Origin of the sequence: Aquimarina agarilytica ZC1, assembly GCF_000255455.1 — a bacterium.
GTDB classification, from domain to species: domain Bacteria; phylum Bacteroidota; class Bacteroidia; order Flavobacteriales; family Flavobacteriaceae; genus Aquimarina; species Aquimarina agarilytica.
This window is the reverse complement of the sequence record NZ_JH621256.1, coordinates 1-57,671: the sequence shown is the minus strand read 5'-3', so window position 1 is coordinate 57,671 and position 57,671 is coordinate 1. Positions and strand designations below refer to the sequence as shown.

Annotated in this window: 44 protein-coding genes (1 of these 44 running past the window's edge); 20 read left to right on the top strand and 24 right to left on the bottom strand. The window is 32.5% G+C overall.

Features of this window, described 5'->3' with window-relative positions:
* Both nirB and nirD read left to right on the top strand, forming a co-directional pair.
* On the top strand, nucleotides 1-1,144 hold the end of the coding sequence (nirB, locus tag KQA_RS0208050; RefSeq protein WP_010179911.1) for a nitrite reductase large subunit NirB. Its footprint begins 1,376 nt before the window's first position; only the last 1,144 of its 2,520 coding nucleotides appear in the window; the start codon falls outside the window, past its left edge; it ends in the stop codon at nucleotides 1,142-1,144.
* A 99-nt stretch (nucleotides 1,145-1,243) separates the two neighbouring features.
* On the top strand, nucleotides 1,244-1,621 hold the full coding sequence (gene nirD, locus KQA_RS0208045) for a nitrite reductase small subunit NirD (protein WP_010179910.1): 378 nt from the start codon (nucleotides 1,244-1,246) through the stop codon (nucleotides 1,619-1,621).
* A gap of 270 nt (nucleotides 1,622-1,891) precedes the next feature.
* On the opposite strand, the gene KQA_RS18720 is transcribed toward nirD, so the two are convergent.
* The 3 genes from KQA_RS18720 to KQA_RS0208030 form a co-directional block, all read right to left on the bottom strand.
* Nucleotides 1,892-2,575: a chalcone isomerase family protein gene (locus tag KQA_RS18720; protein WP_010179908.1), complete on the bottom strand. Its 684-nt coding sequence runs from the start codon at nucleotides 2,573-2,575 to the stop codon at nucleotides 1,892-1,894.
* A gap of 280 nt (nucleotides 2,576-2,855) precedes the next feature.
* Nucleotides 2,856-3,809: a methylenetetrahydrofolate reductase [NAD(P)H] gene (metF, locus tag KQA_RS0208035; protein ID WP_010179906.1), complete on the bottom strand. Its 954-nt coding sequence runs from the start codon at nucleotides 3,807-3,809 to the stop codon at nucleotides 2,856-2,858.
* 67 nt (nucleotides 3,810-3,876) lie between these two features.
* Nucleotides 3,877-4,512, bottom strand: a complete 636-nt coding sequence (locus KQA_RS0208030) for a transmembrane-type terpene cyclase (RefSeq protein ID WP_029209518.1) — start codon at nucleotides 4,510-4,512, stop codon at nucleotides 3,877-3,879.
* Between the two features lie 218 nt (nucleotides 4,513-4,730).
* On the opposite strand from KQA_RS0208030, the gene KQA_RS0208025 reads away from it, so the two are divergent.
* The 4 genes from KQA_RS0208025 to KQA_RS0208010 all read left to right on the top strand — a co-directional run bounded on the left by KQA_RS0208025 (nucleotide 4,731) and on the right by KQA_RS0208010 (nucleotide 10,812).
* Nucleotides 4,731-5,270 carry an SRPBCC family protein gene (locus KQA_RS0208025; RefSeq protein WP_010179902.1) on the top strand — a complete coding sequence of 180 codons (540 nt, stop codon included), beginning with the start codon at nucleotides 4,731-4,733 and terminating at the stop codon, nucleotides 5,268-5,270.
* A gap of 159 nt (nucleotides 5,271-5,429) precedes the next feature.
* Complete coding sequence (locus KQA_RS0208020; RefSeq protein WP_010179899.1) at nucleotides 5,430-6,014, top strand: DUF4202 domain-containing protein; 585 nt, start codon at nucleotides 5,430-5,432, stop codon at nucleotides 6,012-6,014.
* On the top strand, nucleotides 6,014-7,813 hold the full coding sequence (locus KQA_RS0208015; RefSeq protein WP_010179896.1) for a sensor histidine kinase: 1,800 nt from the start codon (nucleotides 6,014-6,016) through the stop codon (nucleotides 7,811-7,813). Before KQA_RS0208020 ends, KQA_RS0208015 begins: the two co-directional genes overlap by 1 nt.
* A gap of 413 nt (nucleotides 7,814-8,226) precedes the next feature.
* Entirely contained in the window at nucleotides 8,227-10,812 is a 2,586-nt protein-coding gene (locus KQA_RS0208010) for a carbohydrate-binding protein (protein ID WP_010179894.1), read from the top strand.
* A 156-nt stretch (nucleotides 10,813-10,968) separates the two neighbouring features.
* Here KQA_RS0208010 and KQA_RS0208005 read toward each other — a convergent pair whose 3' ends face one another.
* From KQA_RS0208005 to pabB, 8 genes are all read right to left on the bottom strand, one after another.
* Nucleotides 10,969-11,823 (bottom strand): BadF/BadG/BcrA/BcrD ATPase family protein, encoded by an 855-nt coding sequence (locus KQA_RS0208005; protein WP_010179892.1) that lies wholly within the window; start codon nucleotides 11,821-11,823, stop codon nucleotides 10,969-10,971.
* Between the two features lie 85 nt (nucleotides 11,824-11,908).
* Complete coding sequence (gene gap / locus KQA_RS0208000) at nucleotides 11,909-12,910, bottom strand: type I glyceraldehyde-3-phosphate dehydrogenase (RefSeq protein WP_010179890.1); 1,002 nt, start codon at nucleotides 12,908-12,910, stop codon at nucleotides 11,909-11,911.
* A 31-nt stretch (nucleotides 12,911-12,941) separates the two neighbouring features.
* Nucleotides 12,942-13,928, bottom strand: a complete 987-nt coding sequence (pfkA, locus tag KQA_RS0207995; protein ID WP_010179888.1) for a 6-phosphofructokinase — start codon at nucleotides 13,926-13,928, stop codon at nucleotides 12,942-12,944.
* Nucleotides 13,929-14,125: 197 nt separating this feature from the next.
* Complete coding sequence (locus KQA_RS0207990) at nucleotides 14,126-16,114, bottom strand: protein-disulfide reductase DsbD family protein (protein WP_010179886.1); 1,989 nt, start codon at nucleotides 16,112-16,114, stop codon at nucleotides 14,126-14,128.
* Between the two features lie 42 nt (nucleotides 16,115-16,156).
* A complete protein-coding gene (gene tilS, locus KQA_RS0207985) occupies nucleotides 16,157-17,482 on the bottom strand; it encodes a tRNA lysidine(34) synthetase TilS (protein WP_010179884.1) in 1,326 nt (441 codons plus the stop codon).
* Nucleotides 17,483-17,503: 21 nt separating this feature from the next.
* Entirely contained in the window at nucleotides 17,504-17,956 is a 453-nt protein-coding gene (locus KQA_RS0207980; RefSeq protein ID WP_010179882.1) for a thioredoxin family protein, read from the bottom strand.
* Nucleotides 17,957-18,077: 121 nt separating this feature from the next.
* Entirely contained in the window at nucleotides 18,078-18,692 is a 615-nt protein-coding gene (locus KQA_RS0207975) for an arsenate-mycothiol transferase ArsC (protein ID WP_010179881.1), read from the bottom strand.
* A gap of 8 nt (nucleotides 18,693-18,700) precedes the next feature.
* Nucleotides 18,701-20,044: an aminodeoxychorismate synthase component I gene (pabB, locus tag KQA_RS0207970; protein WP_010179878.1), complete on the bottom strand. Its 1,344-nt coding sequence runs from the start codon at nucleotides 20,042-20,044 to the stop codon at nucleotides 18,701-18,703.
* Between the two features lie 494 nt (nucleotides 20,045-20,538).
* Here pabB and KQA_RS0207965 point away from each other — a divergent pair, with 494 nt between their 5' ends.
* The 6 genes from KQA_RS0207965 (at nucleotide 20,539) to KQA_RS0207940 (ending at nucleotide 31,125) form a co-directional block, all read left to right on the top strand.
* Nucleotides 20,539-21,459, top strand: a complete 921-nt coding sequence (locus KQA_RS0207965; protein WP_010179876.1) for a T9SS type A sorting domain-containing protein — start codon at nucleotides 20,539-20,541, stop codon at nucleotides 21,457-21,459.
* Between the two features lie 185 nt (nucleotides 21,460-21,644).
* Nucleotides 21,645-23,003, top strand: a complete 1,359-nt coding sequence (locus tag KQA_RS0207960; RefSeq protein WP_010179874.1) for a DEAD/DEAH box helicase — start codon at nucleotides 21,645-21,647, stop codon at nucleotides 23,001-23,003.
* A 141-nt stretch (nucleotides 23,004-23,144) separates the two neighbouring features.
* Entirely contained in the window at nucleotides 23,145-24,014 is an 870-nt protein-coding gene (locus tag KQA_RS0207955) for an aldose 1-epimerase family protein (protein ID WP_010179872.1), read from the top strand.
* The gene (locus KQA_RS0207950; RefSeq protein WP_010179870.1) at nucleotides 24,011-25,747 is read left to right on the top strand and encodes an ABC transporter ATP-binding protein; all 1,737 of its coding nucleotides are present in this window, start codon (nucleotides 24,011-24,013) and stop codon (nucleotides 25,745-25,747) included. Before KQA_RS0207955 ends, KQA_RS0207950 begins: the two co-directional genes overlap by 4 nt.
* A 475-nt stretch (nucleotides 25,748-26,222) precedes the next feature.
* A complete protein-coding gene (locus KQA_RS0207945) occupies nucleotides 26,223-29,045 on the top strand; it encodes an Ig-like domain-containing protein (RefSeq protein WP_010179868.1) in 2,823 nt (940 codons plus the stop codon).
* A gap of 154 nt (nucleotides 29,046-29,199) precedes the next feature.
* A complete protein-coding gene (locus KQA_RS0207940; RefSeq protein ID WP_010179865.1) occupies nucleotides 29,200-31,125 on the top strand; it encodes an outer membrane protein assembly factor BamB family protein in 1,926 nt (641 codons plus the stop codon).
* A 67-nt stretch (nucleotides 31,126-31,192) separates the two neighbouring features.
* On the opposite strand, the gene KQA_RS0207935 is transcribed toward KQA_RS0207940, so the two are convergent.
* Both KQA_RS0207935 and KQA_RS0207930 read right to left on the bottom strand, forming a co-directional pair.
* A complete protein-coding gene (locus tag KQA_RS0207935) occupies nucleotides 31,193-31,447 on the bottom strand; it encodes a hypothetical protein (RefSeq protein WP_010179863.1) in 255 nt (84 codons plus the stop codon).
* A gap of 63 nt (nucleotides 31,448-31,510) precedes the next feature.
* A complete protein-coding gene (locus tag KQA_RS0207930; protein WP_010179861.1) occupies nucleotides 31,511-31,897 on the bottom strand; it encodes a pyrophosphohydrolase domain-containing protein in 387 nt (128 codons plus the stop codon).
* A gap of 457 nt (nucleotides 31,898-32,354) precedes the next feature.
* Here KQA_RS0207930 and KQA_RS0207920 point away from each other — a divergent pair, with 457 nt between their 5' ends.
* Both KQA_RS0207920 and KQA_RS0207915 read left to right on the top strand, forming a co-directional pair.
* Nucleotides 32,355-33,425, top strand: coding sequence for a hypothetical protein (locus KQA_RS0207920; protein ID WP_010179857.1), 1,071 nt, complete (start codon nucleotides 32,355-32,357; stop codon nucleotides 33,423-33,425).
* A 293-nt stretch (nucleotides 33,426-33,718) separates the two neighbouring features.
* Complete coding sequence (locus tag KQA_RS0207915) at nucleotides 33,719-34,834, top strand: porin (protein WP_010179855.1); 1,116 nt, start codon at nucleotides 33,719-33,721, stop codon at nucleotides 34,832-34,834.
* Between the two features lie 967 nt (nucleotides 34,835-35,801).
* Here the strand turns inward: KQA_RS0207915 and KQA_RS0207910 are convergent.
* The 4 genes from KQA_RS0207910 to KQA_RS0207895 all read right to left on the bottom strand — a co-directional run bounded on the left by KQA_RS0207910 (nucleotide 35,802) and on the right by KQA_RS0207895 (nucleotide 38,958).
* Nucleotides 35,802-36,092, bottom strand: coding sequence for a helix-turn-helix transcriptional regulator (locus KQA_RS0207910; protein ID WP_010179853.1), 291 nt, complete (start codon nucleotides 36,090-36,092; stop codon nucleotides 35,802-35,804).
* A 1-nt stretch (nucleotide 36,093) separates the two neighbouring features.
* Nucleotides 36,094-36,438, bottom strand: coding sequence for a type II toxin-antitoxin system RelE/ParE family toxin (locus tag KQA_RS0207905; RefSeq protein ID WP_010179851.1), 345 nt, complete (start codon nucleotides 36,436-36,438; stop codon nucleotides 36,094-36,096).
* Between the two features lie 109 nt (nucleotides 36,439-36,547).
* Nucleotides 36,548-38,653, bottom strand: coding sequence for a T9SS type A sorting domain-containing protein (locus KQA_RS0207900; protein WP_010179849.1), 2,106 nt, complete (start codon nucleotides 38,651-38,653; stop codon nucleotides 36,548-36,550).
* Between the two features lie 101 nt (nucleotides 38,654-38,754).
* Entirely contained in the window at nucleotides 38,755-38,958 is a 204-nt protein-coding gene (locus tag KQA_RS0207895; protein ID WP_010179847.1) for a hypothetical protein, read from the bottom strand.
* Nucleotides 38,959-39,776: 818 nt separating this feature from the next.
* Here KQA_RS0207895 and purU point away from each other — a divergent pair.
* The 4 genes from purU to KQA_RS0207875 all read left to right on the top strand — a co-directional run bounded on the left by purU (nucleotide 39,777) and on the right by KQA_RS0207875 (nucleotide 43,895).
* A complete protein-coding gene (gene purU, locus KQA_RS0207890) occupies nucleotides 39,777-40,631 on the top strand; it encodes a formyltetrahydrofolate deformylase (protein WP_010179845.1) in 855 nt (284 codons plus the stop codon).
* A 198-nt stretch (nucleotides 40,632-40,829) separates the two neighbouring features.
* Nucleotides 40,830-41,552 carry a DUF4197 domain-containing protein gene (locus KQA_RS0207885; RefSeq protein ID WP_010179843.1) on the top strand — a complete coding sequence of 241 codons (723 nt, stop codon included), beginning with the start codon at nucleotides 40,830-40,832 and terminating at the stop codon, nucleotides 41,550-41,552.
* Between the two features lie 223 nt (nucleotides 41,553-41,775).
* A complete protein-coding gene (locus KQA_RS0207880; protein WP_010179841.1) occupies nucleotides 41,776-42,531 on the top strand; it encodes a hypothetical protein in 756 nt (251 codons plus the stop codon).
* A gap of 128 nt (nucleotides 42,532-42,659) precedes the next feature.
* On the top strand, nucleotides 42,660-43,895 hold the full coding sequence (locus KQA_RS0207875) for a vWA domain-containing protein (RefSeq protein ID WP_010179839.1): 1,236 nt from the start codon (nucleotides 42,660-42,662) through the stop codon (nucleotides 43,893-43,895).
* Nucleotides 43,896-44,063: 168 nt separating this feature from the next.
* On the opposite strand, the gene metH is transcribed toward KQA_RS0207875, so the two are convergent.
* From metH to kynU, 7 genes are all read right to left on the bottom strand, one after another.
* Nucleotides 44,064-46,805, bottom strand: coding sequence for a methionine synthase (metH, locus tag KQA_RS0207870; RefSeq protein WP_010179837.1), 2,742 nt, complete (start codon nucleotides 46,803-46,805; stop codon nucleotides 44,064-44,066).
* Nucleotides 46,805-47,161: a four helix bundle protein gene (locus KQA_RS0207865; RefSeq protein ID WP_010179835.1), complete on the bottom strand. Its 357-nt coding sequence runs from the start codon at nucleotides 47,159-47,161 to the stop codon at nucleotides 46,805-46,807. Before KQA_RS0207865 ends, metH begins: the two co-directional genes overlap by 1 nt.
* A gap of 38 nt (nucleotides 47,162-47,199) precedes the next feature.
* The gene (locus tag KQA_RS0207860) at nucleotides 47,200-48,189 is read right to left on the bottom strand and encodes a homocysteine S-methyltransferase family protein (protein ID WP_010179833.1); all 990 of its coding nucleotides are present in this window, start codon (nucleotides 48,187-48,189) and stop codon (nucleotides 47,200-47,202) included.
* A gap of 179 nt (nucleotides 48,190-48,368) precedes the next feature.
* Nucleotides 48,369-49,589: an SMP-30/gluconolactonase/LRE family protein gene (locus tag KQA_RS0207855; protein WP_010179830.1), complete on the bottom strand. Its 1,221-nt coding sequence runs from the start codon at nucleotides 49,587-49,589 to the stop codon at nucleotides 48,369-48,371.
* A 767-nt stretch (nucleotides 49,590-50,356) separates the two neighbouring features.
* The gene (locus KQA_RS19530; protein WP_010179828.1) at nucleotides 50,357-52,462 is read right to left on the bottom strand and encodes an SMP-30/gluconolactonase/LRE family protein; all 2,106 of its coding nucleotides are present in this window, start codon (nucleotides 52,460-52,462) and stop codon (nucleotides 50,357-50,359) included.
* Between the two features lie 203 nt (nucleotides 52,463-52,665).
* Complete coding sequence (locus KQA_RS0207845; RefSeq protein WP_010179826.1) at nucleotides 52,666-54,063, bottom strand: right-handed parallel beta-helix repeat-containing protein; 1,398 nt, start codon at nucleotides 54,061-54,063, stop codon at nucleotides 52,666-52,668.
* Between the two features lie 27 nt (nucleotides 54,064-54,090).
* Nucleotides 54,091-55,368 (bottom strand): kynureninase, encoded by a 1,278-nt coding sequence (gene kynU / locus KQA_RS0207840; protein ID WP_010179824.1) that lies wholly within the window; start codon nucleotides 55,366-55,368, stop codon nucleotides 54,091-54,093.
* A 159-nt stretch (nucleotides 55,369-55,527) separates the two neighbouring features.
* Here kynU and KQA_RS0207835 point away from each other — a divergent pair, with 159 nt between their 5' ends.
* Together KQA_RS0207835 and KQA_RS0207830 are read left to right on the top strand one after the other, a co-directional pair.
* Complete coding sequence (locus KQA_RS0207835; RefSeq protein WP_010179822.1) at nucleotides 55,528-56,727, top strand: OmpA family protein; 1,200 nt, start codon at nucleotides 55,528-55,530, stop codon at nucleotides 56,725-56,727.
* Nucleotides 56,728-56,811: 84 nt separating this feature from the next.
* Complete coding sequence (locus KQA_RS0207830; protein ID WP_010179821.1) at nucleotides 56,812-57,453, top strand: O-methyltransferase; 642 nt, start codon at nucleotides 56,812-56,814, stop codon at nucleotides 57,451-57,453.
* The last annotated feature ends 218 nt before the right edge of the window (nucleotides 57,454-57,671 follow it).

Sequence of the window (57,671 nt, the reverse complement as noted above, 5' to 3'; positions counted from 1 at the left end):
AGCAGGAACAGGATGTGGTGGCTGTAAACCAATGGTTAAAGATTTGGTTGACGCTACTTTAAAGTCATTAGGACGTGTGGTTAAGGACAATGTGTGTGAACACTTTGATTATAACCGTCAGGAATTATACGACATTATCCAAGTAAAAGGTTTTACAACATTCAATGAAGTCTTAGATACTCATGGAAATGGAGGTCATGGATGTGAGTTATGTAAGCCTTTAGTAGCTTCATTAATGGCAACCATACACGCCGACACAGCTAATAAAGAATATGCTATTCAAGATTCTAATGATCGATTTTTAGCCAATATACAACGTAATGGAACTTATTCTGTAGTTCCACGTATTCCTGGTGGAGAAATTACTCCAGAAAAATTAATTGTGTTAGGAGAAATTGCCAAAAAATATGACTTATACACCAAAATTACTGGTGGTGTTCGTATTGACTTTTTTGGAGCTACGCTAAATCAATTGCCTTTAATTTGGAAAGAATTAATTGAGAATGGTTTTGAAAGTGGTCACGCTTACGGAAAATCATTACGTACTGTAAAAACTTGTGTAGGTTCTACATGGTGTAGGTACGGAATGGACGAAAGTGTAAGCTTTGGTATTGAACTTGAAAATCGTTACCGAGGCATGCGTTCTCCTCATAAAATCAAAGGTGGAGTCTCGGGATGTATCCGTGAATGTGCAGAGGCGCGTGGGAAAGATTTTGGTTTAATTGCCGTTGATGGTGGATGGAATTTATACGTTGGTGGAAACGGAGGAGCTACTCCACGTCACGCCGAATTACTTGCCGAGCAAATAGACAATGAAACGGTTATTAAATACTTGGATCGTTATTTAATGTACTACATGCGTACTGCAAAACCTTTACAACGTACAGCTGCATGGCAAGATCGTTTAGAAGGCGGTATTGAACACCTTAAAGAGGTCATAATTAACGATAAATTAGGTATTGCTGCCGATTTAGATAAAGAGATGCAAACTCTTGTAAATAAATTTGAATGTGAGTGGAAACAAGCTATTGAAGATCCTGAAATGATGAAACGTTTTAGTCATTTTGTAAATAGTGATGATGATGATGATAACTTGGTTTTTGTTCCGTTAAGAGAACAAAAAATGCCAGAGCATTGGAAGTAATTTAGTATTGATTACTTCAACAATGTCTCACCAAAAAACATTCAAAAATAGTATATAGATTTTTTGCTTACGCGAAAAATAAATTAACAAGAAACGATTATGGAAGCAATTCTAGATAGATATAATAGTACTTCGATAGAAGAAGTAAAAGTTTGGTTTAAAGCCGCTAGTATTAATGATTTTCCTGCCGATGGAGGTGCTTGTGTTAAGTATAAAAACAAACAAATAGCTGTATTTAATTTTGCCAGAACAGGAAAATGGTATGCATGTCAAAATGTATGCCCACATAAAATGGAAATGGTATTAAGCCGTGGAATGATTGGTGATGACAAAGGAACTCCAAAAGTTGCTTGCCCACTACATAAAAAAACATTTTCATTAGAAAATGGAGAAAACCTTAATGGTGATATTGATCCTATTGCCACGTACCCTGTTAAAATTGAAGGGGATAATGTATTTATTGGATTTGCTGAATAGCCATTAGCAAATTCGTAAATAATCAATTAATTTTGATTTTTGTTTTTCTAGGGTCGTTACTTTGTAGCGACCTTCTTTTATCATTTTTTTTAACCCTAGAGACTTATATATTTATTACAAAAGTCGTAAAGTTTGATGATCAATATTACAAAAAGAAGCCCATTGAATATTAAAACTTTTAAAATTCAATAGGCTTCTTTTTATACCATACCAATTCGAACTAGCATGATTGTTCAAAAATTAAAATTGGATTTTAACGAGTACAACGCATCATCTATTATCCGCAGCAAGATAAACTGTAGCTCCTTCTAATAATTCACCTCGTAAACTTTTATCTACTGGGTTTTTCGATAACCATATATTAAATATTGCTCTTTTAAATCCAAGATCACCTACAGTCCCTAATTTTTCATAATTAATATAAAGAGAAACACCTAAATTGGGCTCATAAACAACATCAATTTTATCTCCAATTTTAAGTACTAAGCCTTCAATATGTTTTAAAAACTCATCAATTTCGCTACCATATTTAGTAATGATATTTTTATCATTTCCATCAATAAAACCTTTACGAAAAGCTTTTACCATTTTATCATGTGATACCGCTTTTGATATAATATCCATGCGGACAATCATCGCTTCATCTTTTTCAATAATATCCTTAGCATTAGAATTAGGCTTATTCATATATAAACCACAGGCATATATATCTACCCAAAGCAGTTCTCTAAGTCCCGCACCGTTTAAAATTAATTGTTTATTTTTAAATCTGTACAAAATTGGCAGTGCCGCTTTTCCAACAATTTTTGATTCTAAATTTAGTCGGTTGATATCCTTATTATTTAGCTCTTGATGTTGAGTGCTTGGTGCTGTTTTCGAAATAATTCGTTTCACTCTTGTTTGAGCTAAAGAACAATAACTTGTTAAAATAAGTAATAGAAAAAAATGTTTCATGTAATTACGTATTAATTTAATTTTGGGACTACAAAACTAAGCATACTCAACACGTAAAACCTTGAATACCAATAGAAATAACTATAATTTAATCGTTTAAATACCAATTAAATCGATAAAGTGTAAATTTTAAATCAAAAAAAACTCTAAAACATTAATATACTGCACTTTAAAACACAACAATACACTTTATTCTTACATAACTGCATTAAATTAGATTATATAATAACTCCTAAAGATGATGTCAAAAAACATTTTCATTTGACTATATCTATATCATTTAAAAAACTCCTTCAGCAATAGCTCTTACATTATCTGATTTCCCCATGGAGTAATAATGTAAACAGGGCACACCATAATCCAATAATTCTTTAGATTGTTGGATCCCAAATTCAATACCTATTTGGCGTACTGCTTTATTATCTTTAGCTTGTTCAATTTCAGTAATTAAAGACTGTGGCATATCCAACCAAAATACTTGTGGTAATATTTGTAAATGTCTTTTCACTGCCACTGGTTTAATCCCTGGAATAATAGGTACAGTGATTCCAATTTTTCGTGCCGCTTCAACAAATTTAAAATAACGCTGATTATCAAAAAACATCTGAGTCACTACATAATCCGCCCCAGCATCTACTTTCTCTTTTAAACGCTTTAAATCAGCTTCCATACTTGGTGCTTCAATATGCTTTTCCGGGTAGCCCGCAACACCAACACAAAAATCAGGTTTCTTTTTCATTTCAGCATTTCCATGCAAAAATTTACCTTCATTCATCTGTCTAATTTGTTTTACCAAATCAATAGCGTAGGTGTTTCCTCCTTTGGCTGGTACAAAATATTTTTCCCCTTTCATTGGATCTCCTCGCAAAGCGACCAAATTATCGATTCCTAAATAATGACAATCGACTAATAGGTATTCTGTTTCTTCTTTAGTAAAACCACCACATAGCACATGTGGAATGGCATCTACTCCATATTTGTGTTGTAATGAAGCACAAATCCCTACTGTTCCGGGACGCATACGTGTAATTTTTCGATCAAACAATCCATCTTTTTCAATGTATACATACTCTTCTCTGGAGGTAGTTACATCAATAAATGGCGGATTAAAGTCCATTAAAGGATCTATATTGGCATATAAATCATTTATATTACTTCCTTTTTGCGGTGGTACTATTTCGAAGGAAAACAAGGTTTTACCCGCCGCTTTCTCAATGTGCTCAGTTACTTTCATCTATACTTTTAAACGAACACAAAAATAACTTGAAGAGTTGAACATTGCTAATAATTAGCCCAAGAAATTACGTTATAGTGCTACTTTTTTTACACAATAAAAAAATATAATATAGATCAATAAAAAAAATAAATATCCCTACATAAAGTACCATAGGATGTGCCCCACCTAAACTATTTACTCCTACCAAGCCTACTAATAAACTTGCTGCGGCTGTACCTAAACATTTATTTATTGCTATACTTAATGATTGTCCATAGGCTCCTCCCCTATCATAATACATTTTGATAAATAAAGATGACATGATTAATCCCATTACAGAACTTGAATACACCGCTCCAGGAATAAGCCCTAATTGTTGCGCAAAAATATATTGAAAAACACTCCCTAACACTAACAAACTTATGACCTTACCATAAAACACAAAACTAGAGGTAGACTCACTTTTTGTATACACTAAATAAATATAAAGTATAATACAATCAAGTAAAAGCCAAGCTCCATCGAACACTGTGGAAACATGTGTCCACCCCGCTAATAGGCCTCCTTGATAGGTATTAAAAGCTTCCCATGTAATGTTTAACACCAAAGCTAAAAAAGGCATGGTGTGTATTTTATATTTAAAACCTATACGTATACATTCAACATATGTTATGGTCCAACAAATACCACAAAATAATGTTAAAAATAATTTTAAGCTCATCCAAGTAATTGTTAATAAAAACAAAACACAAATATATCAAGCCTGACTATAAAAGCAATACCCCATATTATATCTTATTCGCATTAATATAGAATAAAATTAAATATTCTATATTTTTTTAACTTTTTTCGTAATTTTATAAGAATAGCCAACTTATCTAAAAGGAATACGAATCTTTATCAGAATTTCTATATGAACTCACCTTAAAACTCAACATTATGAAAATCATTAAAAAAATTCTCGTCCTTATTGCCCTAATAATAGCACTTCCACTTATTGTGGCATTGTTTTTAAAAAAAGATTACAAAGTTCAAAAATCAATTACAGTTAATAAACCTAAACAAGAAGTCTTTGATTATATTAAGCTATTAAAAAATATGGATAATTACAGCCCTTGGGCAAAAATTGATCCAAATATGAAAAAATCATATCGAGGTACTGATGGTACCGAAGGTTTTGTTTCCTCATGGTCCAGTGAAAACAAAGATGTTGGTGTGGGCGAACAAGAAATTGAAAAAATTGTCGATGGTGAAAGTATTGATTTTAAACTTCGGTTTTTTGAACCATTTACGGCTAATGATCATGGCTATTTACTAACAAATGCTATATCTGCTAACCAAACCAAGGTAACTTGGGGTTTTGATGGCCATATGGATTATCCTTCTAATATTTTAATACCACTTATGAAATTTGAAAAAATGATTGGTGACGATTTTTCTGAAGGTTTGAATAATCTGAAACACCTTTTGGAAAAATAATATCAACTATATTGTAAGTAATTACGGTCATCTATTTATTTTATTCAGGTATTCTTATAAAAAAATACCTGAATAAAATAAAATTATTCCGTTTACAAAAAATACTGTAAAACCTAATAAAGTTTCATTTTAAAATCAATTTCATATACTTTTACACGCATGAATACACCACAAATTAACAAAGCTTACGAAGCATTCGATCATGCCAATTCAAAAGATCCTAATACTGAAATTGTTAATAACACCCCTATTCCAAAAGAATTGATTTACGGTCAACGCATGACCAAAGTTTTATCACAATTTGCTCCAAACGCTCCTATTGCGTTACAATTGGCCGCAAGGTGCCAACATATTTGCCGTTGGGAGATCCCTCGAAATGCATATGAAATGAATCGGGTAGGTTACTTAACTTGGCGTACCGAATTAAAAAGGTTTCATGCTAAAACAGCCTCCGATATTTTAAATCGTTTAAATTTTGATTCCGAAACTATTGAGCGTGTTGCATTTTTGTTAGAAAAAAAACGCTTAAAAAAAGATGCGGATACCCAAACCTTAGAGGATGTAATTTGTCTAGTGTTTCTTGAATATTACTACGAAACTTTTAGAAAAAAACATACCGATGAAAAGGTTATTGATATTGTACAAAAAACCTGGAAAAAAATGTCTGATGCTGGTCATGAAGCTGCATTAAAAATAAATTATTCCGACAAAGGATTATCTTTAATTCAAAAAGCCTTAGGTTAATGAATAGTAAAGAATCCTTAGATGACAAAACCTTTAGCACATTAAGTAAAGTTTACATGATTGCTTTAGGCTTTATTGCTTTTTTAGTTATAGTGACACAAGTATTTATTCAAGGAGCTTTGGCTAATAATGACTTTGATGCACAAATAATTAATATTGCGGGAAAACAGCGCATGCTGAGTCAAAAAATAAGCAAAACTATTTTGCTTTGGAATTCACCGCTTCAAATAACAAGGGATAATAATAATGAATTAAACAATTCATTAAAAGAATGGTCTGAAGCACACACACTTTTAAAAAATAATTTAAATACCTTACCTAAATCATCCCGAAAAACAACTCTTGAAAACCTTTTTTTTGAAGTGAATCTTGAAATTAATGAGTTGTTAGTCATAAGTAAAAAAATTCAAAATTCTATTCACAGTGATAAAATAGAGGCAAACAAATGGATTACTGCTTTTATAAAAAAAGAACCCGCATTTTTAAATAAAATGAATGACTATGTATATGCTTATGAAGCCTATGCCTCGGAAAAAATTAATACTATAAAACGAATTGAATATATTGCCTTTGCTTTATTATTTCTACTCCTACTAGCTGAATTCTTTTTACTATTTAGACCAGCAACTAGTAAAATTAAAACGACTATTTCGGAACTTATTCTATCCAAAGATAACGCTGTTAAAATGGCTGAAAAGGCCAACACTGCCGTAAAACAAAAAAATGAAACCTTAGAAGAGCTACAAGTACTTCAAAAAGCTATAAATCAAAATTTATTTTTTGCTCGTATTGATCAAGATGGCACTATAATTTCAAGCGGAAAAAAAATGCAAGAAATTATCAATAGAGAGAAGAGTAATTTAAAACATATTATTTACGAAAATTTAGGCTTAAATATCCTTCAACAACAAGAATTAAAGCAACTTATTAATTCGCAAAAAGGCACTATTTTAAATCATGAATTTGAAGTTTCCTTTAAACATACTCCAATCGACTGGATGGATATCTCTATTTTTCCTATCAATAAAAATAAAGGAATTGTTGAATACTTAATTGTGTGTTTAGATATATCTAAACGAAAAAAGGCTCAAAACAAAATAGATATTCTTAGAGAGGATAAAATTAAAACTGAATCCGCCATTCAAAAATCGAAAGCTAGCTTAATTGTTGAAGCGCAAGAAGAGGAACGTAAACGTATTGCCAAAGATATACACGATAGCATTGGTCAAATGCTTACGGCATTAAAATTTAATATCGAATCCCTTGATCCAACTCAAAATGAAAAATTTATTGATAAAGTTGATGTTTTAAAAGAGCAGACTAAAAATATTATTTTAGGCGTTCGCATGGCTACTTTTAATTTGACACCACCTGAATTACTGGATTATGGTGTAATTACGGCTATTCAAAAAATGACCAATCAACTTAATAAGTTTACTAAAACCGAAATTATTTTTGAAAATAATGTTGAAGATAATTTAAGGTTTGAAACATTAGTAGAAACAAACTTATATCGAGTTACTCAAGAGTCTATAAATAATGCCATTAAATATGCTGAAGCAACTTATATTTTAGTTTCTATGAAAAAAACTGATCAATTATTAAGTATATCAATCACCGATAATGGTAAAGGTTTTGATCCTTCAAAAATGCCAAAAACACCTAAAGATACTTCAGAAGGAGGTATGGGCTTATTTTTTATGAAAGAACGAATGGAGTATATTAACGGCCGAGTATTTTTAAATTCAACTCCTAGTAGTGGAACCCGTGTGGTAATTAATTATCCCATTGCTGAATAAAAAACATACTATATTTCTGGGTAAAATTACATTCATAACTAATGCATAATACGGGATTAAACTTCTATTGCATAAGACATTCTAAAGCAAATAACTTCATTAAAAAACTCCAAATAAGCATTTTAAGTACTCTTATTCTTACACAATAAGTAATCTTAAATTAACATTAACCCCTTTTTTTATTTAATGTAGGAAATTACTTTAAACAAAGTAAGTAACTTTTTAATTAAAAAATTAAAAAATTCACAATCATCAAATCATTCAAACGATTTCTTTTTTAACGTTTTTTAACACCTTTTAACAAATCAATAAAATGACATTTCATAACACATATTAAATCCTGAAAAACGCACAAAAAAAGTAGTTTTATTTTGCTATGAAAAGGCTGGAAATTAATTATAACCACCTTTAAAATGAAAAATTTAAAATTACACCTATTGCAAAAAATTACTCTTATTTGTCTACTGCTGAATACTCTAAACTTTACCTACGGACAAGGCTGTGCTGTACAAGTCACTCAAAAAGATTTTGACAATACTATGGCTATCAATGCTAGTATGGCTCTGGAAAAATTAAACCAAAAAACAGCAAGTAATACTAATGCTTTAGCTCGGAAAAAAATTACCATACCTTATGTTGCACAAATTGTAACTAGAACCGATGGAACTGGCGGAATCACTATTGAAAAAATTAATGAAGGAATCCGATATGCAAATCAATTTTATCAAGATCTTAATCTCGACATTGAATTAAAGGAGTACCAAAGCCCGCGGTATATTAATTCGGATATTTTCTTTGAATTTCTTCAAAGTGATGAAGCATCAATAACGAGTAAAAATGAAATTGATAAAGTACTCAATATTTATTTTGTAAATAATATAACAAATTCAAATGGGGGGACTTATTGTGGCTACGCCTATTTTCCCGATCCGCAAGATCTTGAAAATGATTTAGATCGTATTTTTATGGATAATGATTGCATGGGCGGTTTTCCAGAAACCACTTTTATCCATGAAATTGGTCATTACCTCAACCTGTTTCACACTCATGAAACCTTCTTTGGAAACGAATATGTAAATGGCTCCAATTGTAGTAGTACAGGTGATTTAATTTGTGATACTCCTGCCGACCCTCAATTATCTTACTCTGTTGTTGATTTTGATTGTAATTATACAGATGCGCAAATGGATATAAATGGTGATACTTATACTCCAAACACCAACAATGTTATGAGCTATTCTAGACATAGCTGCAGAACAGAATTATCACCTATGCAAATAGAAAAGGCTAGATTTACTGCCGAAAACTACAGAGCAGATTTAAAACAATTTACAAGTATTGCCCAATCTCCTTATAATGGTGTTGCCCAAACGGTACCAGGAACTATAGAAATGGAATTTTACGATCTTGGTGGTCAAGATGTAGCCTACAATGATACCGACAAAGGAAATAATGGTAATTCTCTAAGAACTGATGATGTAGATATTGTTGGTGGAAATATAGCTTGGATTCAAAAAGATGAATGGCTTGAATACACTATTGACATTAAACAAGCTGGAAACTATGCTATTGAAGCTCATATTGCTTCTATTTTTACAAATAGCCGATTTTCATTAAGTATTGATGGAGTTAAAATTGGGCAAGATTTTAATGTTTCGAACACCGGAAATTGGGAAACTTACGAAATTGTCTCACAAATAGCTATTCCACTTGGAGCAGGCATAAAAACATTTAGATTTACCAGTATTACTGGAGGTTTTAATATTGACAAAATAAATTTTGATTTACCAGCCACAACTCAAACACCTTATAATGGAGTCGCACAAACTATTCCGGGTAGTATTGAAGCAGAATTTTATGATCTTGGTGGTCAAAATATAGCTTACAATGATACTGGTAAGGGTAATAATGGTAATTATTTAAGAACTGATGATGTAGATATTCAAAAAGGTGCTGTAAACGGAAACGTAGGGTGGATAAGCGCTTCAGAATGGCTAGAATATACTGTTGACATTAAACAAACAGGAAGTTATACTATTACTGCTAATGTAGCTTCGATAACAGCTAATAATACTTTTTCCCTTGCGGTAGAAGGAACTACCATTGGAGAATTGTTTAGTGTACCCAATACTGGTAACTGGCAAAAATATAAAGAAACTTCGCAATCAAATATAACTTTAACTGCAGGGACAAAAGTATTACGATTTGAAACAAATACAGGGAAGTTCAACTTAGATAAAATTAATTTTACATTAACTCCTACAACCCCAACACAATCTCCCTATAATGGTATCGCTCAAACTGTCCCTGGTAGTATTGAAATGGAATTTTATGACCTTGGCGGACAAGATGTAGCTTATAATGATAAAGACACTGGAAATAACGGTAATTACTTAAGAACTGATGATGTGGATATCTACAACGGTATTGTGGCTTGGATTCAAAAAGATGAATGGTTGGAATATACAATTACTGTTGAGCAAACGGGCTCCTACACTATTAACGCTTTAGTTTCATCAATTTTCGCAGATAGATCATTTGAATTATCTATTGATGGTACTACTATTGGTCAACAATTTTCTGTCCCTAATACCGAAAACTGGGAAAATTTTCAGACTAGTACACAAAATAATATTTATTTAACGGCAGGTCAAAAAGTGCTTAGGTTAACATCACTAACTGGTGGTTTTAATATTAATAAAATAGATATTAATGCGGAAAGTTCGTCTTCGCAATTAACATTGGTAAGTGATCATAACCTTATCCAACCTAAAATAACAGTATATCCTAATCCAGTAATTACTGATGCGGTTATCAAAGCACCACATAATATTACAAAAATAATTTTGTTTGATACTTCTGGTAATTTTATAGGAAGCTTTAACGGTAATAATACTCCCCTCCTAACATTAAACTTAAGCGCCTTAAAAAAAGGAACTTATATTGCTACTATTCAGACTGATCTCGAAATTTTCACTTCAAGCATTGTAAAAGAATAAAAAAGTTCAATTTTATCATTTAATACGATTTATTGATAAGAATTTCGTATAAGAGCCATCTTATAATTCGCGTTTAAGGTGGCTTTTTTTATAAAAAAAATACCTTTCTAAAGAGCCTAGAAAAGTATTAAGAATGATGGGATATTTTAGCTCTTTTTACGAAAGAATTTCATTTCGATAGTAATCAATAATACCATCAATTGGTCTTCTAACTATATTTCCCATAGTTAAATGATAAGGTAATAAAGCATCTTTAATAATATCTTGACTAAAGTGAGCTATAGACCCTATAAAATGTATAGGTACGTTTTGAGCTTCTGGGAAACACATCACTCTATTTTCAATAAACTTTTTAATTCCCTCGGTAATCAATAAATAGAAATAGCCATTACGTTCTTCACTAGTAAAAATGAATTCAGCAAAATTTGCTAAATAAGTATTTGGGTTTTCATTTCTGTATACATTCTCCTTTATAGCATCGGGAGAAAGATCATAGCGTTTTTCAAATTCATCAGCAATTACTTTAGGCATACGCTTGTAATAATAATCTCTTATTAATCGTTTCCCAAAATAATTTCCACTAGCCTCATCCATAAGTACGTAACCTAAGGATTCTACTTCCATTTGAATATTATCACCATCAAAATAACAGCTATTTGATCCAGTTCCTAAAATACATACAATTCCAGGCTCTGTAGTTGCCGCAAAAACAGCTGCAACCATATCTTCTTTAACCATTATCTCTGCACCTACAAAGTAACTTGCCAATATATCTTCTAAAATTTTAGTTGGACCTGGAGTACCACAACCAGCACCATAAAAGTGTACACTTTTAACTTGTGACTTATAATCTTTTAAATCTTCGTTAGCAAAAAGTCTAGTTTCAAGAATATCTGATTTAAAAACAGCAGGATTCAGTCCTTTTGTTCTCGTTTTAAGCACTTGTTCACCATTGTGATCTAAAAGAATCCAATCACACTTAGTTGATCCCCCATCAGCAAGTAAAATCATAGAATATGTATTAGTAATTAATGATTTATTTGTATAAATAAAATACAAAAAGCCCTGCAAATTTGTACAGGGCTTTTAAAATATGTTATAGGTTACCAATTTTGGTAGCTAAATCAACTAGTTTGGTAGAGTAACCAAACTCATTATCGTACCATGATATAATTTTAAAGAAGTTATCGTTAAGTGCAATACCAGCTCCTGCATCAAAAGTTGATGTATGACTTTCACCTACGAAATCCTGAGACACTACTGCATCCTCTGTGTACTGAAGTACTCCTTTCATTGATCCATCAGCAGCTTTTTTCATTGCAGCTTTAATATCTTCATAAGTAGCAGTTTTTTTAGTTTTAACTGTTAAATCTACTACAGAAACATCGGCAGTTGGTACACGAAAAGCCATACCAGTTAATAATCCATTTAATTCAGGTATTACTTTACCTACTGCTTTAGCAGCTCCAGTTGACGAAGGAATAATGTTATTTAAAGCAGAACGTCCACCTCTCCAGTCTTTTTTAGAAGGCGCATCAACAACCGCTTGAGTTGCAGTAGCAGCATGTACAGTTGTCATTAATCCTTCTGCAATACCAAAGTTATCTTCGATTACTTTTGCTATAGGAGCTAAACAGTTTGTTGTACATGAAGCATTAGATACAATAGTATCTTCTTTTGTCAACTTATCATCATTTACACCCATCACAAACATTGGAGCATCAGCAGAAGGAGCCGAAATAGCTACTTTTTTAGCTCCAGCTTTAATGTGAGCTTGCGCTTTGTCTAATGTTGTAAAAATTCCAGTACAATCAAGAACTACATCTACTCCTGCTTCATCCCACTTTAGATCTTCAGGGTTACGCTCAGCAGTAATTCTGATTGATTTCCCATTTACAACTAGGTTCCCGTCTTTTACATCAACAGTACCATTAAATTTTCCGTGAACTGAATCAAATTCTAGCATGTAAGCTAAGTGATCTACGGCCAAAAGGTCATTGATTGCTACAATCTCCACATCTTCACGTTCAGAAGCAATACGAAAAGCAATTCTACCGATACGTCCAAAACCGTTAATTCCTAGTTTTAAAGTACTCATATTTCAAATTTTAGTTTAATATTTAATTTTATTATAAAGAAACGATATCTGCTACACGCAGTAAATCTCTATCTAACTTTCTATTTTTATCAAGTGCAATGTTTAAATCAACAGTGACCGCTTTACGGTGACTTACTCCAATCATTACATTGGACAAACCTTCCATTAAGGCATCAACTGCGCCTACTCCTAGTTTGCTTGCTAACACTCGGTCTGTACAACTTGGAGCTCCTCCTCTTTGTAAGTGTCCTAGCACAGAAACACGTACATCATATTCTGGTCTATGCTTATGCACATAATCACGCATTTCCAAAATATTCATTCCTTTTTTACCTTCGGCAACAATAATTATACTTGATGTTTTTCCTGTTTTTCTACTATGCGCTAATGATTCCATTAATCGATCAATACTAAAGTCATCTTTTTCTGGAATCAAAATCTCTTCGGCTCCACCTCCAATACCTGCACTAATTGCAATATCACCAGCATCACGTCCCATAACCTCAACTAAAAATAATCTATTATGCGAGCTTGCGGTATCACGTATTTTATCAATAGCATCAACAACAGTATTTAAAGCAGTATCATATCCTATAGTGTAATCAGTTCCATTAATATCATTATCAATAGTTCCTGGTATTCCAACTACAGGAAAATTAAATTCATTATTTAATTTTAATGCACCTGTAAAACTTCCGTCACCACCTATAACAACTAAGGCATCTATTCCTTCCTTCACTAAATTATCATAGGCAACTTTTCTGCCTTCGGGCTCAATGAACTCTAAACATCGTGCCGACCTTAAAAAGGTTCCTCCTCTATTAATTGTATTTGCTACAGATCGAGCATCAAGCTCCACCATATTATTCTCTATAAGGCCCTTATAACCTTCATAAATACCTACACACTTTATATTATAATGCACGCAAGCACGTACCACTGCTCTTATAGCAGCATTCATCCCTGGAGCATCACCTCCGGATGTTAATACTCCTATTTTTGTAATTTTATTAGTCATTGAGTCCAAAAGTATTTTAAATGAATATAATAACCTAATCTAGCAAAAAACTAAAACGTTTTCGGCTAATAAATTGTGTATTTTTTAATAAATTAAGCTTTTCGTTAAAAGAAACTCAACAAATAACTAAATTGTCCGACAGAATTTTTTTGTATTATTAACCACTTAAAAAAGCACCTTAAAATAACGGTCTAAATTTATTTTTTCCCGCTTTTATTTACTCCTTCTTTAAGCCAATTATAATAAATATCGGCATCTGGTGTATATCCTATAGGATTTTGCAACAAATTATAGCTCGTATCCATTAATACGTAATAAGGCTGGGAATTGTTTACAAAATTTATAGTTTGAAAGGTCGCCCATTTATCTCCTATTGTTTTTATTTTTTTTTGCTTTTTAGAATTAGGGAATTGATATGTAAATCTATCGGATTCATTTAGTTTTTCCCTATCATCAACATATAAAGAAATCAACACTACATCATCCTCTAATATTTTTTTCACATTAGGAATACTCCAAACTTGCTCTTCCATTTTTCGACAATTCACACATGCCCACCCTGTAAAGTCAATTAATATAGGCTTGTTCATTTTTTGCGCAGCTGCAAAACCTTCTTCAAAATTGGTATACACATGTTTTCCAAAAGCATGTGAACTTTCTGTTGAATCATTATAAATACTATAAAAAATAGGAGGAGGAAATCCACTCAACAATTTTAGATTAGGCTCTTTTGCTGGCAATATTCCGGGTACTAAATATCCTGCAAAAACAAAGGCTATTACCCCTAATACTTTTCGAGTATTACTTATTTTTTGATTAGGTGCATCATGCGGAAAACGGAATATTCCAAATAAATAAGCTGCTAGACCCAATGAAATTATAATCCAAAGACCTACGAATACTTCTCGTTTTAATAATCCCCAATGTTCTACTAAATCAGCATTTGATAAAAACTTTAAAGCAAAGGCTAACTCAATAAATCCTAAAACTACTTTTACCGTAGTCATCCACCCTCCGCTTTTGGGTAACTTATTTAATAAATTAGGAAACAATGCAAAAAATGCAAAAGGTAATGCTAAGGCTAATCCAAAACCTGCCATACCATATGTTAATTGAATAGCTCCACCATCATTAGATAATGATCCACCAAGCAATGATCCCAAAATTGGACCTGTACAAGAAAAAGATACTAAGGTTAGTGTTAATGCCATAAAAAACACTCCAAGTACACCACCCAACTTTGTAGCTTTTGAATCCATGGCATTACTCCATTTTGAAGGCAATGTAATTTCAAAATAGCCAAAAAATGAAATAGCAAACACTACAAAAATGACAAAGAATAATACGTTTAACCAAGTATTTGTGGATACATTATTAAGCATATCCGGATTTACAGAATCCATTACATGAAAAGGAACACTTACTAATATGTATATGGTTAATATAAACAAGCCATATAACAATGCCTTCATTATTCCTTCTTTGGAACTCCCCGAACTATGCGAAAAAAAAGATACTGTTAAAGGGATCATTGGAAACACACATGGTGTTAATAAAGCGATTAATCCCCCAAGAAAACCTAAAAAAAATAATTTCCATAAACCTTTTTTCTCTGTGACTGACAATTTGTATGCCCCATTTGATTTAACAGGAAGACGTAATTGCTCTGACAACAGCTTATCTTTTTCTGAAATTGAGGCACTTATAGCTCCTGCTTGTGATTTTAAGGTTTTTAAATGGATCAAAAACTCTTTTTCTTCAGGTGGTAAACAACGTTCATCATCACACACCATAAATAATACCGATGCCTTAATCGGATCTTGGTAACCGTCAAGTAATTTTAATTTTTGAGTAAAAACAGCTGAATTTTCAAAATATTTAATATTGATTTCAAAAGTTTTATCAAAACCTTCTATCCCTTTTGGCTCAACAACATTTCCCTCTAGATTGATATTTTTAGCATTTACACTAAACTCTGTTGGTAAAGGTCCTTCATCTCCTTTTAAATGCTGACTATAAATATGCCAGCCTTTTTCAATACTCGCCTTAAATTGAATTTCATATTCATTATTACCTAATTCTTTAGAAGAAGTAGTCCATTTAACTGGATTAAAAACTTGTGCTGAAGCATTAAAAATTAAAAAAAGAAATAGAAATTTTATTAAGAACTTAATGTATACTTTCATATGTTACGCTGTTATCGTTGTTTTGACTAATATTTTTTGGATCTACAAATCACCTTCAAATATTAATACCACCTTAGTTTGAGTTGATTCTGTTACCGAAAAGCGTCTATCTGCTCTTTTACCTACCACCCAAACTATTTCATTTTGTGAGCAAATTAACCAAACATTTTCCTTTTCTGGAAAAGATAGCTTCTCATCTTTAAAATATTTGTTTAACTTTTTCTTGCCCTGCATCCCTTTCGGGTAAAAATAGTCGCCTTCTTCTCTTTTTCTTACAGTCAAAGGAAACTTAATTATAGCTGCGTCTACTTCAATAGATACTTTAAAATCTTGTGTATTGGACTCCAATGCCATAAAGCTCCCGTTAGAAGTAACTAATGTTTCTCCTATTTTATCTATAAAGTAAATCGGAGTATTAATTGCACTTTCAAAATCAACATTGTATAACAATAAATACTCCCTATCCTTTAACAATACATGTGTTTTAGAATATACTTTTACACCAGACTGTGCTTTTAGCATTTTTTTTATATCATTCCATGCCGTAAAACCATAATCCTTCAGTAATTCAAATAATATCAATTCTAATTGAGGTTCTTTGTTCAATATTGAGATATTCAATTTAAGACCTCCAGTTGTCGTATCATCAACAACTACTTTTTCTTTTAACTTATTAACATATGATGTTACAATAGATTGACTTTGTTTTAAATATGTTAAAGTCTGTGTGGTGTTGGTTAGCAATTTAGGATTTGTATTCTTAAAATTTGGAATCACTAAATGACGTAATTGATTTCTCAAATATTTTGTATCCGAATTACTAGAATCTTCTCTCCAATGCAAATCTTCTTGCTTTGCAAAGGCCAACAATGCATTTTTAGAAAAATGTAATAAAGGGCGTATAAATATTCCATTTTTTTCAGGAATCCCTGTTAAACCCTCTAAACCTGTTCCTCTCGAAAGATTAATTAAAAAAGTTTCTAAATTATCATCGGCATGATGTGCTGTTGCAATGCTTCCTAAATGGTAAAGCTTTGCCATTTTTTCAAACCACTGGTAGCGCAATTCTCTAGCGGCTATTTGAATTGATGTTTTATGAATTTCCGCATAAGCAGCTGTATTAAACTCCGTAGTAACTAAAGGCACCTTCCATTGATCGGCTAAGCGCTTAACAAATGCTTGATCCCCATTACTAGCAATTCCTCTCAATTGAAAATTACAATGCAACAGTGCTATATCATTCCCAGATTGTTTTAGCAGGTATGCCAATACTACACTATCAACTCCTCCACTTATGGCTACTCCAATGGTGCTTTTTGAATAGTCTTCAAAATGAGTGCTAAAATGTGATGTGAATTGATTGAGCATAACACTCCAAATATACTAAGATCACCAACCAAATACTAACCCTGAAAAGGAAGATAATAATTTAATATATTGCATAGGCTTCATTCGTTTGTAACCCGCCATCCCTAATACCTCAGCCTCTTTATCCATCACTATTACTCGAGGTAACTTTCGGGATGGATTGTATTTTTTTGTTAATTCTAGATTGTATGCCGTTTGGTTTTCCGATAATAAATTAGGTGTTTTTTTAGGGAAATCCACTTTCACCATCACATAATTACGATCGGCATGTGACTTAAATTCTTTTGAACTTAAAATATTCGAATTTAACCTTTTACAGGGTGGACACCAATCGGAGCCCATAAAAACCATTACAATTTTTTTATTTTCTATTGCAGCTACTTTTTTGGCTTCGTCCAAATCGGTCAACCATTTTTGCGCATTACAAAAAGTGAAACTAAATAAGAATGTTACTATTAAAAATGTCTTTTTCATAAAATTACAAGTAATCGGTGTTTGATAAGAATTAGCAAACGATTTAATATGGAACGCTACTTTTATCTAGAAATTTTATAGCTACTAACCAAAATATTTCATGTAACGCTTTCATTTTTTTTCAGCAAACTTTTATAAGACTAAACACATATTTTAACTCCGTAGCAATTTGCACACTGCGTTCTTCATATTTTTCAGCTTGCTGGGGCGTATTATCAAAAGCTTTAGGATCTTCAAAAGTCATAGGAATTCTTTTTTCGGCCCCAGCAATAAATGGACATCCTTTATCGGCACTTGAGCATGTCATTATAGCTACAAAGCCCGACTGTGGATTAAAGGTATCGTCAAAAGTTTTTGAAAAACCTATAATAGCATGTTTATCTTGAGCATATTTTATACTCTGTATTGGGTTTTCACCTTCGGAAATTTGAGTAATAGCAAAACCTTGATTTACTAATGTTTTAGCCGCCATATGAAACATAGCTGTAGCTTCCGTTCCTCCTGAATAACAAAACACATTGTTTATATTGTAATAATAGGCTATAGCTTGCGCCCATACTTGCGATAAATGACTACGACGTGAATTATGAGTACAAATAAAATTCAACCGAATCTCTTGATTATTCGTTAGTTTACTTTGGATATATTCCGATAAGGTTTGTAATAACTCTTTTCTTTCCTCCGAAATTGAATCTGTAGGTAATGACTTTATTAAGTCTTTAATTTTAGTATACATTCTTAATTTTAATTAAATCCTTTTTTATTTTCTAATACTTGACGCATAGCTTTCGCTTTTAAAAGGCATTCTTCATACTCTGCATCTATGTCCGACTTTGCCGTAATGGCACTCCCTACAGAATAGGAAACATATTTTTTCGGTTCATTATATAAAATACTTCGAATAACCACATTAAAATCAAAATCTCCTTCGGGTGTAAAATAGCCGATACTTCCGCTATATAAACCGCGTTTTGTCTCTTCTAAATTTTCAATAATTTGCATTGCCGAAACCTTTGGTGCACCCGTCATACTTCCCATTGGAAAAGTAGTTCGTAGCGCATCTACTGGTGTGTACTCTTTTTTCATTACACTTTGGACAGTAGATATCATTTGGTGTACTTGCGAAAAAGAATAAATCCTACATAGCTCAGACACTTTTACACTTCCTTTTTCTGCAGTTTTTGATAAATCATTACGTACTAAATCTACAATCATTATATTTTCGGCACGTTCTTTTTCACTTTGTTCCAATTCTTTTACTAATTGAGCATCTTGAATACTATCAGAGGAACGTTTGGCTGTACCCTTTATTGGTTGTGATAGTAATTGTTTACCTTTTTTTAATATATAACGCTCTGGCGAAGCGCATAAAGCATATCGATCATCTAATTTCAAAAAAGTTGCAAATGGAGCATGTGAAATATCATTTAAAGCTCGATAAGTAGCTAAAGGATCAATAGCCGTTTCTGTAACAAAAAACTCTTGACAAAAATTAGCTTCGTAAATATCACCACGAGTAATGTGCTGTTTCATTTTTTTAACTCTTTCTCTATATTGATCATGAGTTAATTTTACTCGTATTTTAATTTTCTGCGCTTTTAATTCTCTTTTTGTTTTGGATTTAATTTTAAAAATTTCATTAAAATCAAAATCTATTTCATCATCTACCATTCGTAAATAGTGAAATTCTAATTTATCCTCCTTTAATAGGATAATTTTTTTAGGCTGAAAAAAAGATACATCCGCAAATTCTAATCCATCACTATTTTGGGAAACTAAATTTTCTGTAGCATTTTTTACATCATAAGTTAAATAACCAAATAACCAATCTTTAGTTTCTTGTTGGTATTCATTTAACTTTTCAAAAGCATCAACAAAATCAGTAGTAATACTTGTAAATGCCTCCACTGCTAATAGCGCATCAAAATTACTATATTTTTGCTGGTGTTTATTGGAATCCAGCCAAACAACTTCATCAAACTGTTGTGCCCAATCTAATAATTGAAACTTTACACTTTCGACCTTATCAATATCAATAATAAATGTTTGGGTAATGCGCACGTTAAGCTTTCTTGTTTTGGACTCCAAATATAAATCTTAGTTTGCTTTAACCCGAATTTTGCATTAAAAATCTATTCCGTATCTAAATCTCTGCAAAACCAAACCCTTCGCTGCATTTTTTTATTTAACCATAACGGTGCTACACTAAAATCAAGGAAAGACTTTATTTTATTGAGCTTTCAATACTCATAACAAAGTGCTAATGCATGATTTGTTGTGATCCTATTCAAACTTGTTGCATGAAGCCTAACTTAATTATGAATAGTGACATAAAATAAATACCTAAGTCTTTCCCATGCTTATTCTACCGCAGACTCATTCAACAAATTTTATCATTAATTTTTAATAAGTTTTAAAAAAATCAACACCGATAGGCTCTGATCACTCGTGAGGCCTTATGAGTACAGCCCTAATACATTACATTAAAAAAAAAAATCATTTTTTTTAATGTAATAGGGGTAGGGTAAACCTAAGTTCAAGCGTATTACTAATGTTAACATTAATCAATAAAAAAAATTAACATGAAAACAAAAATTAACAATCTAAAATTGAGTGCATTAGCCTTATTATTCACAGGAAGTTTAGCTATGAATGCTCAAACTTCTCAATGTGACTCTGTAACTTTTGATGCTTCAAATTCAGCTAAATCAGATTGTAACGGAACAAATGGAAGAATTAGAATAGACATCAGTAGTAATAATGGACCACATAGTCTTAAATTATACAATGCTAAAACTGGTGATCTTTTAGGTAGTGCTGCAAGCGTACCAAATGCATTTGCATTTGCTGCAAATTCAGGAAGATATAACATTGAGATTACATCAAATGATGGTTGTGCTATAACTAAACCTGTTACTGTAAGAACTTCTTTTATCAACATCTCAGGCAGATGTAACAATGGAGAATTATCTGTGAACTACGGTTTTGCTTCTAACAGTTTTGCTCCAGGTGGTATCGCATTAGCAAGAGAAAAAGAAGATGGATCGATAGATGTATTAAATCAAGTTCAACTTTCTGGTGCATCACAAGCTAGCAACGTTATAGAGGAAGGTGTAGAGTATTTTATTGCTGCCAGAAGAGGTAATTGTTTTGTACAAAGAGAATACTTTACATTTGCTGAAGGTGCTTGTGGAACAAATACTGTAGTAGAAAATGAAGAAGAAACTGGAGCTAAGTTTTTAACTGAAAGTGTAAACTTAATAGAACTTGACATCATTTCTCAAGAAACTACTATTTTATACCCTAACCCTGCTTCTGTTGAGTTATTTTTAGAAAATGTTACACCATTAAGTAGTGCTGCTATTTTAGACATCAACGGTGCTAAAGTAATGGACTTAAAAGCTGACGAAAATGGAAAAATAGAAGCTAACATCCAAAGTTTATCAACTGGATTGTACATTGTTAAAACTGACAAAAAAGCAATCAAATTATCAGTTAAATAATATCCTTTAACTCTTGATTAAATCCGAAGTCATCTAGAATGGCTTCGGATTTTTTTATTTGTATATACTACGTTTGGTGTAATACAACAAAAAAAGCAACACTTCTAATAAATGATTACCTATAAAAATTGTATTGCATAAAAGCCTGCACAAATAACGTACCTTTGCGCTAAATTTGATACATCGTGAAGTTTACTGATCTTAATCTAAACACCCCACTTACAAATGCCTTAACTGATTTAGGCTTTGACACTCCAACTCCAATACAAGCCCAATCATTTCCGGTAATTATGTCTGGAAAAGATATGGTAGGTATTGCTCAAACTGGAACTGGAAAAACATTAGCTTATTTACTTCCTATTTTACGTGTGCTCCCTTTTAGTAAACAATTAAATCCAAGAGTACTTATTCTTGTTCCCACACGTGAATTAGTTGTACAAGTAGTTGGCGAACTTGAAAAATTGAGTGCTTATATAAATAATCGAATTATAGGTATTTACGGGGGTACAAATATTAATACTCAAAAAAAGGCTGTTGCCGAAGGTGCTGATATTATTGTAGCTACTCCCGGAAGGTTATATGATTTGGCCTTGGCTAGAGCAATTGCTTTAAAATCTATTCAAAAAATAGTTATTGATGAAGTAGATGTAATGCTTGATTTAGGTTTCAAATTCCAGATAGAGAATATTATTGAATTACTTCCGCGACAGCGACAAGGAATCCTTTTTTCGGCTACAATGACCGATAAGGTTACCAAAATTATTGATGATTCCTTTATAAATCCCACTACTATTTCTGTAGCAGTAAGTGGAACTCCATTAGAGAACATAACGCAAACACGTTATAATGTTCCTAATTTTTATACCAAACTTAATTTATTAGGCAATTTACTTGATGATTACGAAACTTTTTACAAAACCATCATTTTTGCCCGTAATAAGCGAATGGCAGATCGTATTTATGATTTTTTAGAAGAAACCTTTGCCGGTGAATCCTGTGTAATTCATTCCAACAAAACTCAGAATTACCGTTTACGTAGTATTCGCCAATTTGAAGAAGGTGATAACCGTATACTTATTGCCACCGATGTTATGGCCCGTGGAATTGATATTGATAGCGTGTCACAAGTCATTAGTTTGGATACACCCGATTATCCCGAAAACTATATCCACCGAATTGGTCGTACGGGTAGAGCCGAGAAAAAAGGAAATGCCATTTTAATGAGTACTCCTAATGAGTTGGGCTACTTAGAAAAAATTGAACACTTAATGAAAATTAAGATTGATGAACTTCCTTTTCCTGAAAATGTCGAAGTTTCAACCGAGCTCACCCCAGAAGAACGTCCTAAAGTTGTCGAAATTGACACTACTCGACGACGTAAAAACCAAGAAATTGAAGAAAGCGGCGCTGCTTTTCATGAAAAAAGCCAAAAAAATAGTAAAACCAACCAAGGAGGATCTTACCGTAGAGAAATTGCCAAAAAATACAAAAAGCCCAAAACAAAAGGAGATAAAAATTACAATCTTAGAAATAAAAAGAAATAGATGTCTGATATCTGATATCTGATATAGTTCAACTAACCTAGAATCATAGTATTGTTATTTTGTGATTTTTTTACGAACTAATTACATAAAAAAATACATAAATTTATTTTTTAATTCACCTATAACCGACAATTATAAGTAATGACCTCCATAGAAAACGAATACTTAAAAATAACTATAAAAAATACCGGAGCAGAATTAAGTAGTTTATACAATAAAAAATCGAACACGGAATTACTTTGGCAAGGCGATGCTACTTTTTGGAGTGGCCAAGCTCCTATTTTATTTCCGATCGTTGGCGGACTAAAAGAAAACACTCATATCCATAACAACACAAAATACCAATTAAATAGACATGGGTTTGCCCGTCGAAGCAAGGATTGGAAAATTGAACAAAAAAATAAAAGTTGCATCCAGTGTACATTAACTGCCAATGAAGCTACACTTAATGTTTATCCTTTTGATTTCACATTGGTAGTTACTTATACTATTAATAAAAATAACTTAAGCATTGAACATAATGTAACCAATAACGGTAAAAAAACGATGCCTTTTTCTGTTGGAGCCCATCCTGCTTTTAACTGTTTGTCTGATGCTGGTTCAACTTACAATGATTATTCATTAAAATTTGAAACTACAGAAATAGCTCATAGACATTTTATCAATAAAGACGGACTTTTTAATGACCAAACCGAATTAACGCTAAATAATACTGATACACTTCAATTATCCGAAGACTTATTTAATAATGATGCATTGGTTTTTAAAAATTTAAAATCAAAAAAAGTATCCTTATTTAAAGCTTCAAAAAAAATACTTAGTCTTAGCTTTAAAGACTTTCCTTTTTTAGGAATTTGGGCGGCACCAAAAGCCCCATTTGTATGTATTGAACCTTGGATTGGTCATGCTGATCACATAGATACCAATCAAGATTTATTTTCTAAAGAAGGAAGTAAGTCTTTAGCCTCAAATGAAACCTTTAGCGTAGCTTATCAAATCACTACTGCATGAAAAAACAAAAAATAAACCTCCGTACTGCATTTAAAACCATTATTTGGCCTCGCCGAAAACTTGTTTTTATAGGTTTATTTTTAATTATTGTAAGTAGATTGGCTGGTCTGGTGCTCCCCTTGGCTAGTAAATACTTAATTGATGATGTAATTGCTAATAAAGATAAAGAAATGCTCAAATGGTTGGTTATTGGTGTCATTACCGCTATCATTATTCAAGCAAGCATGTCATTTTTGTTAACTAAAATTTTAAGTGTACAAGCTCAATTTTTAATTTCAGAGCTTCGAATTAAAGTACAAAAAAAGGTACTATCCTTACCTATTTCATTTTTTGACAACCAAAAATCTGGCGGATTAGTGTCTCGTATTATGAGTGATGTTGAAGGTGTTCGCAATTTAATTGGAACTGGTTTGGTCCAGTTAATCGGTGGTACATTTACCGCTATAATTTCTTTGATTCTTTTGTTCCGTATTAGTATACCGTTAACGCTTTTTATATTAATTCCAATTTCAGTTTTTGGAATCATTGCCCTAAAAGCCTTTAAATACATTAGACCTATTTTTAAAAATCGAGCAAAAATTAATGCCGAAGTTAAAGGTCGTCTAACCGAAACACTCGCTGGTGTACGTGTTATTAAAGGTTTTAATGCCGAAGACCAAGAAAACATAACTTTTGAAAAAGGAGCACACCGCATTTTTGATAACGTTAAACGCAGTTTAACTGCAACAGCTTTTATGAGTAGTTCTGCTACGTTTTTGTTAGGTATAGCAACTACCGGAATAATGGGATTTAGTGGTAACGCTATTATTGATGGAAATTTAACTACGGGTGATTTTTTATCCTTTACACTTTTGCTAGGATTTATGGTAGCTCCTATTGTGCAAATGAGTAATATTGGAAGTCAAATCACCGAAGCATTAGCAGGTCTTGATCGTACCGAAGAGTTGATGAACATGACAGCCGAAGATGAGCTTCCTGGCCGCTCCTTTGAATTAGAAACTATTAGAGGAACTATTGAATTTAACAACGTATCCTTTGCTTACGAAGAAAAAAAAGAAGTACTTCATCATATTTCATTTACAGCCAAAAAAGGAAGTGTCACTGCTTTAGTTGGCAGTTCCGGTTCTGGAAAATCAACCATTGCTGGTTTAGCGGCTTCTTTTTTAAATCCGTCAAGCGGAGAAGTTACTATTGATGGTACAGACTTAAGTAAAGTTATTTTAAGTTCTTACCGAAAAAACTTAGGTGTTGTTTTACAAGATGAATTTTTATTTGAAGGTAGCATTAGAGAAAATATTCTATTTGCAAAACCTAATGCCACAGAAAATGAAATTCAAGAAGCCATTAAAGCAGCTTATGTCACCGAATTTACCGATCGTTTTGAAAAGGGTTTAGAAACCTTAATTGGAGAGCGCGGTGTAAAACTTTCTGGTGGGCAACGCCAACGTATTGCTATTGCTCGTGCTATTTTAGCCAATCCAAAAATTTTAATTTTAGATGAAGCCACTTCAAATCTGGATACAGAAAGTGAGACCTTAATTCAAAAAAGTTTAGAGAACCTAATGGCAGGTCGCACCACACTTGTTATTGCTCATCGTTTGAGTACCATAAAAAAAGCTGATCAAATTCTAGTTATTGAACAAGGGCATATCGCGGAACAAGGAAATCATGATGAACTTATAGCCAAACAAGGACGTTATTTTGATTTATACACCTATCAAGCAAAAATATAAGCACTTGTTTTTGTTTCTGCTAAATGAATAGTTTCTATTCAAAAATACTGTAAACTCAGTCGCTGTTAGTATTTGTTAATTTTTTACTAATATTTTTTTCTTGATTACAAAACACTTTCAAGCATAGGTATTCTTACACAATACAACTACTCCCAATAAAGCTTCTTAAATTAAAAAAAGCTACTAATTAAGCTATTAACGAAAATCATTTTCCAAAAAAACATTTAATCTAGTTATTCGGCAAATAGCGTAAGCCAAATATTACTTATTCAATAAACAAACCGCACTAAAACGTTTTAAATAAATAAAGACATTCTTTTATCAGTTTATAGGTATCATTAGCTTTTTTAACAAACTCTTATGTACTAATGATACTACCTAGTTGAATAAAAAATCTTCCATTTTCTAATTTACCTTCGACCTCGTTAAAAGGAAAAACTTTTAACAGAAAAACTCAACATATAATATTTTTTTTATGAAAAAAAGACTTTTAGTAAGCTCACTAATAGGCTTAGCAAGTTTAGCGATGAATGGACAAGATTGGTCATCTACTCCAATCCCCGCGTATCCTGGCCCGGGAAAGGTTTGGAAATTACAAAATCAACATTCTGATGACTTTAACTATCAAGGAAAAAATAACAAGTTCTACAAAAATTGGAATGATCGTTATTTTAATGCTTGGACAGGTCCCGGACTTAGTAATTTTAGTAGTGCCAACTCACATGTAGCCGATGGAAACTTAATCATTAAAGCTTCTCCAAACGGAAAAAACAGAGTGTACTGCGGAGTAGTTACTTCAAAAACTAAAGTAAAGTTTCCTATTTACATGGAAGCCCGACTACAAACCATGAACCAAACATTATCGTCTAACTTTTGGATGTTAAGTCAAAATGACCGTCAAGAATTAGATGCTGTTGAAAGTTATGGTAGTGATCGTTCTAGTTTTGGTGATGAACATGTTTTTGATTCAAGACACATGAATTCCAATTACCATATTTTTGATCGAAATGCTAATGATAATACCATTATTAATGATAACACTTGGCAAAGGGATCATTATGTAACCGATCATCAACCTTTAAAAAACAGACCTGCTTTAAGGAATGGATTTCATAACTATGCTATTCACTGGATTGATGAATGGAATGTAGATTGGTACTTAGATGGAAAATTAGTTAGAAGAATTGCTCCAGGTACCAATGATGTAATTAAAGACCCACTTCAAAACAAGGGGATTTACGAAGAAATGTTTTTGATTTTAGATGTAGAAGATCACTCTTGGAGATCTGATGCTGGTCATATTGCTACGGTTAAAGAGCTTAATGATGAATCAAAAAATAAAATGTACGTAGATTGGGTACGTGTATATAAGCCTGTAAATGGTCAAGGAACACCCGCTCCAAAAAATATATTTTCGAGTACAAAAGTTCCAGTAAAAGGAATCACCGTTACTCCTATTGAAATAAGCATGCTTACTGGCGAAAAAAAATTCGTTGGCGGAGCTGTTATTCCTGCCTTTGCTACTGATCAAACGGTAAGTTTTGCTTCAAGTAATCCTGCTGTAGCAACAGTAGATAACAATGGAGCTATTATTGGAGTTTCACAAGGAACTGCTACTATTTGGGGAAAAACAACCGATGGTGGTTATGTAGGACAATGTCAAGTTAGAGTAAAACAATCTAATAAACCACAAGTTGCTGTAACGGGTGTTACCATTACACCTGCCAATGTACAAATTGGTGTAGGTGGAACAAGGCAATTAGCGGGCAGAGTTACTCCTACTGAAGCTACAGATAAATCTGTTTACTTTGTATCTCAAAATACCTCAATTGCAACGGTGAATCAACTTGGGATTGTAACGGGTATAAATCCAGGAAAAACTACCATTACTGTAACTGCTATTGATGGTTTTTTTACCGTTGCTGCTGATATTACAGTAACAGGAAAAGCAGTAATTAACACACCTGTTGTAGCTGCTCCTAAGCCGGCCAATGCCATTCCTGTAAAAGGAATTGCTTTAACCCCTAAAAACCTGAGTATTCAAATTGGTTCAATAAAACAATTAGCTGGACGTGTTTCTCCTGCTAATGCAACCGATAATACTATGGTATTTACCTCTAGCAACCCTGCCGTTGCAAGCGTGAATCAAGCCGGTCAAGTAAAAGCCTTAAAAAGAGGTGTGGTTACTATTACTGCCACTTCTACAGATGGTAATTTTAAAGATAGTGCTACTATTACTTCGGTTATTTTAGATACTACAGCCCCATCCCCTGTTGTAAATAATACAAAAGTTTCAGCAGTTGTTTTAACTCCTGCCAAACTAAATATAGCTGTTGGACAAACAAAACAACTTGCTGGGAAAGTGCAACCTAATACTGCTAAAGACAAAAGGGTACTATTTACCTCAAGCAATACTAGTATAGCTACAGTAAATCAACTTGGGGAAGTTACAGGTATTAAAAACGGAACAGTAATTATTACTGCAACATCAATGGATGGTGGTTTTACCGATACATCTAATGTTACTATTGGAAAAGCTTCACCTAATACTGGAGCTAATGTAGTACCGAATAATCCAACTACAGTAAACACAAATGCTAACATTTATTATTTACAAAATCGTTTAACTGGAAAAAAAGTAGGAGTTATTAATGATGCTAAAGGCGCACTAGTAGTGCAAACACCGTCAAATACAACAAACACTAAAAGCCAGTGGAAAAAAATTGATTTAAGTAACGGTTACTTTTATTTACAAAATGTTTCCTCTGGAAAGAATTTTATTCCTTTTAATGAATTTTCTGGAAGTTGGTTAAAGCAAGAAAACAATTCTGGAGATATCGCTCAATGGAAAATAGTAAATGCTACCGATGGGTTTTTCTATCTTGAAAATAAAGAAAGTGACATGTATATTAGACCACGGACTAAGGACGATACTGGAGCCAACACTGGGAGTACTTACCAAATTGAACAACGACCAACTTCGTTTAATGGATTTTGGACACAATGGGCATTTATACCTGTAAATTCTGGTGCAAAGAATATTATTGATCAAAATTCAGATGCGGTAATTTTATATCCTAATCCAGCAAATGAGGTTGTTTCAGTTAAGTTAAATGATCTTTTTTCTGATGCTGTGGCCCGTATTTCATTAATTGATATTAATGGAGCAGTAATTAGTACACAAAATTTCACCAATGGGACTGATAAATTTGACGTTTCAAACCTAACAGCAGGTGTGTACTTTGTTGTTATAAGGACTAATGAAAGAAAACTAAGCAAAAAGTTAATTATTGAATAAATTCTTCAGTAGTAAAACTTAATTTTTAAAAAGTCGTCTAGAAAGTAATTTTCTAGACGATTTTTTATTTATAAATATTTAGTAATTAAACAATTGCACTTTGGGTTAAAAAACTAATAGACTATATTTACGAAAACTACTTAATTATTACTCAATGAAAAAAAATATTTTTTACGTTTGTGCCCTTTTTTTTACACTTTATCTTTCTGCTCAAAGGGCTCCAGATAGTGTTCTTGAATTTGACAATAAAGTCAATGATTTAATCATTGTTCCTTTCAATGGAATGGTTGCTATTTCTGATGGAATAAATTTGCATGGTTACAATCCAAACGACAAAAAAATTGTCTGGACAACTCCTATTCCAAAAGCGAGCTCGTTATCAACAGTTACTACACTTAACAGTACTTTTTCAAACGGAATAACACCCGATGCTATTTTAAGTATGAGCAACAGTGGTAAAGGCTCCGGTTTTGATGCTATTCCCGATACTCCTTTTCTTATAAAATTTTTTGATAATAGATTGTATATCATTAATAGTTTTACTGGTGAATTCATTTTTGAATCTACGGAAGAGAACATATTTTTTTATCAATCAGATTATTTATTTGACGAAAATGCTTTGTTACTAAGAGGTATGGAAAATGATGCCTTAATTATTGCTAAATACGACTTGAAGAACAAAAAGTACCTATGGAAAACTTCAGTGTCTGAAAAATTCGGTAATACACTTTCTAAAATTTCATCTTTAGTTGGTGATGATCCTACTGTAGGTAGAGATCAAATGCAGTCCATCGCTGATAAAGTTTTTGTACTGGCTAAATCTAAATTTTACGCACTAAACAAACAAAGTGGAAAATTACTTTGGAAAGCAGAAGATGTAAATTACAAGAATTTTTATGCCAATCAAGATGCCAGCAATGTATTACTTACTGAGAGTAAAGGACTTTTTGCAGGCAAAGAACTTTTGTACTTAAAAAATGCCAATGATGGCTCCTCTTTATGGAAAGACCCTGTTAAAACGAAACGCTTAGTATTAGTCGAAGATTGGCAAAATAGAATGCTTATTGCTCATTACAAGGGCTTCAATTTTTACGACTATAAAACAGGAGAAAAAACCTGGAAAAAAGATCCTAAAGGGAAAAATATAAAATCCGTAATTCCGCAGGATACCGATTTTTTATATGTGTACGATGATGAAATGATGCTTATTGACAAGGATGGACAAAAGAAATGGAAAAAAGATGTCAAAATTTGTGATGATGAAGAGGATCCAATCTTCTTTTTAGAAAAAACAAAAAGTGGTAAAGTACTTTATGTAACTGCTACATATGCGAATCTTGTGGACTATAATACCGGAAAAAAATTATGGAAAGGAAATTTAAAATTAAATGAAAAAAGACCCACTTTTGCTAAGTTTGATGAAAACTCTGGTGATTTTGTAGTGTATAACGATGAAAAAATGTATCGTTTTAATGAAAATAGTGAAGCCAAACCAAAACCCTATGCCAAGCTAAAGCTTAAAAATGAGAAAAGTATTGCTAGTATGGATATCTTCAAAAATAATGTTTCTATTTCTGGACAAAGTGAGGTAGTGGGAATTAATGATGCTGGAGAGGTTGTTTTTCATAATAAATATAGTCAACCTGGTGAATTAGGACGTAAGTTTTTAAAAGCTGGTTTAGCTGTCGGAACCTTTGCTTCTGCCGTAGCTGCCACCAAAATTGAAGTATATACAGTACATCGTGATACCAATGGGAATAAAGTTTATCAAAAAATAGGCGAAATCGGTTTTGATGAAAAAACAAGACAAATTGGAGAAGCTGGATATTTTGCTGGTTCAATTGGTAAAGCGCTCGTAAAAGAACGTTTCAATGCCTTAAAACAAACCGACAAGTATGCTATTATTTTTGCTAAAGGAGAAAATAGTGAAAAGCTTTTAGTGCGTATTGATAAAGAAACAGGTAAAGAATTAGATAAAATTACCGTTGAAAATAACAAGCCTGTATATGATTATGATTCCGTTTCTAAAGATTTATTTTACAGTAAAGGAAAAACGGTAAAAATTTTCAAAGGAATTTAAACTATTGATTAAAAAAGAGGAGTTCCAAAAAATAGAACTCCTCTTTTTGCTCTTTTAGTGAATATCACTAATTTTTATTCATTGCTCCTTTAATTACACCAATAATGGCCATTAAAACTCCTCCTCCTACTCCACCGCCTGCTATACTGCCTACTATTCCACCTAAATCAATACCTAACATACCCAATAATTGAGCTCCTAAACCACCTCCTAAAATTCCAATAACAGAATTCCATAGTGTTCCCATTGAATATTTTTTCAATAATGCTCCTGCCAAATTACCACCTACAGCACCTGTAAGTAGACTAATAATTAATTCCATGATTAAATTTTATTGGTTAAACAACTATTAAATTAATCAATATCAACAACTTAACCAACAAAATTAAGCTTTTAAAATACTTTCTATATTAGGCTTGAAATAATTAGGGCCTTTCAATACTTTCCCATCCGCTCTATAAATAGGTTTTCCATCGGCTCCCAACTTACTCATATTACTACGTTGTATTTCATTAAAAACTTCTTCAATTTTATGTTGCATTCCATGTTCTATAATGGTACCACATAAAATATAAAGCATATCACCAAGTGCATCGGCCACTTCAACTAAATCATTATTTTGAGCAGCTTCTAAATATTCTTCATTTTCCTCCTTCATTAAATTAAAACGCAAGGTGTTTTTTGCAGCTCCTAAATCTGCTATTGGAGCTTCTTTATAACCAATTTTAAAAGCAGTATGAAATTCTTTAACTGCATTAATTTTATCCTTCATGAAAATTGTTTTTGTAATTTTGCTAAACCCGAATTCTGTATTGGAACTTCGCTATAAGATTGTGATGTACCATAAATACTAGTGTTTAAAGTAGATTGCAGCCATAATAGATTTTCTAATGCATAATTCGGGTTAAATATACAAATTGATATTATAGTAACTCAGCTATAATAAACAACACACTTATGTTCAGTCAAAATCAACTTATTTTTGCTATTTGTTTTTTTATTGCATTTGTCATTTTTATGATATTCAGCTATCGAAAAGATATTCCTATCCATAAAAAAAATTACAAAGGAAGTTTTTGGATTTTAGTGTTTTTTGTAGGTTTTATCTTATTTTTATTCATCCTTAAAACCTATTTAAATTTTTAAACCTCATTGAGGTTATTTAAAGGGAATAATTATATATCCTTATTAAATGAGAGGATAGTATTAACAACAAAATCAAATCATATATGTTTAAAGTTTTACAGTTCCTTTTTTATAGTATTGCTTTATTATTTATAGGTAGTTGTGTCTATTTGGCTACAATCCCATCTAAACACACCTATAATTATGACATCAATTTTGACAATGTGCCTAAAAAAATGATTCAAAATCAATTAATCCATTTTGAAAATTGGCTTAATTGGGCTATTACGGATACTTCTCATTTAAATATAAATCAAAATGTTGATCCCCTTTTAAGTAAATTACAAATAGCATTACCTAAAGAAAATGCTTTTAAAATTGAAAATGAGCTTGTACTAGATTCCTTAGTACTACAAAAGGTATACACTAAAAAAGAACGAGGCATACAATCATTAGCTTGGAATTTAGGGAAACAAAAGGTAGTTAACGGTATGTCACTTACGCTAGAAGAAGAATTAAGTTTTAAAGACAAAATCTTCGATATTTTTAAATGGAAAAATAATAAGCGTATTTGGTTACAGCATTTGCATACCCGATTGCCTTTATTACAACAGCAATTAAACAAGCGTGCCTCGGACTATAGTATTACTTATAGTAGTAAAGGAACCTTTGGCCCCTTTCATTATGTCTATTTAAGTGCATCGGGACATGTGAATAATATAGCTAACTATACGCAAAAACACATTACTGCTTTAGAACAATACCTAGCCGAGCATAATGTAAAAAGTGCCCATAAACCCATTACTATATATAATGACTATAATGAAACCACTGGTGACTTAATTTTTTCAACGGGTATACCTATAGCTACACAAATTCTAATCCCAAGTGAATTGGCTATACGCTATGGATACATAGACAGCCTATCCGTATATAAAATGAATATTATAGGAAATCCAAAATCGACAAAAGTATTATGGGAGACATTCAAAAAAACAAAGCAAACCACCTTATCCGATATGAGTAAACAGCGTTTTGAAATTTATGAAATTGACCAAAACAGCACAGATAACTACACAAAATGGAAAAAACAGCTTGTCTGGGGTATAAAACCCACTATAAGTTCAAAAAATGACAGCATTACCTATGTATCTAAAAATAGTAGTATTAACTAAGTAATTTCACTGTAATTTAACATTACACATACCTATTATTTCTATTATTTTTTAATATATTCTGATGAAATACCAAAAAACACTATAAAATAACATTAAAAAAATAGATAATCACCCACATATATTAATATAATATTAAAAAAATCGTTTTTAAATACGCTTTTCGCAAAAATTCCGTTTTTTAAGTTAATTTTCTTGCGACCTCTCCAACTATAAATTATTTTTGACACCGAATTAAGTAGCAATACTTATTTTATAACGAGTAAAAGTTTATTAACTATTTAACTATTATTATGAAAAAAAATTTCTTTAAAGGAGCAGCTTTAGCTGCATTATCTTTAGTAGGTTTTACTGCTATTGCTCAGGAAGAAGAAACTGTAAAAGAATCTACTTTTGAATTAAGCGGATCTGTTGATACTTACTTTAGAACTAACATCGGTGGAAAAAATGCTAACAATACTGGAAATGGTGCTTTAATTGCTCCAAGCAGTGCTTTTGCAAATGCAGATGGTTTTGCTTTAGGTATGGCTAATCTTATTGCTAGTAAGCAAATAGGAAAAGTTGGATTTGTAGCTGATTTAGTTTTTGGACCCAGAGGAACAGACGCAGTTTTAAACACTACGGGATCTTCAAATATCGTGAATCAATTGTTTGTTACTTATGCTGCATCTGATGCCGTTACTTTAACTTTTGGTAACTTTAACACTTTCTTAGGATATGAAGTAATCTCACCTGCAGGTAACTTTAACTATTCTACATCGTATATGTTTTCGAACGGACCATTTTCTCATACTGGATTGAAAGCTGACTTTGCAATTGACGATAACTGGTCTGTTATGGCAGCTATACTTAATGCAACTGATTTTACAAATAACAACTTAGCCGGAAAATACTCTGGTGGTTTACAGGTTGGATATTCAAATGATGCCGGTAGTGCTTATTTAAATGTATTGTATGGAAATCAAGCTGATTTCGATGCGCAAGCTTTACAAAATGAAACTTTCCAGATTGATTTAACCACTGGATGGGATATATCAGAAGAGTTTTATTTAGGAGTAAATGCTACTTACAATACTACTTCCTTTGAAGGTAATGTTGACGATGCTGGATTCTATGGTGCTGCACTATACCCACAATATGCTATATCAGACGCTTTTACATTAGGTTTAAGAGGTGAATATTTTGAAGTTTTTAAAGGTGGATTAGCAGAAGCTTTTGGATTAGACAATGAAAGAAATGGTTCTGTTTTTGCTACAACTTTGACTGGTTCTTATACTGCAGGAAACTTAACAATCAAACCTGAATTACGTTTAGATTCAACTTCTGAAGATACTTTCTTAGAAGATTCTAATGGAGATGTTGGTAAATCTTTAGCTTCTTTCGTATTAGGTGCTATCTACTCTTTCTAGTCTAAATAACATATTACAGACTTTAGAAAAGTTACGATTACAATATATTACAACACCCACGCAAAGCGTGGGTGTTGTTGTTTTATAGAGACATGACTAGTTTGAGAGTTTTCACGTAGCGATAGCGGAGAGAAAATGTATTGAGAACCCATTACACAAACAAACACTTCTCGATACTATTTGTTCCATTCCATTACACAAATCACTCGAAGCAGTGTTGAACTCGATACAATTCACTACATTCCATTTCATAAATCAATCGAAGCAGTACGAAGCTTTATACTAAAATTGAATAATACACGATTACTGGTTCGAGTGTTTTCTCGTAGCGATAGCGGAGAGGAAATGTATCGAGAACTCGTTACTATAACTTAATAACCACTTCTCGATATAATTTACTCCATTCCATTACGTAAATCACTCGAAGCAGTGCTAAGACTTAAATAAAACACGCTGATTGGTTCGAGTGTTTTCACGCAGCGATAGTGAAGAGGAAATGTATCGAGAACCCATTGCGCAAATTCCTCGAAGCAGTGCTAAGACTTAAATAATACACGTTGATTGGTTCAAGTGTTTTCACGCAGCGATAGTGAAGAGGAAATGTATCGAGAACCCATTTCGCAAATCACTCGAAGCAGTACGAAGCTTTATACTAAACTTAAATAATACACGATTACTGGTTCGAGTGTTTTCTCGCAGCGATAGCGGAGGGAAAATGTATCGAGAACCCATTACACAAATCACTCGAAGCAGTACGAAGCTTTACACTAAAATTGAATAAAAAAACACAGTGACTGGTTCGAGTGTTTTACCGCAGCGATAGCGGAGAGGAAATGTATCGAGAACTCGTTGTCATGACTCTACTTCTCGATACTATTTGTTCCATTCCATTACACAAATCACTCGAAGCAGTGCTAAACTCGATACAATTTAATCCATTTCATTACACAAATCACTCGAAGCAGTGCTAAACTTCAATCGAAATATTAACTTTACCACCAAGACCTTTTTCTACAATATCGAAAAGTGTTTTTAAAGTAAGGTTACTGCCATTATTTTCAATTCTTGAAATATAAGTTCGTTTTTTATCGATCAACTTCCCTAATTGCTCTTGGGTTAATTCTTTTTCTTCTCTGGCTTGCCTTAACAAAAGACCTATTTTGAATGATTCAAAATCCCTATCTAATTCATCACGCCTAGTTGTTCCCTTTTTCCCATAAACACTATCTTTTATTTCTTTCCAACTTTTCGTTTCCATATTATTTATTTTTTTCTTCAAAATATAAATTCATTAAGCCTATCGCTTTATCAATTTCTTTTTTAGGTGTTTTTTGAGTTTTCTTCGTAAATCCATTTAACAAAATGACGAGCTTCCCTTTATCAAAAAAACAAAAAACACGCCATATATTAGAAGCCAATTTTATTCTAGCTTCATAAAGTCCTTTTACCCCTACTATAGTTTTTAAATATGTCTCAGGTACTCTTTCATAAGTCTCTATTATTTCAATTACTTTATATATTTTATTTTGAACTTTTACAGGTTGTTCTTTCAAAAAATCTTCAAAATAGTTTTTATACGCTATGACTTCTCTAACTTTTCCCACGGAACCAAAGGTAACTTAAAAGTTACTAAAAATAAAACAAAAAAAAAAGAGCAACAACTTTCGTTATTACTCTTTTTTGTTTTAAAAAACTCTTTTTACTCTAAAAAAACTAGTCTTTAATTACTCTTTTTGAGATGAATTTTCCATCATCAACAATAGTAATTAAATAAGTTCCCTGAGGATATGTCGAAAAATCAATAGTTTCTTCATCAGACATTAGCGTATCATTAACTAAAATCGCTCCTGCGGCATCCGAAACAAGTATACTTGGTAAAGCATCACCTATTTTAGTATAGTTAACCACTAATTTATCAAATACTGGATTAGGGTATAGGGTGAATCTACTTTTTAAATCTAATTTTTCAGCCTCGGTAATAGCTGTTAATTGTTTCCCTCCTGTACGATTAGGTGTACAATTACAGTCTTGAGGACTATCATAAGCTACGCCATCTTTGTAATAATTTAAATCTAACTCATTATTAGAAATTTGTCTCCATCTTCTTCTTCTTCTTCTTCTTGTCCAATTTGCCCCTCTTTCAAATGGCTCAGCGGTAGTTGATTTTACTGCTGCACCTTCATCAATTATATACTCATTAGTCAATACTACATGGGTAGCACTCGGGTTATTTTTTTCTTTGAATGTAGCTATAATTTTAAGGCTTACCTCAGTTTCTTCGCGCACATCAAAAATTAAATCTCGAGCATTGGCAATATCTACGTATTTAGTTCTGAATTTATACAATTCATTGACTTTAGCATTCCCCAAATCTTCGCCACCACTTATCATTTGATACCTACCATCATTTAAAGCCTTTGAGGTTTTGTTGATCCAACGGTCATTTAAAGTTAAATATTCATCTGTATAAACTGTCCTCTTCCGAAATGAATAAAAAGGTAGATTATAAATCCCCATCCTAACTGGCATATCTGGATTGTCTAAATATTCTTTCGGTAATCTATTATATTCATCAAAAAGCTTATAAACTGGTACTCCTTTATCATTAATTGATTTTACTTTACCTTGAAATGAAACTACTGCTGAAACTAACTCTAATTCTGAAGCACTATTTACTGCTAATGAGATGTTATTTCTTAACCTAATAGATTTCCAATTTTCTCTTCTTGTTTTTATAAATCGATGCCACCAAGTTTCTCTATCCCTTTCAAATAGTTTTACATCAGCTACTGATCTTAATTCAGATCCAACTTTTTTTGAATAATTAAAAACTAATGCTGGAACTGGTACTTTTTTAGGTTTTGAAAATACAAATTGCTTTTCTGTCTTGAAAACTGCATTATTAGAAATTTTATAATTTTCTAATTCAAATTTCTCTTCCTTCCAAGAACGCTTATCAATTCGCAAATCATTCTCAATATTCATTACACCAATTGGGCAAGTATAATAGGTTTGATTGGTTGGTTTAATACCAGGTAAATTCATCACAAAATTGGCGTTTTGTGTACTCGTTTTAATAGTCCCAGACTGTTTTATGGTTCCCGTAGTTCTAAAAGGAGTAATTTGAACTGGTGAGGGTGTGTTTGAACCTTTACCAGAGAACCCAAACAAATCAGAAGCCACACCTACAATACTACCCACTACTCCTGCATTTTTTGCAAATGATTTTAATATTTGATTTGCTTTAGTTGGCCCACCTGTTATAGATGCTAAATTAGTAGTAGCATCGGCAAGTACACTCCATGCTTTATTTTCATGGGAATTTTTAATGGCCTTATCACGTATTTTTCGTATTGCTTTATCAGCATTTTTAATATGCTTACTCCACTCTCCTGGTTCTAATTTTTCTACAGCACTTGCCCCCGCAAGTATCCAATCTTTTGTAGACTTACTGGTTCCTACTTTTTCAGCCGCTCCTTTTAGTTGTACAGATTGTGATAATAAATCAATATCTCCTTCTAATTGAATATCAGATTCTACAACGTTAAACACCCTAAAATGTAAAAATGATCCTTGTTGTGATGCTTTAGTGCGATGATCAAAGGCTACTTGAAACTCTGTAGTCCACCAAGCATTACGCTGATTGGCAAAAAAATCAATTACATTGGTAACTTTGTCTTGTTTACGTTCTGGATATTCACTATTTGGTCGAGAAAAAGCACTTGTATGAGTCAATAAAGAGGAATGATTAAGTGAGCTCCCCCAATCAACAGCTAAAAAACCATGTGAGCTACTACCGCCCGATGTATTGATCGACATTACTCGAACAATGCCTGTAAATTTGTTGTAAAAAATAACATGAGGCTGTTCAACTGGAATACTAGCACAACCTAATTGTTTGTCTAATACTACCCAACCATTTATTTTTTTAAATCATCACCTTCAATAATGGTTTTAATATCGGCACTATTCAAATTAGTGTACGGACTGTAATTAAAAACACCATCGGGATAATAAACTTTCCACTCTTTTGGATTTTCCCAATTCCAATTGGGGTCAAAACATCCTTGTGAATAACCTACAAGGCTTAAAAATACTACTACTAGTAATGCTAATTTTTTCATATTTAATTGGTTAAATTATTCACCTAATGTAAATCAAATCAACTATTTAAAAAAACTAAAAAAAACCACTTAAACGTTATAGAAAAGACATTCTTACTATTAAATTATAAATAACGACCATATATCGCTAAAAATCCATTTAAATAGATAATTATCAAACACTTAAAAATAATAATTAGCATTAATCATTATGTATTACTTATAATTAGAAACTACTTTTGTTACTATTATCTATTTTTTAACAAAAAAATTATCGATAGTCTTATTTCAAAAATAATAACAAAAATTATTACAATAAGATTAACAATATGTTCACCTTTATTTTCTTACATAACCTATTATACTCCTACTATTTATTTGAATTATAAATTAAATTTTGTAACAGCTAAGCACTTCTCGATACTATTTACTCCATTCCATTACACAAATCTCTCGAAACAATGCTAAACTGGATACCAAACTTAAATAAAACACACTGACTGGTTCGAGTGTTTTAACGTAGCGATAGCGAAGGAAAAATGTATCGAGAACTCATTACACGAACAAACACTTCTCGATACTATTTACTCCATTCCATTGCGCAAATCATTCGAAGCAGTACGAAGCTTTATACTAAACTTAAATACAACACGCTGACTGGTTCGAGTGTTTTTCCGTAGCGATAGCGGAGAGAAAATGTATCAAGAACTCGTTGTATGAACTATCTTGTAACTTATTTAAACAACTTACTACAAGTACTCCTTTAAATACCCGATGAGTTTCTTTTATTTTTTTTATGTTTACTGTTAGTTTTATTGCATGACAAAAGAACAACATAAATGAAAAAAATCATATTACTTATACATTGCCCTGACCAACAGGGAATCATTGCTAAAGTCACTAATTTTATTGCTCAAAATAACGGAAATACCGTTTATTTGGAACAACATGTAGACACCGATGAAGGTGCTTTTTTTATGCGTTTGGAATGCGAATTTGAAAAAAAAACCGATGCTATCGAAATTTTTAAAACTCGTTTTGCTAACGAAATTGCTTCCGAATTTAAAATGGAATGGCAATTATTTGACCCTGCTATAAAACCTAAAATGGGAATCTTTGTTTCTAAATATTCGCATTGCCTATATGATATTTTAGGACGTTACGCCGCTGGTGAGCTAGGTGTCGAAATTCCTGTTATTATTAGTAACCACAATGATATGGAAGTGGTGGCAAAAAGCTTTAATATTCCTTTTAAACATATCCCAGTTACAAAAACAACTAAAGCAGCAGCGGAAACCGAACAAATTAAAACCTTGACGGATTACGGAGTGGACTTTGTTGTACTTGCTCGCTATATGCAAATATTATCTGCAGACTTTGTGGACCAATTTACTCACCGAGTAATAAATATCCACCATTCATTTTTACCTGCTTTTCCTGGTGCTAAACCTTATCATTCTGCCCACCAACGTGGTGTTAAAATTATTGGAGCTACCTCACACTACGTGACTTCTGATTTGGACGAAGGACCAATTATTGAACAAGAAGTTGTAAATGTTTCTCACACCCACAGTATTCAAGATTTTATTGCCAAAGGCCGTGATGTTGAAAAAATTGTACTTTCAAGAGCTATAAAACACCATGTAGACCGTAAAGTTTTAGTATACAATAACAAAACCGTAGTCTTTGATTAATAAATGATATTCTTGTTCCTCCTTTACTATTTTTAATCTTAAATTTGGAATTATTTAATGTAGAAGATAGAAGATAGAAGATAGAAGATAGAAGATAATATTATAAAATATTAATCAACTGACAACCAACAACCAACAACTGACAACTGACAACTGACAACTGACAACAAATAAACGAAAACAAAAATTTAAAAACTCATGAAAAAACTTATTTACCTATCTATAGTATTATTATTTTGTAATTGTCACGAATTACAACAAGTAATTAATAGTTTACCAGAAGGAACAACTGGTTCAACGGGCTTAAGTAATGATTACATTGCTAGTGGACTACGTGAAGCTTTGGACAAAGGGATTTCTACGCAAGTGACTAAATTGACTCAAAAAGATGGATTTTTTAGAAACGAATTGGTGAAAATTATTCTTCCCGAAGAACTACAAAAAGTGGATAACACCTTACGTAAAATCGGATTAAGTAAAATGGCAGATGAAGGATTAAAAGTACTAAATCGTGCTGCTGAAGACGCCGTTGGACAAGCAACACCTATATTTATAAATGCAGTAAAAGGCATTACTTTTGCTGATGCTAAAAATATTCTTTTAGGAAGCGATAATGCTGCTACGCAATATTTAGACGGAAAAACAAACACGGCGCTTTATCAAAAATTTAGTCCAGTGATTACAAAATCATTGAGTAAGGTTGGTGCCACTGAAATTTGGTCAAACATTATTAATAGGTATAATGCGGTACCCCTAACAAATAAAGTAAATCCTGACCTAACCGATTACGTAACTAAACAAGCTTTAACGGGTGTTTACACCATGATTGGTGTCGAAGAAAAAAAGATAAGAACTCAATTAAGTTCAAGAACATCGGACGTACTACGTAAGGTGTTTGCTTTGCAAGACAAATTAAAGTAGTAGTACACTTACATTACCTCATTAAAAGCGAGAATATCCATACGAATATTCTCGCTTTTTAATTTTTTTAGAATTTTAACAAAATAAAATTAACCCACTAATATACAAATAAATAACAAGAAATCTCACTTAAAAACAGATTGAATTATGCTTTCATTACCCGACAACAAATAAGTCTTCTATTAAATAATTTTATATTTGTGAGAAAATAAAATTGTTTTGTATGAAAAGAATAAACTACTTTTTCATTTCGCTTTTACTGTTGTTAAGTCTTTTTTCATGTGAAAAAGATGAAGCTACTACCACAGAAGATCCTATAACAAATTCGGAAAACATTAACGAAGAAAAAACTGATATAGAGAATTCCGAAACTGACACTCCTGAACCTTCTTCAGAAGAAGATAAAAATAATGAGGATGGAGACACTCCGGAAGATAACAAAGAAGAATCCGAAGAACCTAAACCTACTCCTCCTAATACTGAAGATACTCCTGTCAAAGAAAACGAAGAACAGCCTACTACTCCAATTAACAATACTGACCAAATTGAGTCAAGCATAGTTGGAAACTGGAAATTAGTTGATTACAGAGTAAACAATGGAAAATCAACAAGAACCATAGGAAAACTTGTTATAGCCTCTAATTACACTGAGATTAGCAACAACCATACCTATGATGTAAACATTAATGCAAACAATTCTATTAACACCAGTGGTCATTTCACCTATATTAGAAACACAATTAGACCTACAGGTAACATAACTCAAAAAATTACTGAAAACAGCAATATTTTTGGACAATCATGGATGTTAGACTCTAATTTTTTAACAATAACTAATCGTTTTTCCGGAGTTAAAACAAACTACAAAATAGTTGAAATGACCAATACTAAAATGGTACTTTCCTTTGATTTATCACAATTAAGTAAAGAAAATGAAGTAATTTCTGGCGAAAGGTTTATAACCCTAGAAAAGAAATAATTTACCGTTTATTAATTAAAGTTACAAAAGGTCTTTAATTAACTTTAAAGACTTTTTTTATGCATAATTCGGATTAAACTACGCAACCTTTACACTTTTGATCCATCTTATTCATAAATATGTATGACATGAGACCTATAAAAAAACTAATTTTAGTTGCTTTAGCTTTATTAATAAGCAGTTGTTCAAATGACGAAAATGAAGCTATTGATCAAATTAATAAGACCAGCCTATTTAATAAAGTTATCACTCCTGAAGTAAATGAAGACTCTAGCTCAGAAGCATCACTAGAAGCCTTCTCAAGTTCAGATGTACCTAGCTTAGGTTCCAGAAGTCATTATCCTACTAATGAAATTGAACCTGGAATTTTAACCGCAGGCGAATGGAGTGATCTTAATAATTGGGAGTTTTGGAAAAGTCTTATTGATAGTCAAGTATACATTGAAGGGGTAAACAAGTGGAACCTTAAAGAAACTAAAAGGTATAGCTTTCAGGTATATGACACGAATAAATCGCCAGTTGCAAACGCAGAAATTAAGCTTTTAGTAAACCAAACAACAGTATGGAAAACAAAAACAGATAATACTGGAAAAGCCACCTTATGGTCGAATTTAGAATTTAATCAATTAACTGCTTCAATTACTATTAAAGATACCAAAGAAATTGTAACGAGTGTAAAAGAGCACTCGCAAGGTATAAACGAAATAAAATTAAATAAAACTATAGCTAACAAAAAAATAATAGACATCTATTTCGCGATTGATACTACTGGTTCAATGGGAGATGAAATAGATTATTTAAAAGCTGAATTGAACTATGTTATTGAAAGCATAAAGAAAAAAAGCCCATTAGTAGAAATGCGTTTAGGTGCGGTATTTTATAGAGATAAGGGAGATGAATATATAACACGAAATTTTAGCTTTACTGAAAATGAAACAAATTTGGTTTCTTTTATTAAAGAACAGTCTGCAAATGGTGGCGGTGATTTCCCAGAGGCTGTACATGATGCCTTAGATGTTGCTATATCACAAAACTCATGGAATGATGATGCCTCATCTCGAATCATTTTTCTATTACTTGATGCTCCACCCCACTATACACAAGAAGTTATTTCTAGTTTAGAAAAAAACTTAATTAAAGCTGCTGAACAAGGCATTAAAATAATTCCTATTTCTGCTTCTGGCATAGATAAGGCTACCGAATATTTAATGCGCTCTTTTGCTATATTAACCAATGGAACCTACGTTTTTATTACTGATGATAGCCGTATTGGCAATCCTCATATTACTCCTACTATTGGAGATTATGAAGTACAAAAATTAAATGAGTTATTAATACATTTAGTAGACCAATATATTCCTTAGAAAATTTTCAAATAAAAAAATCTATAATAAAATCATATTCACAAAAGAGCTTGAATTCCATTGGTATTAGATGATTTTAATACCTTAAAAATAGCATACTCAATTAGTGACCAAGACTAAAAAAATTAGTATTGGTCACTAAAAAAATCATGAATCTCATAGCAATAGTTAATCATCCGCAATATTAGGACTTAACCATTTTTCTGCAAGTTCTAAGTCAATTGCTTTTCGATTAGCAAAATCTTTTACCTGATCTTCTTTTATTTTTCCTAGCCCAAAGTAGCGTGCCTCTTCATTTCCAAAATAATATCCCGAAACAGACGCCGCTGGCCACATGGCTATACTTTCGGTAAGCTCCACTCCTATCGTTTCCTTAACTTTAAGTAATTCCCAAATAGTTAATTTTTCTAAGTGATCTGGACAGGCAGGATATCCTGGCGCTGGTCGAATACCTTTATAAATTTCTTTAATTAATTCTTCGTTAGTTAAACCTTCATTAGCTGCATATCCCCAATGTTTCATACGTACCTCTTTATGTAAATATTCCGCATAAGCTTCTGCTAAACGATCGGCTAGGGCTTTGACCATAATGGCATTATAATCATCTAAATTCTCTTCAAACTCTTTAGCCTTTGCTGCTGTTCCAAAACCTGTAGTTACACAAAAACAGCCCATATAATCTTGCTTACCTGACTCTTTTGGTGCTACAAAATCCGATAATGCAAAATTAGGTTTTCCTTTATACTTCTTTAATTGTTGACGTAAGGTTCTAAATGTTGCTTTTTGCTCACCATTCAAACTTATTTCTATATCATCTGTATTTACAGTATTTGCTTCATATAAACCAAAAATTGCCTTTGCTGTCAACCATTTTTCGGCCAATAACTTATCCAGCATTTCTTTGGCATCTGCAAATAATTCTTTTGCTTGCGGACCAACTACTTTATCTTCTAAAATATCCGGATATTTTCCATGTAAATCCCAGGATCTAAAAAATGGAGACCAATCAATATAATCCACTAATTCATTTAGATCTTGATTCTCGATCACCTGAATCCCTAATTGATTTGGCTTTACTATTTCTGAAGTTTCCCAATCAATTTTATAATGATTAGCCCTGGCATCCGCAATAGATAAATACTCTTTCTTTTTGGTACGTTTTAAAAACTTTTCTCGAAATACATCATAATCCTCTTTAATCGATTTAATATAGTCCTCTTTGGTGTCAGGTTTCAATAGATCCCCTACTACTGTAACAGCACGTGAAGCATCATTTACATGAACCACAGAACCTTCATATTGAGGATCAATTTTAACTGCTGTATGTGCCTTACTCGTTGTTGCTCCTCCAATTAACAAAGGCATTGTAAAATCTTTACGCTGCATTTCTTTAGCTAAATACACCATTTCATCTAACGATGGTGTGATTAACCCACTCAAACCTATAGCATCTACATTTTCATCAATAGCCGCTTGAATAATTTTTTCAGGTGGTACCATTACCCCTAAATCAACTATTTCGTAGTTATTACAAGCCAACACTACCGAAACTATATTTTTTCCAATATCATGCACATCCCCTTTTACGGTGGCCATTAATATTTTCCCTGCATTATCCGACGCCCCTTCTACTTTAGGATTCTTAAGTTTTTCTTCTTCAATATATGGTAATAAATAAGCTACTGCTTTTTTCATTACACGTGCCGACTTCACTACCTGAGGCAAAAACATTTTTCCTTCGCCAAATAGATCACCAACCACGTTCATTCCTGTCATCAGATGCCCTTCAATCACTTCGATCGGCTTATCTGATGCTTGACGTGCTTCTTCTACATCTTCAACTATAAATTGATCAATTCCTTTTACTAAAGCACGTGTAATACGATCCTGTAAAGGCTCTTCTCTCCATGAAAGGTCTTGACCTGCTTCTTTTTTACCTGTACCCTTTACGGTTTCGGCAAAATCAAGTAATCGTTCTGTAGCATCGTCTCTTCTATTTAAAATAACATCCTCAACACGCTCCAATAAATCTTTTGGAATATCATCATACACCTCAAGCATTGCTGGATTTACAATTCCCATATTCATTCCTGCTTTGATTGCATGAAATAAAAACACGGAGTGCATGGCCTCACGTACAGGATTATTTCCTCTGAATGAAAAGGAAACATTACTTACTCCTCCACTTACACTACAATGTGGTAAGTTTTGACGTACCCAACGTGTGGCTTCAATAAAATCAATGGCATTTAATTTATGCTCATCCATTCCTGTTGCTACAGGAAATATATTTAAATCGAAAATAATATCTTCGGGAGCAAAATCAACCTCATCCACCAAAATACGGTACGAGCGTTCGGCTATTTCTATACGACGCTCATAATTATCTGCTTGTCCAACGTAATCAAAAGCCATTACAATTACAGCCGCTCCATAACGCTTAATCAACTTTGCTTCGTTTATGAACTTTTCTTTCCCTTCTTTTAAACTAATAGAGTTTACTACACATTTTCCTTGTACTACTTGTAAACCTGCTTCAATAATTTCCCATTTGGAACTATCGATCATTATTGGCACACGAGCAATATCTGGTTCCGCCATAATAAGATTCAAGTAACGAACCATGGCTTCTTTTCCATCCAACAAACCATCATCCATATTAATATCGATGACTTGAGCTCCTCCCTCTACTTGATGACGCGCAATATCTAAGGCTTCATCAAATTTCTCTTCCTTTATTAAACGTAAAAACTTACGTGAACCCGCTACATTTGTACGCTCACCAACATTAATAAAGTTCATGTTCTCATTAACTATCATGGGTTCTAAACCTGATAAACGCAAATAGCGTTTTTCAGTTGAGAGTTGAGAGTTAAGCGTTGAGAGTTTTTCTTTATTTTCTTCCATCATCAACATTTAGTTTTATAGTAATTGATGAAACCATTTAGCAGCTTTCTGCAATAAATAAGGCTATCAATGGTTTTTTCAAATTCTTGATTATTTAAATACTCTAAGTCTAATGACAAGTATAACTGTGTTTCGAGTTCATAAAGCGAACCCCTTGCAATAAATAAAAATTGTAATGTATCTTTAGAAGATCTACGACCACAACCTTCAGCTATATTTGAAGGTATTGATATTGAACATCTTCTTATTTGACTTATTAATCCATAAACTTCCATCTTAGGAAAGTTATTAGTTATAGAATAAATCTGTTTAACTAGATTTCTAGATACTTTCCAAACTTCTAATTCTTTATAATTCATATCTGTATAACTGACAACTCACAACTGAAAACAGACAACTAAATAAGCCTTGGCTTATACTGGGTTGCTAAATCCGCAATGGCTTTAATATGTGCTGGAGTGGTGCCGCAACATCCTCCTATAATATTTATTAAACTTTTATCTAAAAATTCTTTTATCTGCCCCGCCATTTGTTCTGGTGTTTCGTCATACTCTCCAAAGGCATTTGGTAAACCCGCATTTGGATGTGCCGAAACATTAAATTCCGCTTTTTGTGCCAATACCTCTAAGTGAGGTGTTAATTGATTGGCTCCCAAAGCACAATTAAAACCTACGCTCAACATAGGAATATGTGATATGGATACTAAAAAAGCTTCGGCTGTTTGTCCCGAAAGTGTGCGTCCACTAGCATCGGTTATTGTTCCACTCACCATAATAGGAACATCAATACCTCTTTCATCTTTTACCTCTTCAATAGCAAATAATGCTGCTTTGGCATTTAATGTATCAAAAACAGTTTCTACCAAAAGAATGTCAGATCCACCATCTAACAAGGCTTCTATTTGCAACTTATACGCTACTCTCAGATCGTCAAATGTTACTGCTCTAAAACCAGGATCATTAACATCTGGAGACATACTTGCTGTTCGGTTCGTTGGCCCTATAGAACCTGCCACAAAACGCGGCTTGTCAGGATTTTTAGCCGTGAATTCATCCGCTACTTCTTTGGCAATTTTGGCAGACTCATAATTTAATTCGTATACCAAATCCTCCATACCATAATCCTCCATGGCAATCGTTGTTCCCGAAAAGGTATTTGTTTCTGCTATATCTGCTCCAGCTTCGAAGTATTTTCCATGAATCTCTTTAATGGCTTCGGGCTGGGTTAAACTTAATAAATCATTATTTCCTTGTAAGGGTTGTCCCCAATCCTTAAAGCGCTCTCCTCTGTAATCCTCCTCTGTAAACTTGTATTGTTGAATCATGGTACCCATTGCTCCATCTAGGACTAGGATACGTTCTTTTAAGATGTCTTGAATATTCTTCATATGCTTCTTTCGCAATTCCTTAGGTGACTTCAATTAGTCTCAAAAAACTAAAAAAGCTAACTATTTAGTGATTTTTTTTTAAACTATAAATCACTTTATTTAGGAACTGCAAAGAAACGGCAAAGCCTACTTTTTTGCAACAAAAGTAGGCTTTATAATAGTTTATGATATTAAAGAGATTATTTAATCATAATCTTTTTACTCATTACTCCATTTGTTGTCCCAATATTAAGAAGATATGTTCCTTTTACAAGTGCTTCATTTAAACTTACATTCAGTTCTTTTCCACTAATTACATTAAATCCTAAAATTGGAAATTCAGTCCCAGTAAAAGAATACAAAGTAACTTCTTCTACATTGATACTATTCGTTAATTTCACTGTAAAATCATCATTAACAACTGGCATTGGGTAAATAGCATCAATAGTTTCTAATTCCTCAACCTCATTAACACTTAATGTTCCAGCTTCAGGCAAATCAAAAGGATGTTGTACTCCAGTGACACCTAAACCAGTAATTCTGTATAAGTTATTACCCCCAGTTGCAAAAAGAATATCTTTAGCCGCTCCTCCAAAAGTACAATTAGTTACACTTTCACTAAAACCGGTGATCGTATTTATAGGAGCTAATTGAGAACCATCATATACATAAATAGCAGCTTTAGCGGTAACATATAACTTCCCATCAGTATCAACAGCCATACCATCGGCACCTGTATTTGCTGAATTATCCGGCAATTCACCAAAAAGGGTTTTATTACTTAACGCTCCAGTTGTCTGATCAATGTCATATTTATACACATTTTTGCTAAATGTATTATCTACATATAATGTTAACCCATCTGGCGAGATGATAACTCCATTAGGTTTATCTCTATTGGCAGGATTACTTGTATCATTAGCCGCAAAAGTTTCTTGTATAGACACTTCTCCTGCACTATTTCGATAGTACAATCTATTTGCTTCTTGACTTGTATTCTGAAAGTTTGGATCCGTAAAATAAATGCCCCCTTTTTTATCAATACATAAATCATTAGGCTCATTATAACGCACTCCATTATATTCTGATGTCAATACTTCTAATATTTCCCCACTCACATTTCGTCTGGTAACTTGTCCAGATGAGGTTTCACATGAAATTAAATCAAAGTCCTTGTTAAACATTAAACCATTAGCTCCATTAGAATTTGCAAAAGCTTCTGTAAAAGAGTTGGTACTTAATGTGTATGACATTACTTTTTTAGCTGGTATGTCGGTAAAGTATATAATATCTGTTCCATTCCAAACGGGTCCTTCAACAAATCCAAATTGGTTAGTACTCAGTTTTTCAACTGTTTGCGCGTTTATACCAAAACTTGCTAGAGCTAGCAATGAAATTTTAAGTAGATTACGATATATCATAGTTATTTAGTTTAGTTCTTTTATCTAATTGCAAAATATATTTATAATGTCATTATAAAAATCCTGAAACTAAAAATCTTACAGATATGTTGAGTTACTACTAATAATGATAATTATTGTCGACACATGTACTTATTCATGGGACAAACTCAATTTCATCATTATACTAAAATAGTGCTGAACTACCGAATTTATTGATAAAAAGCCAATTTTGTAACTAAAGGGGATTTCTCTAATTATTCGTGATAAATAAAAAAGTCTCATTTATGGCTAATAATACCAATTCTGAAATAATATGATCGTTAAAATAATAAGTCTTTTCTACTATTTCAGAATTGGTATATATCAAATAATAGATTTTTATTTTCAATTTTCATTTTGCTAAACTAGGAAATTACTTACACGTTTTAACCCCTGAAAATTGGGGTTTTCTAATTTTATGAACATATAGGCCCATTTATCATTTTTGAGATGCTGCTACTCAAGTAATCTAAATGAGATAATTCATTTACTTGTTCATATTATAATACGATTTACTAACAAAAATTTCGCATATATGCTGTTTCTTTTTCACTATTCTGGCGTTAAAAAAAGCAATCGTAACTAAGGCTATGCTTGATTTTTTTGCCTTAGACTAACAAAAAATAATTCAGCATATTTATACGAAATTATTATCAGCAAATCGTATAATTTATACACAAAAAAACCTCAACATCTACTTTATTTGATGTTGAGGCTTAATGTTTGAATGAGCTTTATATTATCTCTTACTCCTTATTTATTTTAATAGTCTTATTCATTAATCCTTCCATATCATGAATTTGTAAAAAATAAATTCCCGCGCTTAATACCTCTAAATCTAGAATAGAATTTTCGTCACTATTTACTTTTCCTGCTATTAAAGTTTTTCCTAAAAAGTCATTGATTTCAAATGTATATATAGCATTGGGCAATAAACCTAAGATATTAAATGAATCTTGTACAGGATTTGGAGCTACAAAAATAGTATCATCATTAGTGCTAATAAGTACTTTATTTCCAGCTTGTGTATTTGAAATCACAAAACGATCTAAATTCCATTCCCATTTCCCCGGATTAGTCCCTACTCCTACCAATCGAATAGTATGCTCTCCCTTGGTTAAATTGACAGGTTGACTGGTTGTTAGTGCTGTAAAGTTATCCCAACTCCCATTATTAGGCACCTTACTTTTTAATTGAGAAATTCCATCCACTAAAAATTCTACAGCTGTATCATCTACTGGTGTAGAAATATGATATGTTATGTAATAATTACCTGTATCGGGAATAGTTACTGTATACTCTACAAAATCGCCTGTTTGATTAAAATTAGTCGCTGTTACTCCATTTATAATATAAGTCTGCACACCATTAAAAGCTCCATTAGTTTGCGTAAATGATTCGGCCTCAACTACAATTTCTATATTTGATACTGGTATAATCTGATCTACTGGTTGTACAGGTGCTACTACTTTTGTAATCTCATCTACTTTAGTAAACGTAAAAAAATCCATATTCCATTCCCATTTACCAGAATTATTCCCTGCCCCTAATACACGAATACGCTGTAAACCACTTCGCAACTCAATAGTTTTAGTGGCTTTTAATTCCTGAAACACATTCCAATCACCATTATTAGGCACATTATCTTTTATGGTTTGATTTCCTACTTGCAACTCAATAGCAGTATCATTAACTGGAGTTGCGGTTGCATAACCCACTTCGTAAACTCCATCAGAAGCTACATCAACTTCATACTCTCCCCAATCACCTGTTTGGTTAAAATTTATAGCTGTTATTCCATTAGCAGTATATGTTTCAAAACCTCCAAAAGTTCCGCCAGTAGTTTTAAAATCTTCTGCTTGTATTACATAAGTATCATCATTTGGTGGAACTATATCTGGAATCGTATCAATAGGATCCACAGGGTCAATTATAACAGGTTCCTCCGTATTTTCTGTTAAATCGAATGGATGTTGTACCCCTATTACTCCAAGTCCTGAAACTTCATATAAGTTTTTACCAGCAGTAACAAATAAAATATCTTTATTTATCCCTCCAAAAGTACAATTGGTTGCCTTTTCGGGAAAATTGATCGTCCTTATAGCCGTCAATTGTGAACCATCAAAAACCTGAACCGTTGAACGAGAAGTTACATATAGTCTCCCGTCTGTATCCACAGCCATACCATCTGCTCCAGAATCATTTGCTCCCGCCAAAGTTCCATACTGAATTCGGTTTGATAAATTCCCAGTAGCAGTATCTATATCATAACGATATACAGCTGTACTTTCGGAATTATCCAAATATAAGTGTTTCCCATCTGGAGAAATAATTACTCCATTAGGTTTACCTCTTCCAAAAGCATCTTGTGACGTTACATTTCCAGAAGCATCCCTATAATATAATCTATTTTCGGGTTGATGTGTAAACACAAAATTAGGATCGGTAAAATAGATTCCTCCTTTTTTATCTATACATAAATCATTAGGATCATTTAAACGTACTCCGTTAAAAGTAGCTGCTACAGTTTCTAGTATAGTTCCATCAACACTTCTGCGCGTTATTTTACCCGAAGATCCTTCGCAAACTAATAAATCATAATCCTTAGTGAACATTAAACCATTTGGACGGTTTGCATTTAAAATAGCATCTGAAAAGGTTTTTGTTACAATATTATAAGAAACAATTTTATTGTCTGGTATATCCGAAAAGTAGATAATATCGCTACCATTCCAAACCGGACCTTCGACAAATTTAAATTGATCGTTACTTAATTTTATGGGTGTTTGAGCGTAAGTACTTATTGAAAATAATGCAAGCGCATTCATTTTCATAAACTTTATATAATTCATAAATAGTATTTGATTAGTGCCTTTAACCCGAATTATGCATTAAAAAATCTATTCCGTATCAAAGTTCTAATACATAATATGAGTTTGAGCGTACGAAAAGTAGTCACATTATTAATCAAACTCACTAATTTTACATGAATTCTTACAAAGAAACTAGTTATTTAATAAAAAGTACATTTAATCTTATAAATAATTATTAATTCTTATTTAATCCAACATCCATTCCATGGATCATCAGTTAATGGTATATCAAAAGCTTCTCCATTATAGGTATTCCCTTTTGCAAATCCGCTGACTTCTAAAAAACGATATGCCCAACATTTTTGTGGGTGATTGACCTTATTATTTTCTAGGGTTAAATTTTCCATTTGCCAAAAAGCCAAGTGACCTTTATTAAAAACATTATCCTTTATTTCTAAATCAGCTCCTTTATACATATAAAACCCACAGTTATTACATGTATTATTAGTTATATAAGTTGTTGCAGGATTCTTTTTAGGATTATCGTTTGAATACATAATAATTCCATTCCAATTGTTCACAGTAGGCGTTAGCAATGTAATATCATTATTTTTAATAGTCCAATCCGCATTTTTCCAATACACTATAGGGCCGTCAATATACTTACTACCTTCGCCTTGGTGTAACACATTAGCTTCCACTAATACATTTTTCCCATCGGTATTTACAATATCTCCTCCGGTATTATGATGAAAATAATTACTACGTATAGTAATATGCTGATTTAACCTACCAGCACCTTCCAAATCAATTCCAAATTGTGGAGAAGTTCCTTTAGTATGATGAATTTCGTTATTTTCGATAAGCACATCCGAACTGCCTACCAAAGAGATCCCTTGTCTTCTATTTTCTGAAAAATTATTATTCCTAACAACTATATTTTTCAATTTTTGTGCTGCACTTCCTTTTTTACTTCCTACCATTAAAATACCATCCCCATTGGCTTTTGCCAACACTGTATTTTCAATAGTTACAAATTGACTTTCACCATTTATACAAATCAAATGCCCTTCATCATGCACCACACTACCATCACTTTTACGAGGCGTGTATATATGATTATCACGATCTCCTATAATGGTTCCTCCAGAAACTACTACATTTTTTTCGTTATTAATGGAAATAGCGCAATAATTCCATTTATCATTTTTAGCCATTTCAATTACGGCTTCTTTATCTAGTAACAGTGCCATATTGCTTTTTAACACAATACCTGCCTGATAAATATCATTCCCTTCTTTACCCAACAAATAATGCCCTTTTGGAAGGAAGATTTTTCCAAAACCTTCTTTGGAAGCCCAGTCAATGGCTGCTTGTAAATTATCTGTTGTTTTTACTGGTTCGGTTCTATTAGTAGGAATATCCCACTCAGAAACATCAATAGTATATGATTTATCCGCTATTTGAGTATAAGGTAAATTTTCAATGGCTGCCATGGGTCCTACTACAGAGTTTGGATTATCCGGGTCCGCTTGAATAATGCTAGGAATAACATCTGCATCATTTTCTTTATCCGAACAGGATAACATTACTAATGAGATCAATGCTAAAAATAGGGTATTTCTATTGGGGTACATCATACTTTAAAAAACTGAAAATTAATAAAACTATTGCGAAACAATTGCCTGCTCCAAAATTAATCCAAAATTAAACATATCTGTATAAGAACAATATAAAGGAGCTGGAGCCAAACGTATTACATTAGGTTCTCGCCAATCAACAAATACCCCATTTTCCATTAAATAATGAAATACTTTTTTTCCATAACCATGCAAAAATACCGATAATTGTGTACCGCGTTCTTCTGGGTTTGAAGGTGTAATAATCTCGAAACTTGCCCCTATTTTGTCGGATACGGAATTCAAAATAAATTCCAAATACCTCACAATTAAATCTCGTTTAGTAATAATTGCTTCCATACCTACGGCATCAAATAATTGTAAGGATGCTAAATAGGGTGCCATACTTAATACAGGAGCATTACTAATTTGCCAAGCATTAACATCGGGTTCAGGCACAAATTCTGGCGCCATTAAAAAACGCTCTTTTTTGTGATGTCCCCACCAACCTTCGAACCTAGGAATATCCGTTAACCCATGATGCTTTTTGTGCACAAAACATCCCGAAGCACTCCCCGGACCACTATTCATGTATTTATAACTACACCATGCCGCAAAATCAACATCCCAATCATGTAATTGTAAGTCCACATTACCCGCTGCATGCGCTAAATCCCAACCAACAAAAGCGCCTTGATCTTTTGCTGCTTTTGTAATGGTTTCCATATCAAATACCTGTCCTGTATAATAATTTACTCCACCTATTAATACTAAAGCACATTCATTACCAACTTCGACAATAGTTTTAAGAACATCTTCGGTTCTAAAATTATGCTCTCCAGTACGTTTTTTTAAAGTTACAATAGCTTCTTTAGGGTCATACCCATGAAATCGAACCTGACTTGCAATCATATATTGATCACTTGGAAATGCTTTTTCTTCGCATATAATTTTAAAACGTTTTGCCGTTGGCCTATAAAAAGAAACCATAAGCAAGTGTAAATTCACGGTAAGTGTATTCATTACCGTGACCTCTTCGGGCAAAGCACCTACCACTTTTGATAATTGTTTGCCAAATCGTTCGTGATAATCCCACCAAGGCTTTTCGGCTTCAAAATGCCCTTCCACGCCCAAGGTTTCCCAATCTTTTAAAATTTCTTCAATGTAAGTTCGCGCTAATTTGGGTTGCAAGCCTAAGGAGTTTCCCGTAAAATAAATCACATCTTTCCCTTTGTGTTTTGGAAAATGAAACTGATCACGATATTGATTTAGAGGGTCTTTTTTATCTAAAACTTTAGCAAATTCAAGTGAATTTTCGAATCTCATACACAACATTTTTTACCCCTACAAGGTAAATGTTTATTTGAATACCACCTATTTCTTAAAAAAAATGTTTCTTAACTAATTTTAAAGCACTTCAAAGAAAGACTTTCTTACAATTCCTAAAAAAAATGTAAATTTAGAAAATAACCAACTAATTAACTCATGAAAAAAATAGCCACTCTACTCACCACACTATCATTATTTTACACTATACCTAGCAATGCTCAAATTTGGGATAAAATAAAAAAACGTGCTGAAGAAAAAGCGGAAGAGTTACTTACAAAAAAACGAGATAAAAAAAGTAAGAAAGAACAATCCAAAGCTGGAGGTGTTTTATCAGACGAAGATTATTCGGGCGGTGTAAATACTTCTCCTGTCGAAGTTTGGAGAAATTACAAATTTGTCCCTGGTGAGGATGTTATTTTTTACGATGATTTAAAATACGAAGAAGTTGGTGAATTCCCTTCGCGTTGGGATTTACGTCAAGGAGGCGCCGAGGTAGCTACCTTTGATGGTGATAAAGTTATTATTGGTACAGCCCAATATGAAAATACCATTTTACCTTTATTCAACAATAAAAAATATTTATCGGATGAATTTACTATTGAATTTGATATTTATGTCGATGAAATGTCTAAATCATATTATAACAACTGGACTAATTACGACATCATACTAAGTAGTAATTCTTTAAACAATCCTAATATTGACTTTTCATTAAGATCCGATAAAACTACTGGACAAGTTGGGAGCTATGATTTTCAATTAGAAAATGTGAGTCTAGGGCGTTTAAAAGCGTGGCACCATATTGCCATGTCCTATAACAAAGGAAAATTTAAAATGTATTATGATGAAAAGCGCATTGCTAATTTACCTAGGCTAAATTTTACGCCTAATACCTTTGGCATACAAATGGACATTAAGCAAAATAGTTCTTTTCCAGGAAAAGCTTTATATGGCATACGGAATATCCGTATTGCTAATGGTGGAGGACAATTATACAAACGTATCATTTCGGAAGGAAAATACACTACCAATGGTATTCATTTTAAATCTGGTGAAGCCGATGTGGAATCACAATCTCTGGGTATTATAAACAAAATAGCTGCTATTATGAAAGAAAACAAAGATTGGAATTTTCAAATTATTGGACATACCGATAGCGATGGTGATAATGCAAAAAATCTCAACTTATCTCAAAAGCGTGCCGAAGCTGTAAAAAAGGCTTTGGTAGAGCAAGGCATAAAAAAAGATCGCATTACTTGTACAGGTAAAGGAGAAACCGAACTATTATTTACGGATGCTAATGCCAGTATTGAAGACAAAGCCAATAACCGAAGAGTTGAGTTTTTAAAACAATAAAAAACAACTTGTATTACAAGCATTATTACTATGCGTTAGCTTTTCACTAACGCATAGTGTATTTTTGTACAAAATTGTTTTGATATGCATTTTATACCCGACGCGCTTGATGACTATGTAGTAGCTCATTCCGAAAAAGAACCACTATTACTGCAACAGCTAACCCGTGAAACTTATCAAAAAATATTGCAACCACGTATGCTTAGCGGCCATTATCAAGGACGTATTTTAAGTATGCTTTCTAAACTTGTTCATCCAACTTCTATTTTAGAAATAGGCACCTATACTGGTTATTCTGCTTTATGCCTTTGCGAAGGCTTAAAAAAAGATGGTATGTTACACACTATTGACATTAATGAAGAGTTAGAAGACTTTCAACGCTCTTATTTTGATAAATCCCCTTACGGGAGAAATATTAAACAGCATATTGGAAATGCTATTGAAATCATCCCTACGCTAACCACTAAATTCGATTTGGTATTTATTGATGCAGACAAACCTAATTATGTCAACTATTTTAATATAATTATCGACAAAATGAATCCCGGTGGTATTATTTTATCCGATAATGTATTATGGAGTGGAAAAGTGATTGAGGAATTACAACCTAACGATGAATCTACCAAAGCTTTGATTGAATATAATAAGTTATTGGCTGAAGATACCAGAATTGAAACGGTATTACTGCCTATAAGAGACGGATTAACTATTAGTAGGGTAAATTAATTCTTTATCTAAAATGATCTCATTAAATTAGTATTGATCTTGAAATATAATTGATTATTGAATTTAACAAAAAAGGCACATTCAGAATACACAAAACCCTTGTAAATATGAGGGTTTTGTCGTAAATTAATGTAAATAAAAACCCAGAAAACAGCTTTAAGGAGCTAAAAACGGGGTTCAATTTATCGTTAATTATGAAAATACAAAGAATTAGTGAC

Bases quoted from the DNA above. Each gene is read 5' to 3' on its own strand.
- KQA_RS0208010 (WP_010179894.1), top strand. From the start codon at position 8,227: ATGAAAAATTTAAAATTACACCTATTGCAAAAAATTACTCTTATTTGT.
- metH (WP_010179837.1), bottom strand. From the start codon at position 46,805: ATGATGGAAGAAAATAAAGAAAAACTCTCAACGCTTAACTCTCAACTC.
- KQA_RS0207920 (WP_010179857.1), top strand. From the start codon at position 32,355: ATGTTTAAAGTTTTACAGTTCCTTTTTTATAGTATTGCTTTATTATTT.
- KQA_RS0207885 (WP_010179843.1), top strand. From the start codon at position 40,830: ATGAAAAAACTTATTTACCTATCTATAGTATTATTATTTTGTAATTGT.
- KQA_RS0207950 (WP_010179870.1), top strand. From the start codon at position 24,011: ATGAAAAAACAAAAAATAAACCTCCGTACTGCATTTAAAACCATTATT.
- KQA_RS0208020 (WP_010179899.1), top strand. From the start codon at position 5,430: ATGAATACACCACAAATTAACAAAGCTTACGAAGCATTCGATCATGCC.
- KQA_RS0208025 (WP_010179902.1), top strand. From the start codon at position 4,731: ATGAAAATCATTAAAAAAATTCTCGTCCTTATTGCCCTAATAATAGCA.
- pfkA (WP_010179888.1), bottom strand. From the start codon at position 13,928: ATGACTAATAAAATTACAAAAATAGGAGTATTAACATCCGGAGGTGAT.
- KQA_RS0208015 (WP_010179896.1), top strand. From the start codon at position 6,014: ATGAATAGTAAAGAATCCTTAGATGACAAAACCTTTAGCACATTAAGT.
- KQA_RS0207940 (WP_010179865.1), top strand. From the start codon at position 29,200: ATGAAAAAAAATATTTTTTACGTTTGTGCCCTTTTTTTTACACTTTAT.
- KQA_RS0207880 (WP_010179841.1), top strand. From the start codon at position 41,776: ATGAAAAGAATAAACTACTTTTTCATTTCGCTTTTACTGTTGTTAAGT.
- purU (WP_010179845.1), top strand. From the start codon at position 39,777: ATGAAAAAAATCATATTACTTATACATTGCCCTGACCAACAGGGAATC.
- tilS (WP_010179884.1), bottom strand. From the start codon at position 17,482: ATGCTCAATCAATTCACATCACATTTTAGCACTCATTTTGAAGACTAT.
- KQA_RS0207980 (WP_010179882.1), bottom strand. From the start codon at position 17,956: ATGAAAAAGACATTTTTAATAGTAACATTCTTATTTAGTTTCACTTTT.
- nirD (WP_010179910.1), top strand. From the start codon at position 1,244: ATGGAAGCAATTCTAGATAGATATAATAGTACTTCGATAGAAGAAGTA.
- KQA_RS0207855 (WP_010179830.1), bottom strand. From the start codon at position 49,589: ATGATATATCGTAATCTACTTAAAATTTCATTGCTAGCTCTAGCAAGT.
- KQA_RS0207875 (WP_010179839.1), top strand. From the start codon at position 42,660: ATGAGACCTATAAAAAAACTAATTTTAGTTGCTTTAGCTTTATTAATA.
- KQA_RS0207835 (WP_010179822.1), top strand. From the start codon at position 55,528: ATGAAAAAAATAGCCACTCTACTCACCACACTATCATTATTTTACACT.
- KQA_RS0207865 (WP_010179835.1), bottom strand. From the start codon at position 47,161: ATGAATTATAAAGAATTAGAAGTTTGGAAAGTATCTAGAAATCTAGTT.
- gap (WP_010179890.1), bottom strand. From the start codon at position 12,910: ATGAGTACTTTAAAACTAGGAATTAACGGTTTTGGACGTATCGGTAGA.
- metF (WP_010179906.1), bottom strand. From the start codon at position 3,809: ATGAAAGTAACTGAGCACATTGAGAAAGCGGCGGGTAAAACCTTGTTT.
- kynU (WP_010179824.1), bottom strand. From the start codon at position 55,368: ATGAGATTCGAAAATTCACTTGAATTTGCTAAAGTTTTAGATAAAAAA.
- KQA_RS0207900 (WP_010179849.1), bottom strand. From the start codon at position 38,653: ATGTCGATCAATACATCGGGCGGTAGTAGCTCACATGGTTTTTTAGCT.
- KQA_RS0208005 (WP_010179892.1), bottom strand. From the start codon at position 11,823: ATGATTTTACTTGCTGATGGGGGATCAACTAAGTGTGATTGGATTCTT.
- KQA_RS0207845 (WP_010179826.1), bottom strand. From the start codon at position 54,063: ATGATGTACCCCAATAGAAATACCCTATTTTTAGCATTGATCTCATTA.
- KQA_RS0207990 (WP_010179886.1), bottom strand. From the start codon at position 16,114: ATGAAAGTATACATTAAGTTCTTAATAAAATTTCTATTTCTTTTTTTA.
- KQA_RS19530 (WP_010179828.1), bottom strand. From the start codon at position 52,462: ATGAATTATATAAAGTTTATGAAAATGAATGCGCTTGCATTATTTTCA.
- KQA_RS0207965 (WP_010179876.1), top strand. From the start codon at position 20,539: ATGAAAACAAAAATTAACAATCTAAAATTGAGTGCATTAGCCTTATTA.
- KQA_RS0207830 (WP_010179821.1), top strand. From the start codon at position 56,812: ATGCATTTTATACCCGACGCGCTTGATGACTATGTAGTAGCTCATTCC.
- KQA_RS0207945 (WP_010179868.1), top strand. From the start codon at position 26,223: ATGAAAAAAAGACTTTTAGTAAGCTCACTAATAGGCTTAGCAAGTTTA.
- KQA_RS0207935 (WP_010179863.1), bottom strand. From the start codon at position 31,447: ATGGAATTAATTATTAGTCTACTTACAGGTGCTGTAGGTGGTAATTTG.
- KQA_RS0207895 (WP_010179847.1), bottom strand. From the start codon at position 38,958: ATGAAAAAATTAGCATTACTAGTAGTAGTATTTTTAAGCCTTGTAGGT.
- KQA_RS0208030 (WP_029209518.1), bottom strand. From the start codon at position 4,512: ATGAGCTTAAAATTATTTTTAACATTATTTTGTGGTATTTGTTGGACC.
- KQA_RS0207860 (WP_010179833.1), bottom strand. From the start codon at position 48,189: ATGAAGAATATTCAAGACATCTTAAAAGAACGTATCCTAGTCCTAGAT.
- KQA_RS0207975 (WP_010179881.1), bottom strand. From the start codon at position 18,692: ATGTATACTAAAATTAAAGACTTAATAAAGTCATTACCTACAGATTCA.
- KQA_RS18720 (WP_010179908.1), bottom strand. From the start codon at position 2,575: ATGAAACATTTTTTTCTATTACTTATTTTAACAAGTTATTGTTCTTTA.
- KQA_RS0207915 (WP_010179855.1), top strand. From the start codon at position 33,719: ATGAAAAAAAATTTCTTTAAAGGAGCAGCTTTAGCTGCATTATCTTTA.
- KQA_RS0207930 (WP_010179861.1), bottom strand. From the start codon at position 31,897: ATGAAGGATAAAATTAATGCAGTTAAAGAATTTCATACTGCTTTTAAA.
- KQA_RS0207955 (WP_010179872.1), top strand. From the start codon at position 23,145: ATGACCTCCATAGAAAACGAATACTTAAAAATAACTATAAAAAATACC.
- KQA_RS0207910 (WP_010179853.1), bottom strand. From the start codon at position 36,092: ATGGAAACGAAAAGTTGGAAAGAAATAAAAGATAGTGTTTATGGGAAA.